The organism is Pseudomonas sp. MYb60 (assembly GCF_002979555.1).
GTDB lineage: Bacteria > Pseudomonadota > Gammaproteobacteria > Pseudomonadales > Pseudomonadaceae > Aquipseudomonas.
Genome location: NZ_PCOZ01000001.1, coordinates 519,045 through 575,321, shown reverse-complemented (window position 1 = coordinate 575,321; position 56,277 = coordinate 519,045). Strand labels below are relative to the sequence as shown.

Genomic DNA, 56,277 nt, shown 5'->3' with positions numbered 1-56,277 from the left:
CGGGATTTCTCAACCGTTACCCGACTATTCAGGTGGAGTTGGTGCCGGCGATACAGCTGGCAAACGTTGCCGGTGCCGAGGTTGATCTGGCGATTCGCTACGGCAAGGGTGACTGGCCTGATGTGCAAGCCACACGCCTGATGGCAGAAGTGATTTCCCCGGTGTGCAGCCCGGCGCTCAAGGCCCGCCCTGACAGCCCGTTGCTGATGGCCACGTCACACCGTCCGTTCGAATGGACCGATTGGTCCGAACACTATCGCGTTGACCTCACCCCTCATCCCCGCGTGATGCTGCACGACTACAACATCGTGGTCGAAGCCGCCGTGGCCGGTCAGGGCATCGCCATGGGGCGCCACCGCCTGATCGAGCGTCGGCTGCAAGACGGCAGCCTGGTGGAAGCGTTTGACTGGCCGCCCTACCACAGTGACATCGGCTACTGGCTGATCGCGCCGAATGGCGCCATGAGCGAAGCCGCCCAGTGTTTCAGCCAATGGTTGCAGGCAGCGTGCAGCGACGCGTGAGATATTTCGATACGTCCCGTGAGATCTATCCGTTTGTCGCCCGTCGACGCGGCTAACATGCTCAAACCTCCCAACCGGAGGTTCCACCATGAGCGACTCATTGCACCCGCGCGTCCAGGCCCTCGGCCTCACACTGCCCACCCCCAGCCAACCGGCGGCCAACTACATCAACCATGTCATCAGCCAGAACCAGCTGTTCATTTCCGGGCAGATTCCCGTGGAGGACGGCAGGCCGGCCTTTCTGGGCCGGGTAGGCGAAACCCTCAGCATTGAAGAAGGTGCCCAGGCCGCGCAATTGGCAGCGCTGGGCCTGCTGGGACAATTGAATGCTGCACTCGGGGGCGACCTGACCCGTTTGGTGCGCACGCTGCGCCTGGGTGTGTTTATCGCCAGCAGCGGCGATTTCAAACAGCAGAGCCTGGTCGCCAACGGCGCGTCGAACCTGTTGGTGAACGCGCTCGGCGAAAGGGGCCGGCATGTGCGCACCGCGGTGGGCGTGTCCAGCCTGCCCGCTGGCGTGGCTGTCGAAGTTGACGCCATTTTCGAGCTGCGGCCATGAGCCCGCTCACCGTCCAGCGATTGCGCGACGTCACCCCTGGCTGCCAATCCGGCGTCGTGCACTTCAACCACGCCGGTGCGTCCCTGCCCAGCCAGGCCACCCTTGACGCCATCATCGACCACCTGCAGCGCGAAGCCCGCGACGGCCCGATGGAGGCCGGCGAGCATGGCGCCGTTCTGGCCGAGAACGCCCGTCGCGCCGCCGGGCAATTGCTCAACGCACCCGCCTCGTCGATTGCCTTCGCCAGCAGCGGCTCGGCGGCCTGGAACATGGCGTTCCAGGCACTCGCGCCCTGGCAGCCCGGTGACCGGATCCTGGTGGGACGCCACGAATGGGGCGGCAACCTGGCGAGCATGCAGGTCGCCGTGCGCGCCGGCGCTCGTGTGGAAGTGATCCCGTGCGATGAAACCGGCGCCGTGTGCCCTGTGGCGCTGGAGTCCATGATCGATGCCAGCGTGAAGTTGATCGACCTCACCTGGCTGCCGGCCAACGGCGGTTTGATCAACCCCGCCCAAGCCATCGGCGACGTTGCCAAGCGCCATGGCGTCCCCTACTTCATCGATGCAGGCCAGGCCGTGGGCCAACTGCCGGTGGATGTGCAGGCGTTGCAATGCGACGTGCTCAAGTCGGCTGGCCGCAAGCACCTGCGCGGGCCACGGGGAACAGCGCTGCTGTACGTGCGCGAAGATTTCCTCGAACACCTGAACCCGGCCCAGCGTGATGTGTTTTCGGCGCCCTGGACCGCCGAGGGCTATGACCTGCGCAACGACGCCCGACGCTTCGAAACCAGCGAAACGTCCTACGCCTTACTGGCGGGATTGGGCAATGCCTTGCAGGAGATGAACCGGCTCGGCATCGAACAGGTGTGGGAACGCATCGTGCAGACCAGAAGGAAAATGCGTGAAGCGCTGCGTCATATCCCGGGCATTTCACTGCATGACCTGGGTGCTGAACATTCAGGCCTGATCGCTTTCAACCTCGACGGCTGGGACGCCTTCGAGCTCAAGCGACACCTGGCGGCGCAGCGCATCAACATCGGCGCCAATGGCGTGGCCTACACCCCGCTGGATATGCAGGCCCGAGGCCTGGCGAGTGTTGCGCGGATTTCCGTCAGCCCGTTGAACAATGATCAGGATATCGAGCGATTGCTCGCGGCCCTGCGCGAACTGCGGGGCTGAACCTGCAAGGGGCTAGACCTCGATGTCCACCCACTGGCCCTGGCGCGGGGCATCCTCGATCAGCGGGATCACCGGGACAGTGTTGTCGGCGTTGAGCACGTCACCAGGAATGGCCAGGTGTTGCTCCGGGTCATCGTCGGCTTCGCGCCGGCGTTTCTGCTGTTCCTGCTGGCGGCGCTGTTCTTCGCGCAAAAGGAAGGTCGACTGCTCCGCGTCGCCTTTTTTCAGGTCGATGGTGCTTTCGTTGGAACCCGGCTGCACTGGCACCACGGGCGGAATATCCGGCTTCTGGCGCACCGGATCAAGTTGTGACGTCACCGGCACAACGCTGACGGGCAGCATGGGTGGCAGCATGGGGTTTCCTCTCCTGATCATCAGGCTGTCGGCGCGCCGCAGGGTGACTTGAGCGCGCACTCGCCAAGCTGTGACCCAGTCGACACTCCCAAGTGCCCGCCACCCGTCGATTCGCCCTGCGCGCGCCCACGCAAACGGAGTAGTTTTTCTCAGAGTCCTTGGGCGGGGGGCCTTGTTCCGTTAAGATAGTCGGCTTTTTCACGGCGGGAGTCAGGCAGCATGGCGCAGCAGTATCAACCGGGGCAACGCTGGATTAGTGACAGCGAAGCAGAGCTGGGGTTAGGCACCGTTCTGGCACAGGACGGCCGCTTGTTGACCGTGCTCTATCCGGCCACTGGCGACACCCGCCAGTATGCGCTACGGAATGCGCCCCTCACTCGCGTGAGGTTCTCGCCGGGTGACACCATCACCCATTTCGAAGGCTGGAAAATGACCGTACAGGAAGTCGATGACGTCGACGGCCTGCTGGTGTATCACGGCCTCAATGGGCAGAACGAGCAGGTCACCCTGCCGGAAACCCAACTGTCCAACTTCATCCAGTTCCGCCTGGCCAGCGACCGTTTGTTCGCCGGCCAGATCGACCCGCTGGCCTGGTTCTCGCTGCGCTACCACACCCTGGAACACACCAGCCGCCAGTTGCAGTCCTCCCTGTGGGGCCTGGGTGGCGTGCGTGCGCAACCCATTGCCCACCAACTGCACATTGCCCGTGAAGTCGCCGACCGTATCGCGCCACGCGTTCTGCTCGCAGACGAAGTAGGCCTGGGCAAGACCATCGAAGCCGGCCTGGTGATCCACCGCCAGTTGCTGTCGGGGCGCGCCAACCGCGTGCTGATCCTGGTGCCGGAGAACCTGCAGCACCAGTGGCTGGTGGAAATGCGCCGCCGCTTCAACCTGCAAGTCGCCCTGTTCGACGAAGAGCGCTTCATCGAAAGCGATGCCGCCAACCCGTTCGAAGACACCCAGCTGGCGCTGGTGGCACTGGAATGGCTGGTGGACGACGAAAAGGCCCAGGACGCGCTGTTCGCTGCCGGTTGGGACCTGTTGGTGGTCGACGAAGCGCACCACTTGGTGTGGCACGAAGAAAAGGCCAGCCCGGAATACGCACTGGTCGAACAACTGGCCGAAGTGATTCCTGGCGTACTGCTGCTCACCGCCACCCCGGAACAACTGGGCCAGGACAGCCACTTCGCGCGCCTGCGCCTGCTCGATCCGAACCGCTTCCACGACGTAAAAGCCTTCCGCGCCGAGAGCGAGAACTATCGCCCGGTGGCCGAGGCCGTGCAGGAGTTGCTGGACAAAGGTCGGCTGTCGCCCAAGGCCCACGCCACCATCCAGGGTTTCCTCGGCAACGAAGGCGAAGCGCTGCTCACCGCCGTCAACGATGGCGACACCGAAGCCAGCGCACGCCTGGTGCGCGAGCTGCTTGACCGTCACGGCACCGGCCGCGTGCTGTTCCGCAACACCCGTGCTGCGGTGCAAGGTTTCCCGGAGCGCAAGCTGCACGCCTACCCGCTGCCGAACCCGGACGAATACCTGGAGTTGCCGCTGGGCGAACACGCCGAGCTGTACCCGGAAGTCAGCTTCCAGTCGCAACCGGACATCGAAGAAGAGAACCGCTGGTGGCGCTTTGACCCGCGCGTCGAGTGGCTGATTGACCAACTGAAGATGCTCAAGCGCACCAAAGTCCTGGTGATCTGCGCCCACGCCGAAACCGCCATGGACCTGGAAGACGCCCTGCGCGTGCGCTCCGGTATTCCGGCCACGGTGTTCCACGAGGGCATGAACATCCTCGAGCGTGACCGCGCTGCGGCCTACTTCGCCGATGAAGAGTTCGGCGCCCAGGTGCTGATCTGCTCCGAGATCGGCAGCGAAGGCCGCAACTTCCAGTTCTCTCACCACTTAGTGCTGTTCGACCTGCCGTCCCACCCGGACCTGCTGGAACAACGTATCGGCCGTCTGGACCGGATCGGTCAGAAACACGTGATCGAATTGCACGTGCCGTACCTGGAAACCAGCCCGCAAGAGCGTCTGTTCCAGTGGTACAACGAAGCGCTCAACGCCTTCCTCAATACCTGCCCGACCGGCAACGCCCTGCAGCATCAGTTTGGCCCGCGCCTGCTGCCGCTGCTGGAAGAGGCCGACGATGGCGAGTGGCAAGCCCTGATCGACGAGGCCCGCGCCGAGCGCGAGCGCCTCGAAGAAGAGCTGCACACCGGTCGTGACCGCCTGCTGGAGCTCAACTCCGGCGGTGCCGGCGAAGGCGATGCGCTGGTAGAAGACATTTTCGAGCAAGACGACCAGTTCGCGCTGCCGATCTACATGGAAACCCTGTTCGACGCGTTTGGCATCGACAGCGAAGACCATTCGGAAAACGCACTGATCCTCAAGCCGAGCGAAAAAATGCTCGACGCCAGCTTCCCCCTGGGCGACGACGAAGGGGTGACCATCACCTACGACCGCAACCAGGCGCTGTCGCGCGAAGACATGCAGTTCATCACCTGGGAACACCCGATGGTGCAGGGCGGCATGGATCTGGTGCTGTCCGGTTCGATGGGCAACACCGCCGTGGCGTTGATCAAGAACAAGGCGCTCAAGCCGGGTACCGTGTTGCTTGAACTGCTGTATGTGAGCGAAGTGGTTGCACCGCGCGCCCTGCAACTGGGCCGCTACCTGCCGCCGGCCGCCCTGCGCTGCCTGCTCGACACCAATGGCAATGACCTGTCGAGCCGCGTGTCGTTCGTGACCCTCAACGACCAGTTGGAAAGCGTGCCACGGGCCAGCGCCAACAAGTTCATCCAGGCCCAGCGCGACCAGCTGACGCCACGGATCAACGCCGGTGAAGAGAAGATCGCCCCGCAGCACGCCGAACGTGTGGCCGAGGCCAAGCGTCGTCTGGCGGCGGACACCGATGAAGAACTGGCGCGCCTGACCGCGTTGCAAGCCGTCAACCCGACCGTGCGTGACAGCGAGTTGGTGGCGCTGCGCAACCAGCGCGAGCAAGGCCTGGCCATGCTGGATAAAGCGGCGCTGCGCCTGGAAGCGATTCGAGTGCTGGTCGCCGGTTAGTAAAAAGAAGGCCCGCGCAATGCGGGCCTTCTTTTAGCTGTCTTGAGGGCTCCATCGGGGGCAAGCCCCCTCCCACCTTTGAATGTGTTCACAGGTCCGATGTGGGAGGGGCTTGCCCCCGATGGTGTCACCTCGGTCTCAAGCTGCCACCGCCGAACCCGGCACCTCTACCCTACTCAACCCCTCTTTCATCTTCTTGGCATCGCGCACAAAACACCGCGACGCCTGGAACAGAAACAGCATGGTCAGGAACAGGGCGACCGGAATCAGGTACATGGCGTCGTGCAAGCCCACCGCTTTATACGCTTCGGTCATCTGCGTGGCCCCGGCGGCATACATCGCCGAATGGGCGAAGTGATCAGACAAGCCCCCTACCACCACCGGCCCCATGCCACCGCCCAGCAAGTACAGGCCGGCAAAAAACAGCGCCATCGCCGTGGCCCGCAGGCGCGGCTCGACCACGTCCTGAATAGCCGTGTACACGCAGGTGTAGAAGTTGTAGGCAAACAACCAGCCCACACTGAACACCGCAACAAACACACCGATCTCGATGCGCCCGGCATGCAGGGCCCAGGCGGTGCAGACCGTCGACACAATCAGGCTGAACGCGGCGAACAGCAGCCGACCATTGGCCACGCGCTGGTGGATCTTGTCGGCCACCCAACCGCCCAAGGTCAGGCCGACCAAACCGGTCAAGCCAACGATCACGCCGGTGGCCACGGCCGCTTCCTGCAATGGCATCAGGAAGTAGCGCTGCAGCATGGGCACCAGGAAGGAGTTGCACGCGTACGTGGCGAAGTTGAAACAGAGCCCGGCCAGCACCAGCCAGAGGAAGGTCGGAACTGCCAGCACGCGACGAATCGGGCGGTCGACGCGCTCCTGGGAGACTTGCACGGTTTCCGCCGCGCCGCGCTTGGGTTCCTTGATATAGAACATGAACACCGCCAGCACCAGGCCCGGCACAGCGGCGATGAAGAACGGCGCGCGCCAGCTGTCGAACGCCTTGACCATCCAGCCGATGGTAAAGAACGCCAACAACAGCCCCAGAGGCAGGCCAAGCATGAAGATGCCCATGGCACGTGCACGCCGGTGAGCCGGGAACAGGTCGCCGATCAGCGAATTGGCCGCCGGCGCGTAGCTGGCTTCGCCGATGCCGACGCCCATGCGCACCAGCAAGAAGGTCCAGAAACTGCCGACCATGCCGTTGACCGCCGTGAGACCGCTCCAGGCGAACAGCCCCCAGCCCATCAGCTTGCTGCGCGAACCGGTATCGGCCATGCGCCCCAGCGGCAGGCCGGCGATCGCATAGACGATGGTGAACGCGGTGCCGATGATGCCGAGCTGGAAGTCGCTCAGGTGCCATTCCATGCGAATGGGTTCGATGATGATCGCCGGTATGGTGCGGTCGAAGAAGTTGAACAGGTTGGCGAGGAACAGCAGGAACAGAATGCGCCAGGCATTCGCCGCTTGGGTCGAGTTCTGCATGGGTCCGTCTCTTTTATTGTTATGAGAGCTGCGATGCCCGATGCATCCTGCCCGGTACCTGCAACATAGTCAGGCGCGGCACGGTTGTCTGTAATGATTCGTAAAGCTGATAGGGCATGATTTCCCCCCGGATCACGGGACTTTCCCTACAAAAATATAGTTGTGCCCCCCTCTTCCCAACGGCCACGGTGCGGATAGAATGGCGAGCCTTCCCGTAGTCTCCCCTTTACCTTTTCTTATCGATGACGCCCATGTCCGAAGCCAGTCCGTGTCTGAGTTGCGGTGCCTGCTGTTCATACTTTCGTGTGTCTTTCTTCTGGGGAGAGTGCAGCTCATCCGGCGGCACGGTGCCCGATGATCTGGTGGTACAGATCAACCCGACCCGCGTGGCGATGATCGGCACCGACCAGAAACCGGCACGCTGCTGCAGCCTGGAAGGTGAGGTGGGCAAAGCCACCAGTTGCTCGATCTACGAGCAGCGCTCCAGTCCTTGCCGCGAGTTCGAATCGTCCTGGCACGATGGCGTGCACAACGCCGATTGTGATGCCGCGCGCGCTTCGTTTGGCTTGCCGCCCCTGGAAGAACCTTTTGGGCTGGAGCTGCCCATCAGCGCTTAGCAGCAAACGCTATGAGCGACATGTCGAAATAATTGAGAGCAAAGTGCCATTATCGGTGGCAGATCCCGCAGGGCTTCTATACTCGTGGTCATAGGTCATTGCCGTAGGCCGTGACGTCATGACGCAATCACGGGACATGCTATGGAATGGCTGGGTTTGCATTTTTTTACCGAGCTTCCGGAAACCGGGCACTTATTACTCAATTGCAGTCATAACCCCTTCCTGGTGTTGCTGGCCTACCTGGTCGCCTGCGCCGCCGGCTTCGGCACACTGGACATGGCCGAACGCGTCGGCCACGTCGAAGACCCTACGGCCCAACGCCACTGGCGCTGGCTCGGTGCGGGCTGCCTGGCGGGCGGCATCTGGTCCACCCACTTCATCAGCATGCTGGCCTTCCAGGCGCCCGTGACCATTCATTACGAACTGGTCACCACGTTCGTCTCGCTGATGATCGCCCTGATCGCCTCACTGTTCGCCATGCAGACCCTCAGCCATCCCAAGCTGCGGTTCCACCAGTACCTGTTGGCCTCGGTGTGGATGGGCATCGGTATTGCGTTGATGCACTACGTCGGCATGTCGGCGATGGAATCCCAGGCCAGGATGTACTTTCAAACCGACCTGTTCCTGGCGTCGGTGGCTATTGCCATGGGCGCCAGCCTGGCGGCGCTGCTGCTGTCGAACTACCTGCGCAACGGCACCGGGGTGTTCCACCAGTTGCTCAAATACACCGCCAGCCTGGTGCTGGGTGCCGGGATCCTGAGCATGCACTTCACCGGCATGGCCGCCATGCGCATGATGGTGCCGACCGGCGCCGACCTGTCGCTGCCGATGGACAACAATCCCATCCAGTTGGGCCTGTCGGTGGCGGTGATCACCTTGCTGGTGATCGGCAGCAGCATCAGTGCCGCGCTGGCGGACAAGAAGCTGCAGCACAAGGAACGCGACCTGCGCCGGGTCAACGCCCTGCTCAGCGAGCTGGACCAGGCGCGCGCGTCGCTTCAGCAAGTGGCCCACTACGACGCGCTGACCAACCTGCTCAATCGTCGCGGCTTCAACCAGATCTTTGCGGAAAAACTCGCCGAAAAGACGAATGCCCACGGCATGTTGGCGGTGATCTTCCTCGATATCGACCACTTCAAGCGTATCAACGACAGCCTCGGGCACGACGCCGGCGACCAACTGCTGACCGCCTTGGCCGGGCACATCAAGGGGTCGGTGCGCAGCCATGAAGACGTGGTGGCGCGGTTCGGCGGCGATGAATTCTGCCTGCTCATCAGCATTCACCACCGCGACGAAGCCCGGCACCTTGCCCAGCGCATCATGCAGCGAATGAAAGAGCCTATCGAATTGGCCGGCCGGCGCATGGTGATGACCACCAGCATCGGCATCAGCCTGTTTCCCGATGACGGCCTGACCTGCGAAGAACTGCTGAAAACCGCGGACCTGGCGCTGTACCAGTCCAAGGACACCGGCCGCAACAGCCTCAATTTTTTCAGCTCCAACCTCAAGACCCGGGCCTTCCTCGAACTGCAACTGGAGGAAGAACTGCGCGGCGCCCTGCGCGGACGCCACCAATTGGTGCTGTTCTACCAACCCATTTTCGACATGAAGCTGGGCAAGGTCACGCGCCTCGAAGCGTTGGTGCGCTGGCAACACCCACAACATGGCTTGCTGACCCCGGATCGATTTATCGGCATTGCCGAAAACAACGGGCTGATTGCCGAGCTGGACCACTGGGTATTGCGCCAGGCCTGTCATGACTTGAGCGTGTTGTCCGACCGCGGCTACACCGAGCTGACCATGGCGGTGAACTGCTCGGCCCTCAACCTGGCCCGCGACGAATTGGCGGATGAAATCGAAGATGCCCTGCGCTTCAGCGGTATCGCGCCCGGCCGCCTGGAATTGGAAGTCACCGAGAACGCGCTGATGGGCAACATCAGCAGCACCCTGGCACTGCTGCGCCAGATTCGCGCGCTGGGTGTGTCACTGGCCATCGACGACTTCGGCACCGGTTACTCATCCCTCGCCTACCTCAAGCGCCTGCCGCTCAACACCTTGAAGATCGACCGCTCGTTCATCCAGGACATCCCCAAGTCCACAGCAGATATCGAGATCGTCCAGGCGATTGTCGGCATGGCCCACACCCTGCATTTGCAGGTGGTAACCGAGGGCGTGGAAACCCAGGAGCAATTCGAATTGCTGCTCAAGAATGGCTGCGATTTCGTGCAAGGCTATCTGCTGAGCCCGGCGGTGCCCGCCGAAGCTATCATCGGGGTGATCCAGGGCATCGAGATGCGTAACCCACTCTACCCGTTCAGCGTGGCAGGCACCCCGGAAGGTGCACCGTCCAAGGAGCCTGCACCGAAGCGTCCGGGGCCCTCCTCCGTGGTCAGGCCAATTCGCTGACGCCCGTTTTTTGGCATTTTGCCACCATTTACCTAAAGAACCCCGACGAACGGCCGATTCATCAGAGTCTGGCCAGGTTTTGCCTGGAAACAGCGGGGATTGCCCCCGATTGTCCCGGACAAGGACGCACTGCAAAGTCGCGAATTCCCACTCCGTGATGGCCCCTTATTACTCTCAGCCATCCGCCCAGGCACATGGCGCACATGACTTCCAAAAATAACTCTGCCACCGTGGTATCCGACGTGTTGCTCCCGGCTCCTGCGGACAAGCCCTCAGGTCCAAAGTCATTGAGCAGCGCCCGTCCATTGGCCACCCAGCAATACCTGTACTTCACCGAAACCAATACCGACCGCATCCTGGACAACCTCGACGGTCTGCGCGACACGGTGTTCCCGCGCCCGCCCCATCAGGAAGGCGACGGCGATCTGCGCAACGAGCAGGAATTTCCCTCGGTGTGCCTGATCGGCCTGGGCCGCTGTGGTTCGAACATCGCGCTGGACGTGGCAGAGCTGGTGTACAACGCGCGCAAGTTCTACCTCAACGAATTCAGCACTGAAGACAAGTCGCTGGACAAGAGCTACAGCCCCACCCAATGGATTCGCAACAACCTGCGCCTGGGCGGCGGCAAGGCCAGCAAACCCGTGTTCCTCGTCGAGCCACTGGTGATGCTGGGCGACCTGGACAAGGACATCGCCGGGCGCATCCGCTTCTCGCGCAAGGGCGAAAAAAGCGGGTTCTTGCGCGACTACAGCAAGATGAAAATCATGGACCTCTCCGAGGTGCATGCCGGTGGCGCCGGTAACGCGCCGATCCTCGGCCAATACCTGGCCAAGATCATCCTCAACAAAGACACCCAGCGTTTTTCCAGCCCGGACTGGAAAATGATCCACTCGTACCTGATCGACTCCTGCGGCATCAAGGCCAACCAGTCGCGCCTGTACTTCTCGATCTTCAGCGCCGGCGGCGGTACCGGTTCGGGCATGGCCTCGGAGTTCGGCCTGGCCCAGCAACACTCGTACATGAACAAGACGTTCGACACCAAACCCGCCGACGAGCACGACAGCAAGAGCGGCCACGCATTCGTGTTCGAACCAATCTTCACCAGCGGCATTTGCGTGCTGCCGAATATCTCCGACCACCGCAGCGAAATGTCCGAGGCTTTGCACATCAATGCCGGGCGCCTGCTGTGCAAGTACCTGTCGGAAGAATGGGATTTCTCGTACAACTTCGACAATGAAGACAGCAGCGAAGCCAGCGTAAAAGGCCGCATCCGGCCGTGGAACGCGATGATGCTGATCTCCAACGACATCATGCGTTATGCCGAAGAAAGCGATGACGGCAATATCCAGAACATTGACGTCAATGCCATGGAAAAACACGCCAACCAATACATTTCCCAGCAGATCTTCAACATCCTCACCGCTCAGGCGGTCACCACCGACTACGACCAGAACTATTTCCGCCGCGCCGGTATCGACATCGGCGAGACCATCCGCCTGGACGCCAACGACCTGTTCATGAGCCTGGCCGGCCCGGTGGCGATTGCCTACGCCGAATCCGTGGTACCTGAAACACCGGTGCCGTCGAGTGACAAGTTCAAGGTGTTCGACAAAGAGCCCCAGCGCCTGAACATCGACGACCTGTTTTTCCGCTCCATCGACCTGCCGCACTTCAACAAGGTCACCCAGGCCATCGAGGGCATCAGCCTGCTGCCCATCGAGTCCAAGCGCTACAAGGCCTCCCTGGAGCAATACAAGAACTCCGGCTACGACGCGGCCGCGCTGCATGACCTGCATTTCTTCAAGAACTGCTCGAGCGTGGTGTCCATCGTCTCGCTGCCCAAGGACTACAAGTTGTCCTACATGGACCTGAACCGGCTCAAGACCCACCTCAACAGCCTGTTCCCCAACACCACCCTCAAGCGATACGCCTTGGTGATCGGTGCGTCGGCAAACCTGTCGCTGACCACGCTGATCGCAAAAAGCCCGTGCCTGTCGGATGACTTCCTGACGTTGATCGTCGCGTTCATCAAACGCTGCTTCGCGCGTAACCCGTACCGCTTTGACGACACGCTGGACAACTCGATCCTGGACTTCATCATCCACGAGGACTTCGACGAAGACCGGATCGACGAGTTGCTCAACGAGTTTGAAAACCCGGCCAAGATCCTCGATACCAACTGGTACGCGATCAAGCCGATGTACGAGAAGAAGTACCGCGAGCTGATCAACGACAAAGACAAATTCGTGTCGATCAATGACATCCGCCTGTCGCGGGAATGCGTGAAGAAGTCGATCAAGTACTTGCGCGAGATCTACCGTCACCGCATTGGCAAGACCAAGGTCATTTCCTTGAACAACCATACCGGGAAAACCGCTTAGCCCACGTTGTTCCCTTGGCGAGCAAGCCCGCACTCACTCGACCGCGTTCCTGCAGGATGCACGCTGTCATTGTGGAAGCGCGCTTGCTCGCGAAGGCGGCGGTCCAGGCGACCGCTATCTAGAACTCGGGAACACCTGGAAACAATTCTCCGACGATTTCAGCACCGTCCCAACTGTTCCCGTGACGCGCACGTCACCCTCGGCTGTGACCTTTCTCTACGGCAAGATGCCATCATGGCGCCAGCGGTTACTCCGCTACACACTTGCAGGGGTGAAAAACGCGCACCAAATACGTGCAGGCCTTTATTGCGCCGCCCTTTCCTGGATCAGAATCCACGGCGAAACCACCACCGCCCACAGGCTCGGGTCACGCTCCACCAAGTCCAATGCCCGCGTCGCAGACACTTCGCCGAGGCTCCCCGCAGCCAGCCATGCGGCGACTTTGTCACGGTTATCCTCAGCCATGCCCTCGGCTGCCGCGATCAAATCCAGGCTGGCATCGACCCACAATAGGGCACCCTTGGCAAAGAACGGCTCAAGCTCCTTCCAGGAAATTTCGGCGGTTTCACCGAGCAGCTTGGCATAGAGGGTGCTAGGTTCTTGCGTCATGGGTCTTCACCTGAATAAAAAATCGGCGCAATCATAACGTCGAGCGTCAGGTAGAAAAACCCGGTTGCAAATGAGTCATCGACGGAAAGTGTCGGAAAAGCCCGGGATTTACTGAAAACACAGAAAATACCCGCCGCAAATCTGTCTTTTTCTGTCATTTAAGCGACACACTCGGGTTTTGCCCCTCGCAGCCAGCTTTCCAAGCGATCAACCGGCGCTCTACACTGTACCGGTACAGTTGCCAGGCGGCGGCCGGGGGGGTATTCGAGATATCCGATCCGGTTCTGCAGCTCACAAGGCCGCTAGAACTATAAAAAATACAACAGTAAGAGTGGAGCACTATGAATAAGGCTACTAAGCAGATTTCCAAACTGTTTGCCGCTATGGTCCTGGCTGGGGTTGCCGGCCATTCGTTCGCAGCCGACACCATCAAGATCGGCATCGCAGGTCCCAAGACCGGCCCTGTGACCCAGTACGGCGACATGCAGTTCGTAGGCGCAAAACAGGCGATCAAAGACATCAACGCCAAGGGCGGCGTCGACGGCAAGATGCTCGAAGCCAAGGAATACGATGACGCGTGCGATCCGAAACAAGCCGTTGCCGTAGCCAACAAAGTGGTCAACGATGGCGTCAAGTACGTGATCGGCCACCTCTGCTCCAGCTCCACTCAGCCTGCGTCCGACATTTATGAAGACGAAGGCGTGATCATGATCACCCCAGCGGCCACCAGCCCGGACATCACTGCCCGTGGCTACAAGTTGATCTTCCGCACCATCGGCCTGGACAGCGCGCAAGGCCCTGCGGCCGGCAACTACATCGCCGACCACGTGAAGCCGAAAGTCGTCGCAGTCCTGCACGACAAGCAGCAGTACGGTGAAGGCATCGCCACTGCCGTTAAACAGACCCTCGAGAAGAAAGGCACCAAGGTTGCCGTCTTCGAAGGCCTGAACGCCGGTGACAAGGACTTCTCCTCGATCATCCAGAAACTCAAGCAAGCGAATGTCGACTTCGTCTACTACGGCGGCTACCACCCGGAGCTGGGCCTGATCCTGCGCCAATCCCAGGAAAAAGGCCTGAAGGCCAAGTTCATGGGTCCGGAAGGCGTCGGCAACGATTCCATCTCGCAAATCGCCCAGAACGCTTCCGAAGGCCTGCTGGTGACCCTGCCCAAGTCGTTCGACGCCGAGCCTGCGAACAAGGCCATCGTTGACGCCATCAAGGCTGACGGCAAGGACCCAAGCGGCCCGTTCGTATTCCCGGCCTACTCCGCCGTTGAACTGATCGCCGAAGGCATCAAGGCAGCGAAGAGCGAAGACACCGCCAAAGTGGCCGAAGCCATCCACGCGGGCACCTTCAAGACCCCTACCGGCGACCTGAGCTTCGACGCCAAGGGCGACCTGAAGGACTTCAAGTTCGTGGTCTACGAATGGCACTTCGGTAAACCAAAAACCGAAGTTTCCCCTCAGTAAGCCAGGCGTTATCTGGACAACAAGCCCACTGTGAGAGCAGTGGGCTTTGTTTTACGAGGTTTATGGGCCTGTCACCCGCGATCCGGGCGCTGGCTCACCTGAAAATCTTAAAACCGTCACCAGCGGTTCGCTGGCAAACGCTTTGTGCAAATGTGCTCACAGAACACAGTGCAAGGCCGGAACATGACTCCACCAGTGAAATGCGTATCGGGTTTTTAGGAGCGCTGTAATGCCTGAGATCTATCATTTTTTCCAACAGCTGGTTAATGGCCTGACCATTGGCAGCACCTATGCCTTGATAGCCATTGGCTACACAATGGTTTACGGCATCATTGGAATGATCAACTTCGCCCATGGCGAGGTGTACATGATTGGTTCCTACGTGGCCTTTATCGCCCTTGCCGGCTTGGCCATGATGGGTATCCACTCCCTGCCGCTGTTGATGACCGCCGCGTTTATCGCGTCGATCGTTGTAACCAGTGCCTACGGCTACAGTATCGAACGGGTTGCCTACCGCCCTTTGCGTGGCAGCAACCGTCTGATCCCACTGATTTCCGCCATCGGCATGTCGATTTTCCTGCAGAACACCGTATTGCTGTCCCAGGACTCCAAGGATAAATCCATCCCCAACCTGATCCCGGGGAGCTTCTCCTTTGGCCCGGGTGGCGCGGAGGAAGTGCTGATTTCCTACATGCAGATCCTGGTCTTCGTCGTCACCCTGGTGGCCATGCTGGGCCTGACCCTGTTCATTTCCCGCTCCCGTCTGGGGCGCGCCTGCCGGGCCTGCGCCGAAGACATCAAGATGGCCAACCTGCTGGGCATCAACACCAACAACATCATCGCCCTGACCTTCGTGATCGGTGCCGCACTGGCCGCCGTTGCGGCGGTGCTGCTGAGCATGCAGTACGGCGTGATCAACCCCAACGCCGGCTTCCTGGTAGGGCTCAAAGCCTTTACCGCAGCGGTCTTGGGCGGCATCGGCAGTATCCCGGGCGCGATGCTCGGCGGGCTGGTGCTGGGTGTGGCTGAAGCCTTTGGCGCCGATATCTTCGGCGACCAATACAAGGACGTCGTGGCGTTCGGCCTCTTGGTTCTGGTGCTGTTGTTCCGTCCGACCGGCATCCTGGGCCGTCCGGAGGTTGAGAAAGTATGAGCAGATATCTTAAATCGGCGTTTTTCAGCGCCTTGCTGGTATGGGCCGTGGCCTTTCCGGTACTCGGCCTCAAGCTGAGCATTGTCGGCATCAACCTGGAAGTGCATGGCACCGGTCCCGTGACCCTGACCATCATCGCCCTGTGCTCGGTGCTGATGTTCCTGCGTGTGTTGTTCAGCGATCAGTTCAGCGCCCTGTTCAAGGGCAACCGTGCGCCGCTGGTGTCGCCCAAGGTCAGCCAATTCCTGACCCTGCCGCGCACCCAGCGCTACATCATCATCGGCCTGATCGTGGCCGCGCTGATCTGGCCATTCTTCGGCTCGCGCGGCGCCGTCGACATCGCCACCCTGATCCTGATCTACGTGTTGCTGGGCCTGGGCCTGAACATCGTGGTGGGCCTGGCCGGCCTGCTCGACCTGGGTTACGTGGGCTTCTATGCCGTGGGTGCCTACACCTACGCGCTGCTCTCGCACTACCTGGGCTGGAGCTTCTGGATCTGCCTGCCTCTGGCGGGCATGGCGGCGGCAACGTTTGGCTTCCTGCTGGGTTTCCCGGTGTTGCGTTTGCGCGGTGACTACCTGGCGATCGTGACCCTGGGTTTCGGGGAAATCATCCGCCTGTTCCTGCGTAACCTCACCGATATCACCGGCGGCCCCAACGGCATCAGCAGCATTCCCAAGCCGACCTTCTTCGGCCTGTCGTTCGACCGCACGGCTGCAGAAGGCATGCAGACCTTCCACGAGTACTTCGGGATTGCCTACAACCCGGTGAGCAAAGTGGTGTTCCTGTACCTGGTGGCGTTGTTGCTGGCACTGGCAGCATTGTTCGTGATCAACCGCCTGCTGCGTATGCCTATCGGCCGTGCATGGGAAGCGCTGCGCGAAGATGAGATCGCCTGCCGGGCCCTGGGCCTGAACCCGACCATCATCAAGCTCTCCGCCTTCACCCTGGGCGCCGCGTTCGCCGGTTTCGCCGGCAGCTTCTTCGCCGCGCGCCAAGGCCTGGTGACCCCGGAATCGTTCACCTTTATCGAGTCGGCGATCATTCTCGCCATCGTGGTACTGGGTGGCATGGGCTCGCAGCTGGGCGTGATCCTCGCCGCGATCGTGATGATCCTGCTGCCGGAAATGATGCGTGAGTTCAGTGAGTACCGCATGCTGATGTTCGGCGCCATGATGGTGCTGATGATGATCTGGCGTCCTCAAGGCCTGCTCCCGATGCAACGTCCACACATGGAGCTGCGCAAATGAGCCGCGAGATCCTGAAAGTCGAAAACTTGAGCATGCGCTTCGGCGGCCTGCTCGCGGTCAACGGCGTGGCCCTGACCGTGAAAGAGAAACAGGTGGTTGCACTGATCGGTCCGAACGGCGCCGGCAAGACCACGGTGTTCAACTGCCTCACCGGTTTCTACAAGCCGAGCGGCGGCAGCATCCTGCTGGATGGCCAGCCGATCCAGGGCCTGGCCGGTCACGACATCGCCCGCAAGGGCGTGGTGCGGACCTTCCAGAACGTGCGCCTGTTCAAGGACATGACGGCGGTCGAGAACCTGCTGATTGCCCAGCACCGCCACCTGAACACCAACTTCTTCGCAGGCCTGTTCAAGACCCCGGCGTTCCGCAAGAGCGAGCGCGAGGCCATGGAATACGCGGCGTACTGGCTGGACAAGGTCAACCTCACCGAGTTCGCCAACCGCCCGGCCGGCACCCTGGCCTATGGTCAGCAACGCCGCCTGGAAATCGCCCGCTGCATGATGACCCGCCCGCGGATCCTGATGCTCGACGAACCCGCCGCCGGCCTGAACCCCAGGGAAACCGAAGACCTCAAGGCGCTGATCGGCGTGCTGCGTGAGGAACACAACGTCACCGTGCTGCTGATCGAACACGACATGAAACTGGTCATGAGCATTTCCGACCACATCGTGGTGATCAACCAGGGCACGCCGCTGGCCGACGGGACGCCGGAGCAGATCCGCGACAATCCTGAAGTGATCAAAGCCTATCTGGGGGAAGCGTAAAATGCTGCAATTCGAAAACGTTTCCACTTTCTACGGCAAGATCCAGGCCCTGCACAGCGTCAACGTGGAAGTGCGCCAGGGTGAGATCGTCACCCTGATCGGAGCCAACGGCGCCGGCAAATCCACCTTGCTGATGACCCTGTGCGGTTCGCCGCAAGCCCACAGCGGCAGCATCCGCTACATGGGTGAGGAACTGGTGGGCCAGCCGTCGTCGCAGATCATGCGCAAAAGCATCGCGGTGGTGCCGGAAGGCCGTCGCGTGTTCTCGCGGCTGACCGTGGAAGAGAACCTCGCCATGGGTGGATTCTTCACCGACAAGGGCGACTTCCAGGAGCAGATGGACAAGGTGCTGCACCTGTTCCCTCGGCTCAAGGAACGCTTCAGCCAGCGCGGCGGCACCATGTCCGGCGGCGAACAGCAGATGCTCGCCATCGGCCGTGCGCTGATGAGCAAGCCCAAGCTGCTGTTGCTGGACGAACCCTCCCTGGGCCTGGCGCCGATCATCATCCAGCAGATCTTCGACATCATCGAACAGCTGCGCAAGGACGGTGTGACGGTGTTCCTGGTGGAGCAGAACGCCAACCAGGCACTCAAGATCGCCGACCGTGCCTACGTACTCGAAAACGGCCGGGTGGTGATGCAGGGCAGTGGCGAGCAGTTGCTCACCGATCCAAAAGTCCGTGAGGCGTACCTGGGCGGCTGACCCCTCTCCCGTCCAGGTGCGGCTTGCTGGCACCTGGACGGGTGTAGTGACTTTCGAGTTTTTACGACAGACGTGTAACAAACCTCCTCCTACCGTCTCTAGTGGTGCAAGCGGGCAATCAGGCCCGCTCCCCGTCACCCTGGAGATACACCATGACCAACAAACTGTCCGCCGCCTCCCTCGTCCTGGCCTTGGGCTCCGCCCTGAGCCTGTCCGCCCTGACCACCACCGCTCACGCTGCCGACGACATGCAGAAATGCTTTGGCGTTGCCGAGGCCGGTAAAAACGACTGTGCCGCGGGCGCTGGCACCACCTGCGCCGGCTCTTCGAAAACCAAGGACCAGGCCAATGCCTGGAAACTGGTCCCGGCCGGTACCTGCACCGACACCCCGAGCACGACCTCACCGACCGGTTTCGGCCAGTTGCAAGCCTACACAGCCAAATCCTGATCCCTCGTTGACCTGAGTACTGACGATGAACACAGCCACCTCCCAGGCTCAGGTACCCGGCCTGCCGTGTCGCGCCGGGCTGGGGCTCAAGCACGGGCACTTCAACGAAGTGCTCGCGACCGCCCCCGATATCGGTTTTTTTGAAGTGCACGCCGAAAACTACATGGTGGCCGGCGGCCCGTTTCATCACTACCTGGGGTTGATCCGCGAGCAATACGCGCTGTCACTGCACGGCGTCGGCCTGTCCATTGGCGGCGAAGGCCCGCTGGACCGGGCGCACCTGGCACGCCTGGCCAGGCTGATCGAGCGCTACCAACCCCACTCCTTTTCCGAACACCTGGCCTGGTCGAGCCACGGCCCGGTGTTCCTGAATGACCTGCTGCCCCTGGCCTACGACAGCGCCACCCTGCAACGGGTGTGCGAACATGTTGATCAGGTGCAGAGCACCCTCAAGCGGCCGATGCTGCTGGAGAACCCATCGACCTACCTGCAGTTCCAACGCTCGACCCTCGACGAAACGGACTTCATCAGTGAAGTGATTCGCCGCACCGGCTGTGGCTTGCTGCTGGATGTGAACAACGTCTACGTGTCGTGCATCAACCATCAGCGTGACCCGCTGGCCTATATCGATGCGCTGCCATTGCACGCGGTGGGTGAGATTCATCTGGCAGGATTTGCCGAAGACGCCGACAGCCTGGGTGATCGACTGCTCATCGATGACCATGGGGCGCCCATAGACCACGCCGTGTGGACGCTGTACGAACAACTCCTGGCCCGCACCGGCCCGGCGCCGACGCTGATCGAGCGGGACAACCAGGTGCCAGCCTTCGGCGAGTTGCTGGCCGAAGCCCAGCGGGCTGAAGGATTGCTGCGCGAGGTGCAGCCATGAGCCTTCAAGACGACTTTTGCAGGGCCTTGCTGACCACCGACCTGCCCTGCCCCGACGGGCTGTTCAGCAGCAACGGTGCCGACCCGGCCAGCCGTTTTGCGGTGTATCGCAACAATGTACACAGCTCACTGATCCAGGCATTGGCAGCGGCTTATCCCGTCACCCTGCGACTGGTAGGCGATGAATTCTTCCGTGCGATGGCCGGCCGCTACGTACAGGCCTGCCCGCCCGACAGCCCGCTGATGAGCGAGTACGGCGACACCCTCGCCGAGTTTATCCAGGGCTTCGAACCCGCCAACAGTGTGCCCTACCTCGCAGATATCGCCCGGCTGGAACGTCTGCGGGTGCGCGCCTATCACGCGCCGGATTGCTTGCCACTGGATCAACAGGCCGTGCTCCAGACCCTGCAGGGTCAAACCGACCCGGGTGCCCTGCGCCTGCAACTGCACCCCTCGCTGGCGACGCTGGACTCCGCCTACGCCGTTGTTGCGGTGTGGGCCGCGCACCAGACCGAGGGCGCCATCGCCACGTTGAACCCCTGGCATGCCCAGCACGCGCTGGTAGTGCGCCACGGCCTGGAGGTGAAGGTGTTTGCCATCGATCGCGGTTGCGTGACGTTTATCAACAGCCTCGCCGACGGCGCGTCATTGGAAGAATCGGTGGAACAGGCTCTCGATGCATCAGCCGAGTTCGATTTGCACCAATGCCTGGCGCTGTTGATCAGCCATCACGCCATCACTCATGTACATCAAGAACAAAAGGTAGCGCCATGAACACATCACCACCCTGCCTGATCAAACGGGCCGTCCAGCGCTTCGAGCAAATCCCCTACAGCCTGATCGCCTTTGTCGCACGGTTCTCCATTGCTGCGGTGTTCTGGAAATCCGGGCAAACCAAGGTCGAAGGCTTTGCCCTGGACCTGGTCGGTGGCACGTTCGAATGGGGCATACCACGCCTCGCCCCTTCGACACTGCCGCTGTTTCGCAGCGAATACCCGGTGCCGTTGCTGTCGCCGGAAGTGGCCGCGCACTTGGCCGCGTTTGCCGAGCATGCCTTCCCGGCGCTGATCCTGTTGGGCCTGGCGACGCGCTTTTCGGCGCTGGCGCTGATCGGCATGACCCTGGTGATTCAGTTGTTCGTCTACCCGGACGCCTGGCCAACCCACGGCACCTGGCTGGCGTTGTTGTTGCTGCTGCTGGCCAAGGGGCCGGGACGACTGTCGATCGACCACCTGATCGCCCGTCGCTACCGTTAAAGGCGGTCGAGCGCCTCGCCGCTGCGCTTGAACCAGTCCACCAGATAATCGGCCAGCACCTGGGTACGCCGTGGCAGGCCACCTTGGTAGGGGTGAACCAGGTACATCGGCTGGCTGCGGGTCTGATAATCGCGCAACAGCCAGCGTAATCGGCCTTCAGCCAATTCTGTGTGCAGTACGTAGGACGGCAAGCGGGCGATGCCCGCACCGACCAGCGCAGCTTTCTTCAGCAGGTTGTAGTGGTTGGAGGCAAACGTACCGCTGACCCGTACCCGCAACAGTTCGTGTTGCTGGTGGTATAGCCATTCCTCGCGACCGCTGTAATGGCTGTTGAGCAGGCAACTATGCGTGGCCAGATCGGCGGGCGTTTGCGGCTCGCCATGCTGTTCAAGGTAGGCCGGGCTGGCACAGGTCATTTCGTGCCAGGCCAGCAAGGGCCTGGCCACCAGCCGCTCGCTTTCAAGCGTCCCGGAACGTACTCCCAGGTCAAAGCCATCCCGCGCCAGGTCACGATAGCTGTTGTTCAGTTCCAGCTCGATCTGCACCTGCGGGTATTGCCTGGAGAACTCCAGCAACAAGCCGTCGAAGAAGGTTTCGCCCAGCGACACCGGAACCGTCATACGCACCGGCCCGGCCAGATCGTCCTTGAGCCGGGCCAACGCCTGACGCGCACGCTCGACCTGGACCACCAGGGCCTGAGCCTGGGGCAGCAGCGCCGCACCCGCCGCGGTCAGGCTGAGCCTGCGGGTGGTGCGATGCAGCAGCACCACGGAAAACGTCGCCTCCAACTGGCTGATGCGCTTGGACAACTGGCCCTTGCTACACCCCAGTTGCTCGGCCGCCAGGGTGAAACTGCCGGCTTCGATCAGCACGGCGAACGCCGCGAGATCATCCATCTCACTCATGGATTGTTTCCATTTGAAAACCAAAGGTTGCCTATTAGCGCGTTTATCCGCTGAAAACGCCAGTCTAGACTGAGCGTTCACTTACCCCCGTGGAGGAACTGTCCCATGAAAATCCTGTTGATTGGCGCCAACGGTACCGTCGGATCCAAGGTCAAGGCCGAACTGGCTCAACGTCACGAAGTGATCAGCATCGGCCGCAGCAGCGGCGACTTCCACGTGGATATCAGCGACAGCGCCTCGATCCGCAAGCTGTTCGAACAGACCGGACGGTTTGACGCCCTGGTCTGCGCCGCAGGCAGTGTGAATTTCGTTGCACTCGGCGAGATGAGCGACAGTGACTTCGAGCTGGGCCTGCGGGACAAGCTGATGGGCCAGGTCAACCTGCTGCTGATCGGCCAGCAGTACGCCAACGATGGCGCCTCATTCACCTTCACCAGCGGCATTCTCAACCGCGACCCGATTCGCACTGGCGCTTCGGCTGCGCTGGTCAACGGCGCGATCGACGCATTCGTCAAGGCGGCGGCCATCGAGTTGCCACGCGGGCTGCGCGTCAACTCGGTGAGCGCCACGGTGCTGGAGGAAGCCATGGGCAGCTACGCGCCGTACTTCCGTGGCTATAAACCGGTGCCCGGCGCCGAGGTGGCCCTGGCCTATGCCAAGAGTGTTGAAGGGTTGCAGACCGGTCAGACCTTTACCGTCGGCTGAATCCGGCGTCTGTCGGAAACGCCTGAAACTGGCGAGCGGGCTTGTGATGCTTCGCCAGCCTGCGTAACGTGGCGGCACTTGTCTGGAGACCCTCTATGCGTGCCGCTCGTACCCTTGCCCTGTTTGCCCTGCTCCCTCTGTTCGCCGCCTGCCAGATGTTTGAAAGCGAGCCGGCCAAGCCGTCCGTCGCCGGGCTGACCCGCATGCAGGGCGAACTCACGGCGGTCAATGGCAAGCTGTTGTTCCAGCCGTGCAATGACCAGCGCAACTACGTGGTCAATGACACTGGCGGCACCAGCATCCTGCAGGAAGCCGCCTCCCTCGCTGGCCAGCAAGGCGCCTTGTTTGCCGACCTGCGGGGCAAGTTCTCCGGGGTTGCCAGCGGTACCCAGGGCAGCGTCGACCTGCAACAGCTCTACCGCGTCGAGCGCTCGACCTCGGCCTGCGACGACCCGGATTTCAAACGCATGATCCTGCGCGCCAACGGCCACAAGCCAGCCTGGGCGATGAACGTCACCGCCAAGGGCATGGTGCTGGAGCGTGAGGGCCAGCCGCCGCTGGCCGTGCCGTATGTGGAGGAGCAGATCGGCGACGGCCGCTTCAACCTGATGACCGAAGCCAACAACCAGCACGTCGAACTGTGGGTGGCCCCGCAGCGTTGCGTCGACAGTGTCAGCGGCAGCCTGCAACACATGACCGCCGAACTGCGCGTCAACGGCCAGGTACAACGTGGATGCGCGGCGTTTGGCGGCTCGCGCGACGACTGACGCGCCCGCGGGCTTTTTAACATGACGGGAAAGGGCCATTGGGGCTTATAATCGCCGGTTTGCAAAACAGCCGGCATCGAAGCCCGCCGCCCACCGGATCCCGTCATGTTACGAATCACCGAACTCAAGCTGCCCATCGACCATCCCGAAGAAGACCTGCGTCCTGCCATCGTGCAGCGCCTGGGCATCGCCAGCGATGACCTGCTCGATTTCACCCTGTTCAAACGCAGCTACGATGCGCGCAAGAAATCGTCGGAGCTGTGCTTCATCTACACCATCGACTTGAACGTAAAGGGTGAAGCCGCCCTGCTGCTCAAGTTCGCCGATGACCGCAACGTCAACCCGGCGCCGGATGTGAGCTACAAGGTCGTGGGCCAAGCGCCGGAAGGCCTGGCTGAACGCCCGATCGTGGTGGGCTTCGGGCCGTGCGGGATCTTCGCCGGGCTGTTGCTGGCGCAGATGGGCTTCAAGCCGATCATCCTCGAACGCGGCAAGGAAGTGCGCCAGCGCACCAAGGATACCTGGGGCCTGTGGCGTAAAAGCGTGCTCAACCCCGAGTCCAACGTACAGTTTGGCGAAGGCGGTGCGGGGACCTTCTCCGACGGCAAGCTGTACAGCCAGATCAAGGACCCGAAATTCCACGGTCGCAAAGTGCTGCATGAGTTCGTGAAGGCCGGCGCGCCGGAAGAAATCCTCTACGTCAGCAAGCCGCACATCGGTACTTTCCGCCTGACCGGTGTAGTGGAAAACATGCGCGAGCAGATCATCGCCCTCGGCGGTGAAGTGCGCTTCGAACAACGCGTCACCGACGTGCTGATCGAAGACGGCCAACTGAACGGCGTGGTGGTCGATGGCGGCGAGCAGATCCTCTCCCGTCACGTGATCCTGGCGCTGGGCCACAGCGCCCGCGATACCTTCCGCATGCTCCACGGCCGCGGCGTGTACATGGAGGCCAAGCCGTTCTCGGTGGGTTTCCGCATTGAGCACCCGCAATCGCTGATCGACGCGGCGCGCCTGGGCAAATATGCCGGGCACCCGAAGCTCGGCGCCGCCGACTACAAACTGGTGCACCACGCCAAGAACGGCCGCTCGGTCTATAGCTTCTGCATGTGCCCTGGGGGCACGGTGGTGGCCGCAACGTCCGAGCCACATCGCGTCGTGACCAACGGCATGAGCCAGTACTCGCGTAACGAGCGCAATGCCAACTCCGGCATCGTGGTCGGCATCACCCCTGAGGTGGATTACCCGGGCGGTCCGCTGGCGGGTATCGAGTTGCAGGAGCGCCTGGAATCCCACGCCTATGTGCTCGGCGGCAGCAACTACGAGGCGCCGGCGCAGTTGGTCGGCGACTTCATCGCCGGCAAACCGTCCACGGCCATCGGCAGCGTGGAGCCGTCCTACAAGCCCGGCGTCGCCTTGGGTGACTTGGCGCTGGCCTTGCCGGACTTCGCCATTGAAGCGATCCGCGAAGCCTTGCCGGCGTTCGAGAAGCAGATCAAGGGCTACTCGCTGCACGATGCGGTGTTGACCGGTATCGAAACGCGCACCTCGTCGCCGCTGCGGATTACCCGCGACGACTCGATGCAGAGCCTGAACGTGAAAGGTCTGTTCCCGGCCGGGGAAGGCGCCGGGTATGCCGGTGGGATTCTGTCGGCGGGTGTGGACGGTATTCGCATCGCCGAAGCGTTGGCGCGGGATATGCTGGGCCTGGAGGCCTGACACACAACCTGAAAACTGCGCGGTTCAAATGTGTGCGGGCAAGCCAGCCCCCCACATTTGGCTGTGCGTTGTATCAGATATTGGCGCGCAGGATGCTTTCCGGCAGCGGCTGGCCTTGTTCGACACAGGCCGCAACCATCGCAATCAACCCTTCCAATTCATACCCCTGCCCCTCCAGCCAAACCTGATCGTAATAAGTAGTCGCATACCGGTCCCCCCCATCACACAAAATCGCCACGATCGAGCCCGACTCACCCGCCGCCTTCATCTGTCGAGCCGCCACCAAGGCGCCAATCAGGTTGGTCCCGCTGGAGCCCCCGACCCGTCGTCCAAGGCGCTCGGCCAGGTAATGCATGGCCGCCAGCGAGAGTGCGTCCGGCACCTTGACCATCGCGTCAATGACCTTGGGCAGGAAAGACGCCTCCACCCGCGGCCGGCCAATGCCCTCGATGCGTGAACCGCAGTCCAGGCGCAAACTCGCGTCGCCATTCAGGTAATAGTCAAAGAACACTGACCGTTCGGCATCGGCACACAACACGCGGGTGCAATGCTGGCGATAGCGCACATACCGGCCCAGGGTCGCAGTGGTCCCGCCCGTGCCGGGGCTGGAAATCAACCAACTCGGCTCCGGGTGCTGTTCATAGCGCATTTGCTGGAAGATCGATTCGGCGATGTTGTTGTTCGCGCGCCAGTCGGTCGCACGTTCGGCGTAGGTGAACTGGTCCATGAAATGGCCACCGCTTTCCTGCGCCAGGCGCTCGGATTCGGCGTAGATCTGCGTGGGATCCTGTACCAGATGGCTGTTGCCGCCGTAGAAGGCTATTTGCGCGATCTTCTCCTGGGAGGTACTGGCCGGCATCACCGCAATAAACGGCAGCCCCAACAGCCTGGCAAAGTAAGCCTCGGAAATCGCCGTGGAACCGCTGGACGCTTCGATCACCGGTGCTCCTGGCTTGAGCCAGCCATTACACAGCGCGTACAGAAACAGCGAACGGGCCAAGCGGTGCTTGAGGCTGCCGGTGGGGTGACTGGACTCGTCCTTGAAGTACAGTTCGATTCCCGCAAAGCCCGACAGCGGCAACGGGATCAGGTGGGTGTCGGCACTGCGCTGGAAGTCTGCCTCGATAATGCGAATGGCTTCGCGAGCCCAAGGACGGTGATCGCTCATGACGGGATTCTCTAGGAGTTTTCCGCATTAATCTTAAGACCTTTCCTACACTCCACACAGATACAGTAACGACTCAATTAGACACACAATTGCAGGTCGGCGTACGGACGTCGACAACGCACCTCCCTTATAACAAATAAGAATATAACTTTTGTTTTAACAACTAACGGTACGAGTTAGGGTACCCGCCTATTGAATCCGGATTGGAGAGCATCCCTTGGCTCTGCGTAGCACGTTCACCCGTTTCTTCCAGCTGGAAGCCGCCAGCGGTCTGTTGTTGATCGCGGCGGCTGCGTTGGCGCTGATCATCAATAATTCCCCCCTGTCACACCTGTACGGCGCCTTTCTGGACGTACCGGTGGTGGCACAGATTGGCGCGCTGAAAATCGACAAGCCGGCCCTGCTGTGGATCAACGATGGCCTGATGGCGTTGTTTTTCCTGCTGATCGGCCTGGAGGTCAAGCGCGAGTTGCTCGACGGCCACCTGTCCAAGCCTTCGCAAGTGGTGCTGCCAGGAGCTGCTGCTATTGGCGGCATGGTGGTGCCAGCGTTGATCTATTGGGCAATCAACAAGGACTACCCGGCCGCGCTGTCCGGCTGGGCAATCCCGATGGCCACCGACATCGCCTTCGCCCTCGGCGTCCTGGCCCTGCTGGGCAAGCGCGTGCCGGTGTCGCTGAAGCTGTTTCTGATGACCCTGGCGATCATTGACGACCTCGGCGCGATCATTGTGATTGCAGTGTTTTATTCTGCCGATCTCTCCGGCGCCGCACTGGCCGGTGCCGGTGCCTGCCTGGTGGCCTTGATCGCGATGAACCGCCTGGGCGTGATCAAGCTGGCGCCTTACCTGATTGTCGGTTTGATCCTGTGGGTGTGCGTACTCAAGAGCGGCGTGCATGCCACCCTTGCCGGCGTGACACTGGCATTCTGCATCCCGATGCGCACCAAGAATGCCGAGCCGTCGCCACTGCTCACGCTGGAGCACGCCCTGCACCCCTGGGTGGCGTACGCCATCCTGCCACTGTTCGCCTTCGCCAATGCTGGCGTGTCCCTGACCGGCGTCAGCCTGGAAAGCTTCACCCACCACGTGCCACTGGGCATCGCTGCGGGCCTGTTGATCGGTAAGACTATCGGCGTGTTCGGCCTAACCTGGCTCGCCATCAAGACTGGCCTCGCCGCCCTGCCCTCAGGCGCCAACTGGGGCCAGGTATTTGGCGTGGCGATCCTGTGCGGCATCGGCTTCACCATGAGCCTGTTTGTCGGCTCACTCGCGTTTGTGCCGGGCGCCAGTGAGTTCGCCGGAGAGGACCGCATGGGCATCCTGACCGGCTCGATTCTGGCGGCGTTTATCGGCTATGCGGTGACGGCAATGGCGAGTCGTAAAAAAGCCTGATCTGCACAACGCAAAAACCCCAACCGGTCACCCGGTTGGGGTTTTTTCGTTTCTACGACTGACGCTTAGCGAGTCACGCGGCTCGTACCATCAACCGTCATGATGCGCACACGGTCACCGATGCGGAAGATTTCATTCTCCTGCACGGCCTGCACATAGGCACGGGTGCTGCCATCGTCTTCACGCACGGTGATTTCCACACCCTGGGTGCGGGTCAGGCCTTCTTCGGTGGCCGAACCCAACAGGCCGCCAGCGACGGCACCGATCACGGCAGTGACAATACTGCCACGGCCACCGCCGATGGCGCTGCCACCCACGCCACCAATGACAGCACCGGCAGCGCCGCCGATTGGGGTCTTGGTGCCTTCGATTTTCACTGGACGCAGGGATTCGATGGTACCCATGCGGACGGTTTGTACACGACGCGCTTCGTCACGGGAGTACGAGTCGCCGGTCAGACTCGAAGCGCAGCCACCCAGCAGCAGTGACAGGGTGGTAAAGCAGGCAACCAGTAAAACGGACTTACGCATAGCATCAACTCCAAAGGACAGGTGGTCATTAAACGCTGCAGCGTGGCGCCTGTCACGGCACGCACTGCAGAAAATTGTTTTCATTCAGCCCAAGTACAGGCTGCCAGCAGCCGAAAGGTCGGCGGGCAGTGCCTCGATGCAGGGGACGACTGTCTCATCATTGTAGCTGCCCAGCCGCACGCAACCGCCGTCTCTGCACTATAGAGACGTCGGCACGCGGGACAACATTCAGGTGAGCTGACGAAAGGTGACGCTCAGGGAGCCAGACGCTCACGCGTCCATTCGCCGCCTTGCAGGCGATAGTTCAAGCGATCGTGCAAGCGGCTGGTGCGGCCCTGCCAGAATTCCATGCGCTCGGGCAGCAGGCGATATCCACCCCAATGCTCGGGGCAGTCGGGCTGGGTATCGCTGAAACGCTGCTCGGTGGCTTTGAGCAAATCTTGCAGCTCCTCGCGGTCACGGATGACCTTGCTCTGCGGCGACGCCCAAGCGCCCAGGCGACTGCCCAGCGGGCGAACCTGGTAATAAGCGTCCGACTCTTCAGGCGTGACCTTGACCACCCGACCTTCGATGCGCACCTGGCGCTCCAGGGTCGGCCAGAAGAAAGTCATGGCCGCAAACGGCCGCGCCGCGAGCTGCTCGCCCTTGGCACTCTGATAGTTGGTGAAGAAGGTAAAGCCCTGTGCATCCAGGCCTTTGAGCAGCAGGATGCGGCAGTGCGGGCGACCGTCTGCGTCGACCGTCGCCAAGGTCATGGCATTGGCCTCCACCGGTGGCTGCTCGGTCTTCACCGCGTCAGCGAACCACTGGTGAAACAACGTGAACGGCTCAGCCGGAGCCTGGGCTTCGGTCAAACCATCCCGTGTGTAGTCACGGCGCATATCGGCCAGTGCCTGGGTCATGCGGCTTTATCCTTCTGGTTCAGCAGATCAGTTTTTCGCCTGCTCGCTGGTCACTGCCTTGGCCTTGGTGGCCGCTGGCTTTTTGGCAGCTGGCTTGGCCGGGGCTTTCTTGGCAGCTGGCTTGGCGGCGGCTTTCTTCGCGGCAGGCGCCTTTTTCGCCGGGGCTTTGGCGGCCGGCGCCGGGGCAGGTGCAGCTTGCACCGCGACCATTTCCACCGGCGGCACCTTGCCCGAATTGTACTTGCTCAGCAGCGCCAACATCGTTGTACGCTGAGTGAACATAATTTCCATGCGACGGTTCAGCGCACGGCCCTGGGTGCTGTCGTTGGCGGCACGTGGCATCAGGTCGCCCATGCCGCGCAGCATCAGGCGGTCCTGCTTCAGGCCGCTGAGGCTGAAAATGGAGGCGATGGATTGCGCGCGCTCACGGCTCAGGGCCTGGCTTGCCGGCGCAGTGCCAGTGGCGTCAACGTGGCCGAGCACCAGGACGGCGGTTTTCGGGTCGGCTTCGACAGCCTTGGCCACGCGCGTGAACGGACCCAGGGTTACCGGCAGCAGCATCGATGGACGCTTGGGGTTGTAGGAACCGTCTACCGGCGCAATCACCACCAGGACGTTATCGCGACGTTCCAGCTGCAGGTTGCTGTCCTTGATTGCAGAGCGCAGGCGCGGCTCATAGTCGTCCAGCCAGGCCTGAGTGATCTTCGGATCAGGCATTGGCACGTTGCTCACATCGACCTTGGCCAACGGTTTTGGCTTGCTTTCGAATGGCCACCACCAGTGGCTTTCAGTATCAGACTTGGCGACCGCCGGGGCCGGTTCGGCCGCTTTGAGATCGGCTTTCAGGTCAGCCTTGGCGTCGGCAGTTTTTTCGTCGCTGCTCTTGGAGGAAAACGGCCACCAGCTGGAACCGGAATCCGCCTTGGCGGCTGGCGCGGCAGCAGCAGTGACAGGTGCAGCGGGCTTGGCGCCGGCGGCAGGTTTGGCATCCGGCTTGGCGTCAGTCTTGGTCACCGTGTCCTGGGTCGCGGTCTTGTCCGACCCGAAGGACCACCAATGCCCGCCTTCGGCATCATTTTGTGGAGTTTGTGCGCAGCCAGTAATGGTGAGGCAAAGTGCCAGTGCCAAGGACTTGTTCGATAACATGATATATCCACAAAATGAGAAAAACCGGAGGATCTGGATGACCCGTTACACAGACGCTTGGAGAAGAATAAAGTTACAAACTTTCCCGCAGCACCTTCTTATAGTTGCCTTTGTAACAAAAAAACGTGAAACAGCAAGGGGTTTACAGACAACCGGCCAATATTCCGACCAACTTCTGCGCACGGGGGTCCATAAGTACATAAGGCCCCAATGTATTAGTCACGAAACCAAACGCTACATCATGTTCCGGATCTGCAAACCCCACCGAACCGCCTGCGCCGGGATGCCCAAACGCACGTGGGCCAAGGCCGAACGTGGCATTGGGCAATTGTGGTTGGTCCAACATGCAGCCCAGGCCGAAGCGGGTTTGCGTCAATAAGGTTTTATCCTGGCCAATACTGTGTTCGCGGGTGAGTTCTTCGAGCATGTCGCTTTCCAGCAAACTACCGTCCAACAAACCGCTGTAAAAACCAGCCAGGCTGCGTGCATTACCGTGACCATTTGCCGCCGGCTGCTGCATGCGTCGCCATTCAGGCTTATTAGTGCTGGTCAGAATAGACGGCGGGTTGGCAAATGCCCGGGTCGTCATGGCCGTGGGTTCACGCATCATGACTTGCAATAAACGTTGTGCCGCTTCGTCGCCCATGTTGCCTTTACTGCGCGCTATATGGGCAACGCGATAAAACTCTTCGTCTGCAAGTCCCACGTGGAAATCCAGCCCAAGCGGCTTCGCCACCCGCGCCACGATGGACTCCCCCGGTCCGCGCCCGTCGGCACGACGCAGCAGTTCGCCTACCAACCAGCCGTAAGTGATCGCCTCATAGCCGTGGCCTTGACCGGGTGTCCACCAAGGCGCTTCTGCGGCCAGGGTGTCGACCATCCGTTGCCAGTCGTAAAGCGCTTCGATGGGCAGCATCTCGCGGATTGCCGGCAACCCGGCCTGGTGGCACAGCAACTGGCGCAGGGTGACGGCCTCTTTGCCGGCCGCTGCGAATTCCGGCCAGTAATTGGCCAACGGCGCATCCAGTTGCAGTTTGCCCTCCGCCACCAGTTGCAAGGCCGTGACGGCGGTGAAGGTCTTGGTGCAGGAGAACAGGTTGACGATGGTGTCGCTGTGCCAGGCCTCGGCCCCGTCCTTGTCGGCAGTGCCGGCCCAGAGGTCGACGACCGTTTGCCCGCCAACCTGGATGCACAGCCCGGCGCCACGCTCTTGCGGGTCATCGAACAACGCGGCAAAGGCTTCGCGTACCGCTTCGAACTGGAGCTCGTAATGACCCTGAATCTGCACCGGAGCGCCCTCGAAAAACATCGAAAAAGTGGCCGACATTGTTCCAGCCCTTGTAGCTTTTGTGAACCCGTCAGCCCTTAATCAATGCCCATTTCCAGCGTGCCCGCCGGCATGTCCAGCGCCTTTGCCGTCATGCCCGCTGCCGCCATGGGTGTTTTCACGCACGGCGCCGGGCGTCGTGGCCTTTTGTGCCTCCTTGCCCAATTGATCGACGGCCGCCAGGTTGCTTTTACGCACGCTGTCGACAAATCCCTGGTACGGCACATCAGTGATGCCGACCAAGCCGAAATGGCCGTTTTCACCGTCCAGCAATCGACCGGTCACCGGTTGATCCAGGTACTGGAACCAGTGCACGCCGACAATCGACGGCTCGGCCATGGCCTGCTTGAGGAAGTTGCCGTAGGCAGCACCGCGATCCTCTTCCCGCGCCAGTTGCGTCACACCGCCCCAGAACGGGCCACGGTCGGCGGAGCCGAAGTTGAACTCGGTGATCAATACCGGCTTGTCCAGCGCGCGCAGGGCAGCGAAGTCATAACCGTCCTGAGGCTTGAGGGTGTACATGTTGAAGCTCAGCACGTCGCAGTATTGCGCGCAGGATGCCACGGCTTCCGGCGTGCTCACTGCATAGCGGCCACCCAGTAGCATCTGGTTGGGCGCATGCCACTTGAGCGAGTCGGAGATGGTCTTGAAGTAGGCATCGGCGAAGGTCTTCTGGAAATACTTGAAGTCCGCTTCGATTTCCGGGTGCTCGGCATTCGGCATGGGCGGTTCGAAGCCTGGGTCTTCCATCAACTCCCAGCCTGCCAGCTCGATACCCCAGGCTTTAGACAGCCCCTGTTCATTACGGTATTTGTCGCGCAATTGCTTGAGGAACGCGCGCTTGGCCGGCACGTCGGTGGTCATGCGCAAGGTGCCGTAGGCCAGTGCATAGCGGGATTTTGGATCATCGCCGGGGCCGGCCCAGGCCAGTTCATTGTCGGCAAAGAAACCGACCAGCCACGGATCATCACGGTGATCGCGGGCGGCAATGGCCACTGCGCGTTCGGTCGCCATGGCAAAGCGCGGGTCGAACGGGTCGGGCATGCCGCCCCACCAATCGGTGCCGGTGCTGATGCTGGCGTAGTCGCCGACGATCGACAGCGGCAAGGTGTAGGGCACGCGGTCAGCGGTGGCCAGGTCTTCGTCACTCCAGTTGCCCACGGTGTTGAAGCCCCAGGCCTGCAGGCGGTCGAGGGTGTGGGTGACCCAGCGTTTATGGTCAAAACCTTCGCCTGCGTAGGTGCGCTGCAGGTTGGCACCGTAGAAATCGTACCAGCGCCCCGCCCCGAAGCTGCGGCCCTCGCCCGCACCGTTGCCCGTGCGGTTGTCGCCGCTGCCGTAGTACTTGTCGAACGGCTCGCCGGTCTTCGGCAGCGCGCCGAACATCCATTCGCGGTGGGCCACGTAGGTCTGGCTGTTATCCGCAGCCACGGTATTGACCCCCAGCGAATAGAACGGGTGGCCTTCCGGCGTCACCAGGTACCAACGTCCGTCACGCTTTTCGGTGCGGAAGAAACCGCTGGCGTCGAACGCGGGGCCTTTGTTCCAGCCGCCGTATTGGTCCAGCGCGGATTTATCCCGCGTCGCCAACCAGCCCTGCAATTGTTGCTGCTCGCGGGCAGCGGCGGCCTTGAGCTGTTCGTCGTTGCTGACTTTTTCCGGCCAGCGCGCGCGGGTGGATTGGCCGTAGGCGTCGACCAGTTCGCTGTAGGCGGCCTTCAACACCGGCTCACTGTCCTGCACGCCAAAGCGCTCCAGCAGGATACTTTGGGCGGCAGCGGGCTTGATCATCGATACGGTGACCGAAGCTACCTGGCTGCGGTCGATCTCGCCGAAACTGCCGGCCAACAGGACGCGCTGGCCGTCGACGGTGATCGGCATCGGCGGGCCGGCCTTCATGCCCTGGCTCAACGGCGAGTTGGCTTGCAGCGGAACGAGCAGGGTCTGGGCCGGGCCGGCCGGCAGGTCGATGCGGCTGACCAGGGTCTTGCCATCTGTACTCTGCACCTTGACGTAGAGGGTCAACGCCCAATCCATCGCGCTCTGGATGCGCAAGCTCATGGCACTGGATTGGGACCAGTCCCATACGCCACTTTGCGGGCTGAGCACCAGGCTTGGCTCGGCGGCCGGGTTGAACGTGATGCGACGCAGCACTTCGCCTTCGGCGGTTTGTTCGGCGTTGTATTGGGGCAGGCTGGCGTCCTGAGTCGCCACCTTGACCACATCGGCAGGCCGGACGAAGTTGAACAGGGTCTGTTGCCCGGCAGGCGCGGCCATCAGAGGCGCGGCAAACAGCAGGGCAAATAGAGCAGGCAGCGTGGGAATCATACGAACAAGGTTCTCCCGGACGGCCGATGAAAGGCCTGGTGAAATACAGTGAGATAGACCACGAAGTGGGCGAATTCGCCCACGGTGGCTCAAGAAATTTCGCGCCTGAACGGCGGCAGCGCATTAAGGATAGCCTTGCCATAGCGCTGGGTGACCAGGCGGCGGTCGAGCAACGTGATGGTGCCCCGGTCCTGTTCGGTACGCAGCAAGCGTCCGCAGGCCTGCACCAGCTTCAGGGAGGCGTCGGGCACGGAGATTTCCATGAACGGATTGCCGCCCCGCGCCTCGATCCATTCGGCCAGTGCTGCTTCCACCGGATCATCCGGCACCGAGAACGGGATCTTGGCAATCACCACGTGTTCGCAGTAGGCGCCAGGCAAGTCCACACCTTCGGCGAAACTGGCAAGCCCGAACAACACGCTGGAATCACCGCCGTCCACCCGCGCCTTGTGCTTGTTGAGGGTTTCCTGCTTGGACAGGTTGCCCTGGATGAACACCTGTTTGCGCCAGTCGCGGTCCAGGCCGTCGAACACGTCCTGCATCTGCTTGCGTGACGAGAACAGCACCAGGGTGCCTTTCGAGCCTTCGACCAGGTCCGGCAGGTCGCGGATGATTGCCGCAGTGTGCGCCGCCGCGTCCCGCGGATCGGCCTTGAGGTCCGGCACCCGCAGCACGCCCGCATCGGCATGGTGGAACGGGCTCGGTACGACCGCCGTGACCGCCTTTTTTGGCAGGCCGGCGCGCATGCGGAAGCGGTCGAAGGTGCCCAGGGCAGTCAGCGTCGCCGACGTCACCAGGCAGCCATAGGCGACGTTCCACAAGTTGCGGCGCAGCATTTCGGCCGCGAGGATCGGGCTGGCGTTAACTTCGATATCAAACAGCGCGCCGCTTTCAGCCAGGGTCAGCCAACGGGCCATGGGCGGGTTGTCTTCCGGGTCTTCGACAGTGAAGGCGGTCCACAACTCCCAGTTACCCTGGGCACGGGAGAGCAGGCTGCCGAACAGTGGGTACCATTCCTCGGCCTGGTTGCTGGCGATGCCGATGTTGACCTCGCCGTCCATGCCTTCCTTGAGCAGGTCGGTGAGGCGTGTAAACACGTCGGTCAGGCGTGAAAAACCCTTCTTCAACTCGATGCCCATTTCGCGCATGTGCTCGGGAATCAGGCCACCGACGAAGCGGTGACGCGGCCGCTCACGGCCTTCCACGTCTTCACCGGGCTTGAAGTCGGCGACCTGCTCGCAGGCGCTGAACATGAATTGCTGCTGGGTCTTGATCTCCCGCGCCAGCTCCGGCACCTGCTCGATCAACTTGCCCAAGTCGCCGGGCAGCGGGTGCTGGGCCAGCAACTTGGTGAGGTTCTTGGCGGTGGACTCCAGCCAGTCGGCGGTCGAGCGCAGGCGCGTGTAATGGGCAAAGTGGCCGATGGCCTTGTCCGGCAGGTGGTGGCCTTCGTCGAACACGTAGAGGGTGTCACGCGGGTCTGGCAGCACCGCGCCGCCGCCCAGGGCCAGGTCGGCCAGCACCATGTCGTGGTTGGTGACGATCACGTCGACCTTGCCCATGCCTTCGCGAGCCTTGTAGAAGGCGCACTGGCCGAAGTTGGGGCAATGGCGATTGGTGCACTGGCTGTGGTCGGTGGTCAGGCGGGCCCAGTCGGAATCTTCCAGGGCAGTGGGCCAGCTATCGCGGTCACCGTCCCATTTATTGCCGGCCAGCTTCTCGATCATGCTGGTAAACAGCTTCTGGCTGGCCTCATCGACTTCGATCTTGAAGCCTTCTTCTTCGAACAGCTGGGCGGTGGCAGTTTGCGCGTGGCCTTCCTGCAGCAGCACGTCGAGCTTGGACAGGCACATGTAGCGGCCACGGCCCTTGGCCAGGGCAAAGGTGAAATTCAGACCGCTGTTGCGCATCAGGTCGGGCAGGTCTTTGTAGACGATCTGCTCTTGCAGGGCGACGGTGGCGGTGGCGATCACCAGGCGCTTGCCGGCGGCCTTGGCGGTGGGGATCGCGGCCAGGCTGTAGGCCACGGTCTTGCCCGTACCGGTGCCGGCCTCGACGGCAACGACCGCAGGCTCACCTTCGCGGCGGCCTTCGTCGTCGGTGTCGATATCCCCGAGGACCTTGGCCACTTCGGCGATCATCAGGCGTTGGCCGTAGCGCGGTTTCAAGCTCTTGGCTTCGAGAAAACGCGAATAGGCGCCCTGGATCGTGGTTTTGAGTTCAGTGCTGATCATGGATAGTCGGGCGCAAAAAACGCTGGATAAATTTTCAGTGGTTCGGATCGGCCGCTATCATACCCCGCTAATTAATCCCGCGCAGAACGGAGTACCACAATGACCGCGTTTAGCCTCGCCTACACCCTGCATGTATTGGCCGCCCTGATCTGGGTCGGCGGTATGTTTTTCGCCTGGATGATCCTGCGCCCCGCCGCTGGGGCGGCACTTGAGGGGCCTGCCCGGCTCACTTTGTGGACGAATGTGTTTCAACGTTTTTTTGTGTGGGTGTGGGTCGCGGTGGCGATTTTGCCGATCAGCGGCGTAGGCCTGCTGCAGCTGCGCTTCAACGGGTTTGAGACCGCGCCACGTTATGTGCAGGTGATGATGGCTTGTATGTGGTGATGACCGCGCTGTTTATCCGCGTCCAGGCGTTGAAACTGCCGGAATTGCGCGCAGCGGTCGCGGCGTCGGATTGGCCGGCGGGGGTGGCGGTGCTGGGGCAGATTCGCCGACTGGTGGGCATTAACCTGATTGTGGGGTTGGTGGTGGTGGCGATTGCTTCGGCTCGGCCGATGTTCTGAGGCGGGCTTTAGTCCGCTATCGGGGGCAAGCCCCCTCCCACAGTTGGAATGCAGTCCAATTGTGGAAGGGGGCTTGCCCCGATGGCGTCAGACCAGGCAATTCAAAGCCGCTGGATGGTCACAGTCCCCGCAGGCCCAGCCGGCCCCGGCTGCCCTTCCAAGCCTGGACGGCCTTTCTCGCCGCCATCGGCCCGGTACACCAGGCAGCCCTTGGACTGACCACCACGCCCAGGCTTGCCCGCTGTGCCGGCCAAGCCACCGGCACCGCCATCGACCCAGACCTTGATCTGCTCCGCCGGGAAGTCTTGCGGCAACTCGACCCGCACTTGCGCTCCCGCCGCACCGGGCAAGCCGTCGCCGCCGTTATCGCCGTTGGCACCCCGGCCGGCCGAGCCCCAGGTGCAACCCGGGTCTTCGCCATTCGCACCATCTAGCCCGGCATAGCCCTGGGCACCGGCGCCGCCACGGGCATCCACCGACAACTCTTCCGCTACCAGCGAATGGATACGCAAGGTCAGGTCACGCCCGGCCTTGGCCGGTTTTTCGTGGGTGCCCGGCGCACCGCGCGAGGTGATCTGACTGCCGTGGTCCAACTGCGCATGCCGTACCTGCAATTGCAAACCCGTACTGCCGGGAACGATGGCGATACGCGCATCGCGGCCCAGGTGCAGTTCATCTACCGTCACTTGGCTGATGGTGGAAGGAATCAGCAAGGTGCCGTAATCCGCCACGTCCAGGCGCTCCAGTTGCAACACGCTGGTGCTGCTGGGCAAGCGCATCAACGAATTGGTTTCAACACTGACGGTCTGGGCCAGGGCAATCGGGCTGACCAGCAGGGCCAACAGTAAAACCTTACGCATCATGGGGCTCCTGAACACATTCAAATTTTTCTTTGGACGCACAGTAACGACTTCCACAGGCGATTTGCCAGTGAAGGTTCAAAAAACTTGAGCCAGGAGGGTTGCCGGCAATGCCCCTGTGGAGCCCACAGGGGCAAGGGCTGTCAGCGGTTGATCTGGATTTCCGTGCGACGGTTGAGGGCGCGGCCATCAGCAGTCTTGTTGTCGGCGACCGGCTGGCTTTCGCCCGCGCCCGTGACCGATACAAAGTTGCTGCGTGGCACACCGGATTGGATCAGGTACTCCGTCACCGAATGGGCACGCTTGTCTGAAAGCCGCTGGTTGTAGGCATCTTTGCCGACACTGTCGGTATGCCCGGTCACACGCAACTGGGCACTCGGTGCTTCCTGTTTCAGGCGCGTGGCAATGGTGTTGAGGCTGGTCTTGTCGGCAGGCGTCAATCTGGCCGAGTCGAACTCGAAGTGAACGTCACGAATCACGATGGTTTCTTCCTTCACCACAATGACTTCCTCGACCACTGCAGCCACGACTGGCGGGCAACCGTCAGCATCCACCTGCACACCTTTTGGCGTGCCCGGGCACTTGTCGCGGCTGTCCGGCACGCCATCGCCATCCTCATCGCCATCGCCATGCACCCAGCAATAGGCGCCGGCCAGGCCGCCCACCAGCAAGGCACCGCCACCCGCCCATGATGAGCTTTCGGTGGCACCCAATGCCGCGCCCGTCACACCGCCCAGGGCGGCGCAGGTGGGCCAATCGGTTTTTTGCAAACCTGCGCAACCTGTCAATACTCCGGTTAGCAGAACCAAGGGTAGAGCTGTCCGCATGATGCTCATCTGATTTCTCCTGAGGGGATCGGCGAGGGGCCGATGGGTGGAGTAAAGACGGCTCTTTTCATCTACGCCACTGCGCCGATCCCCCGTATTCATTGGGGATGATCAAAGAACGCTGGCTTTTCGCAATTGTGCGCTCTAGGCCCGCAGGCTCAGCCGCGCTAGTCTCTACGGTCCTGATGTGAGGATCTCCGATGACCGCTGGTATTTCCGACCGTACCCCCCAGCAAGCCCTGGCCGCCCTGCTCGACCTGCACCGGCCCAAGCGCCTGCTGTTGCTGGGCGCCAGCCAGTTCCCGGCGCTGGACGCTTTCCAGGCGGCGCACCCCGACACCCAGGTATGCGCTGCGCCTCCCGGGCCGCTGCCGGCAGAACTGGCGGCGCAGCGTTTCGACCTGGCGCTGGTGGTCGATTGCCTGGAGCACCTGTCAAAACCCCAAGGCCTGACCCTGCTCGGCGGCATCCGCAACCTCAACGCCAGCCGCATTGCCGTCTGCGTGGACCTGGGCGCCTGCGACTGGAAAGACACCGACTTCTTTTCCCTGGCCCTGCAGGCCGGCGAGCGTTTCCAGCGCGATGGACAGGTGCTGACGCTGTTTACCTACGATCTGCTTGACTATAAACAGGTACCGGACTGGCTCAACGCCCGGTTCTGGGCCAACCCGGAAAATTTTGGCAAGTATTGGTGGTAACCCAATGAGTACATCCATTTGCCCCTGCGGCAGTGGCAACCTGCTGGATGCCTGCTGCGGCCCTTATCACGCAGGCCACCCGGCACCCTGCGCCACCGCGCTGATGCGCTCGCGCTACAGCGCCTATGTGCTGGGCCTGGTCGACTACCTGGTGACGACCACCCTGCCCGCGCAACAGGCTGGCCTGGACCGTGATGCCATCGGCGCCTGGAGCGCCCAGAGCACCTGGCTGGGGCTGGAAGTGGAAAGCTCCGAAGTGTTCGGCGGCCAGCCGGAGCACGCGTTCGTGACGTTTACCGCCCGCTGGCATGACAGCACCGGCGAACATAGCCACCGCGAACAGTCTTCTTTCGTACAGAATGACGGGCGCTGGTACTTCATCGATCCGACCGTGGAGGTGAAGGCTGGACGCAACGATGCGTGCCTGTGCGGCAGCGGGCAGAAATTCAAGAAGTGTTGTTCCAGCTACCTATAACCCCCACCCCACAGGACAGACGCCATGCTCCGGATGTACAGCTTGATGCTGGCGTTAACCTTCGGCCTGACCGGTTGCGCGTCGTGGTTCGAGGACGATTCGCCGCCGCCCCACGTCTCTCTGGTCAAGGTCGAAGTGGTACGGGCCAAGATGCTCGAGCAGAAATTCAAGCTGTTCTTTCGCGTCGACAACCGCGACGATTCGGACCTGACGGTGCGTGGCCTGATCTACAAGATCACCCTCGACAGGCTGGTGCTCACCGAGGGCGAGTCCAACGAATGGCTGACCGTGCCGCCACACGGGCATGCGTTTTTCCGGATTTCGGTACGTACCAACCTCTGGCCGCAGATACGCGATGTGGTGCGCCTGCTGAAAAATCCCGACCGGCCTGTGCCGTATCGCCTCGAAGGTGAGCTCAAAACCGGATTATTCATCGGTTATGACGTGCAGGTCGCCCACAATGGCGAGATAATCCCCGGCGATTTTATTCCGGAGCAACATCGATGACTCAGCAACCCCATGTCCATGGTCCTGACTGCAACCACGATCACGATCACCATGATCACGACCACGGCCATGTCCACGGCCCGAACTGCGGCCACGCTCATCAGGAGCCGGTGCGCAATGCGTTGAAGGACGTAGGCCGCAACGACCCATGCCCATGCGGCAGCGCAAAGAAATTCAAGAAGTGCCACGGGGCCTGATGCCACGCTGAAGATCCAGTTGTGAGCAGGCTGGTGTAGGAGCGAGCTTGCTCGCGAAGGCGGTGTATCAGCCACTTATCCAGTGGCTGACACTCAGTATTCGCGGGCAAGCACACTCCCACATTCAAAGTGCACCTCACATTCAGGATTTGCGTTGAAATCGCAGCTCCACTTCAAGCCCCCCGCCTTCCCGATTACGCACACTCAACTGCCCGTCATGCGCCCTGGCAATGGTGTGAGCGATGCTCAAACCCAAGCCATACCCGCCGGTCTCGGCATTGCGTGAACCTTCCACCCGATAAAACGGTTCCAGCACCTGCTCTAGGTGTTCCTGGGGAATCCCTGGCCCACGGTCGCTGATGACGATTCTCAGGCAATCGACATGATCCTCCACCTGCATCACCACCTCACGGCCATAACGCACCGCGTTTTCCAGCAGGTTCTGCACGCAGCGTTTAAGACTGCGGGCATACCCCGGCAAGGGCTGCGTTGCCCGCCCCTCAATCATCACCGTTTCCCCTACGTCCTGCAGGTCTGCCTGCAAGCTCTGGAGCAACGCGTTGATGTCGATATTCTGCCGGGCCTCGTTGATCTCGCCACTGCTGACAAAATCCAGGGTGCTGGACACCATGTGTTCCATCTCTTCCAGATCGCTGCGAAAACGCTCACGTGTACGCGTGTCATCGAGCATCTCGGTGCGCAGGCGCAAGCGTGTGATGGGTGAGCGCAAGTCGTGGGAAATTGCCGCGAGAAAACGCGTGCGTTCGGCGATATTGGCGATCAACCGCTGTTGCATGGCGTTGAATGCCTGGGCGGCGCGACGGACCTCGGTAGGACCGTCCTCCGACAGCGGTGGGCGCTGGATATTCCGGCCCAGCGCTTCGGCCGCTTCAGCCAAGGCCTTGAGCGGACGAATCGCCAAGCGCACCGCCACCAGCGCGATCACCACGAGCACCAGCACCCTGAGCAGATAAATACGCATGACATAGTCAAACAGCACATCCAGCGGCGACGTGCTGGTCCAGCCCTGTGCTTCGCTGGCATTCACCTGCAACCAGCGCCCGTCCGGCAGGCGCAGATCAATGAGGAATTGTCCGACCACCGGCTTGGAGCCCAGCAAGGTCGAAAGCCCGGCAGCCTGCCCTTCGCCATCCACCACGGCCAGGCGCAACAGCTGCAGGGTCTGGGAGTAACCGGTTTTCTCCGACAGCACCTGGTTGATCAATCGCTCGGTAGGCCGGTCACTGTCGCGCAGGCTGCTGGGCACGCTGCTGGCCTGGTCGCTCAGGGTCAGGCGAAAGTCCGGCGCGTCGAGCATCGTGATCAGCAACTCGGCCCGGGCCGGGTCGCTGTGTACCAGGCGTACCACGTCCGCCAGGCGCGTGGCGATCAGCCGCGCGGGGATCTCCAGCACCTGGCCGTGGCGCCGGTCGTACCACACGCTGCTGGTCAGGGCCTGCGCGGCGAGCATGCCGCTGACCAGGATCAACACCAGCCGCCCGAACAGCGAACGCGGCAGTATTCTCACGAGTGCAGCACCACGTCATCGGCAGTGAGCATGTAACCCTCGTTACGCACGGTCTTGATCAGCCCCGCCGGCAATTGCGAGCGCAAGCGGCTGACGCAGACGTCGATGGAGCGGTCGAACGGCGTGCTGTCCTTGTCGAATACGTGGTTGAGCAGAAAGTCGCGGCTCAGCGGTCGGTTGGGGTGCTGCAACAGCAGGCGCAGCACGCGGTAATCCGAGTTGCCCAGGCTCACCACCACGCCCTGGGGCGAAAGCAATTGCCGCGCGCGGGTGTCGAGTTGCCAGCCGGCAAACCCAATGCTCGGTGCCTCGTCCAAACGTGCCCGGTCGGGAAAACTCTGCACCCGGCGCAGCACCGCCTTGATCCGTACCAGCAATTCACGGGGGTCGAACGGTTTGGGCAGGTAATCGTCGGCGCCCATCTCCAGGCCGACGATACGGTCGATCAGCGAGCCCTTTGCGGTCAGCATCACCACCGGGGTCGTGGCGTTCACCCGTAACTCGCGACACAGGCTCAGGCCATCCTCGCCGGGCAGCATCACGTCCAGCACGATCAGGTCGATGACATTCATTTCCAGGCGCCGGCGCATCTCCTTGCCATCCGCGGCGGTGGACACCTGGAAACCGGCGTCGCTCAAGTACTCGCCGAGCAATTGGCGGATTTGCGGGTCGTCATCAACGATCAGCAGGTGGTCTTGCGTGGCCATGGGCAGTCAATCCAAAAACGGTAGAACGCAGGAAATAGCCGAAAAATCAGCCGGCGCTGCACGCAAATGTAATGGAATGTTGTGGGAAACCATAATCACGCAGCGGCGATACAAAACCAGGGCATTGCCGGCGATGTCGCTCTTTAGACTAGCCCGTCCAAATGAGAGTCATGATCAACTGGAGTGCCTGCCATGTTCAAACCCCGTCACCTGCTCAAGCTCGGCGTGCTGTTCGGCGCATTGGCGCTGGGCCACGTGGACACTGCTGCGGCCCAGCAGGTCACCGATGTCCTGGGCCGCACCGTCGAAGTGCCCGACAACGTGCAGCGCGTGGTGCTTGGCGAAGGCCGGCTGGTCTCGGCATTTGCCTTGCTGGACAAGGACGCGCCGTTCAAGCGCATCGTCGGCTGGCAGAACGATTTGCGCCTGCTGGACCAGCACACCTACAACGCCTACGTGGCGAAATTTCCCACGGTGAAAGACATCCCGTTGATCGGGCAGGCGTCGGAACAAAGCGTCAGCGCCGAGGAAATCCTCTCGCTCAAACCAGACCTAGCGGTGTTCAGCATCTCCGGGCACGGCCCCACCGAACACAGCCCGGTGGCCGATGTACTGGCCAAGGCGGGCATCCCGGTGGTGTTTGTCGATTTTCGCATCAACCCCCTTGAAGGTACCCACACCAGCCTGACCGCGCTGGGCAAGGCCCTCGGCCGGGAATCCCAGGCCAAGGCGTTCCTGGACTTTTATGACCAACACATCAACGTCATCACCGACGCGGTCGCCCGCCTGCCCGCTGGCGAACGCCCGAGCGTGTTTCTCGAACTGTTGGCCGGCGTTTGGCAGGCCCCAGGCCATACCACCGGCAAAAGCGGCATGGGCGAGCTGATTGCACTGGTGGGCGGGCGCAATATTGCGGCCGGCGTGGTCCCGGGCGCGCTGGGGGATATCAGCGTGGAGTTTGCCCTCAAGGCCGACCCGGATGTGTACGTCGCCACCGGCAACCGCCAACCAGGGCTGATCCTGGGCGCCGGCGTTGGCAACGACGAAGCCCACGCGGCACTGGAACGCGTGCTGGCGCGGCCGGAATTCGCCAACCTTCGTGCAATCCGTGAGGGCAATGCCCACGGTCTCTGGCACGATTTCTACAACTCGCCCTACAACCTGCTGGCGATTGAAGCACTGGCCAAATGGGTGCACCCGCAGCTGTTCGCCAACGTGGACCCGCAGGCCACCGTGGAGCAAATCAACGCGCAATTCCTGGGGATGCCATTGCAGGGCGCCTATTGGGTCGACAGCACGCCCAAGTAAGGTTTATCGCCCTGTAGGAAATCCAGCCAGCTTTTACCTTTGGATCCTCTTCGCCTTCAAGATTGTGGGAAACACATGACCACTCAAACCCTCGACCTCGCCAGCGCGACCCATGGCTATCGCCGACTGCTGGCAAGGCGTGCCTGGCTGCTGGGGCTGCTCGGCAGCGCACTGGTCTGCGCAATCCTCGTCGACCTGGCCAGCGGCCCGTCGGGCATGGGCCTGCTGGCCTTGCTCGATGGCATCCTGCACCCGTCCCATTTGAGCGCCACCGACCAGGTGATCGTCTGGAACGTGCGCCTGCCCTACGCGCTGATGGCCGTGCTGGTGGGCTGTGCGCTGTCACTGGCCGGCGCAGAGATGCAGGCGATCCTGAACAACCCGCTGGCCAGCCCATTTACGCTCGGGGTGTCGTCGGCGGCGGCATTGGGCGCGTCCCTGGTGATTGTGTTTCCGGTGACCACGACGTGGCTGTCGGCCAATACGGCGATCTCCCTGTCAGCCTTTATCTTCGCGGCGGCCTCGGTATTTTTGCTGCAAGCCATGTCACGCCTGCGCGGCGCCGGCGTCGAAAGCCTGGTGCTGTTCGGCATCGCCCTGGTATTCAGCTGCAACGCCGTGGTGGCGCTCCTGCAACTGGTCGCCACCGAAGACGTGTTGCAACAACTGGTGTTCTGGACCCTGGGCAGTGTGACCCGGGCCAACTGGGACAAGCTCGGTATCCTGGCTCTGGTGGTCGCAACAGTGCTGCCGTTTTCCTTCACCGCCGCCCCGCGCCTGACGTTGCTGCGCATGGGTGAAGACCGCGCGCAAAGCTTTGGCGTGGACGTGAAGCGCCTGCGGTTTTTCTCGCTGCTGCGCATCAGCTTGCTGTCCGCCACCGCCGTGGCCTTTGTCGGCACGATCGGTTTCATCGGCCTGGTGGGTCCGCATATCGCGCGGATTCTGGTCGGCGAAGACCAGCGCTTCCTGCTGCCGGCCAGCGCCTTGACCGGCGCCTTGCTGCTGTCGCTGTCGTCGATTGCCAGCAAGCTGATCATGCCCGGCGTGATCGTGCCGGTGGGCATCGTCACCGCGCTGGTGGGCGTGCCGATCTTTGTCGTGCTGGTGTTCAAACGTGGGAGGCAGTCATGAGTGAAGGGTTGAGCATCCTCAACGCCCATGTGAGTTATGGGCGTCGCCAGATTGTGCATGACCTGAGCCTGCCCACCCTGCCCCACGGCAGCCTCACCGCGCTGATCGGCCCGAACGGCGCCGGCAAGTCCACCTTGCTGCGCGCCGTGGCCGGGTTGGAAAAGATGCACGGCGTAGTAAGACTTGGCGACCTTGAGCTGTCAGCCATGTCCGTGCCCGACCGCGCGCGGCGCGTCACCTACATGCCGCAAAACCTGCCACCGGGCCTGAGCCTGAGCGTGATGGAAAGCGTGATCGCCGCCTTGCGCGTGGCCAATGTGGACGGCATTCCAATGTCCAGCGATGCGTGCCTGCGTGAAGCCTTTGGCGCGTTGCAACGCATCGGCATTGCCCACCTCGCCGACCAGCTGTTGAGCACCTTGTCGGGCGGCCAGCGCCAACTGGTCAGCCTGGCCCAACTCATCGCCCGTCGTCCGCAAGTGATGCTGCTGGATGAGCCCACCAGTGCCCTCGACCTCAACTACCAGCTCAAGGTCATGGACTGCGTCCGCAGCCTGGTGCGCGAACACCAATTGATCGCCGTGGTGGTCCTGCACGACATCAACCTGGCCGCGCGCTTCGCTGACCATATTGCAGTGCTGCGCCAGGGACGCCTGTACGCCAGCGGCGCAGCAGATGAGGTGCTCGACCCGACGCTGTTCGCCGAGGTCTATGGGGTGCAGGTGCGCATCGAGCGCTGTTCGCAGCAGTCGTTGCAGGTGCTGGTGGATGGCGCCGTGTAGTTCGCTGCTAAGGCTATGCCTAAATAGTTGATTGAATTTTCGCGCCCCGAACGTCACCTATACCTATGGGCGGTTTAGGCCCAATGGCCGGGCAGAATCATCACTTCAGCCAGTTCGCACCGGAGAAAATCCCGTATGCGATCAAGCGTTATGTGGAGGAGACCGCGCGGCTTTACGGCGTGCTGGACCGACGCCTGGCGGACCGACCGTTCGTTGCCGGTGAGGCCTTCAGCATTGCCGACATGGCGATCTACCCATGGATCGTTTCCCACAAGTGGCAGAGCCAGCGCCTGGAAGATTTCCCACACGTGCATCGCTGGTTCAACAGCATCAAGGAACGTCCAGCGACCGTGCGGGCGTATGAGCTGGTGCAGAAAGTGAACCCGCCAACATCCTGAACCTAGACCCTTTGGGGTCTAAAGGTGGGAGCGGGCTAGCGGTGGTTCAGAACCCCATGCGTTGACTGACACGCCGCTATCGCGGGCCAGCCCGCTCCTACATTTATCTGCGCAAGTCTCAAGTTCTCATGCTTATCCAAAAACTCCCGCTTGCGTCGTTTCGCCGCGCTCACTAACGTAGCGCCTTTACTGACGCTACCCCCCGCAGGAGCTTTGCCATGGCCTCGCCAGCCCTTTCACATTTTCTTCCCCGGTTCGGCGTTGCCGCGGCAGTGGCCAGTGCGTTGAGCCTGGCCGGTTGCCAGCTCCAGAGCACCCAGGACACCCTGCCTCCCGTTGCCGGCGTGCAGCCGCTCAAGGGCCTGGCGCAGAATGTTTCCGTGCGCCGCAATGCCCAGGGCATGCCGCTGATCGAAAGCAACACGTTCCACGACGCCCTGTTCAGCCTCGGTTATGTGCACGCCAGTGACCGCATCACCCAAATGGTCACCCTGCGTCTGCTGGCCCAGGGCCGGCTGGCGGAAATGTCGGGCGCCGACGTGCTCGATGTCGACCGTTTCATGCGCGCGGTCAACCTGAAAAAAAGCGCCGCCGAGCTGTACAACGCGTCAAGCCCGCGCCTCAAGCGCTTCTTTGAAGTGTATGCGCGCGGCGTCAACGCCTACCTGTTCCGCTACCACGACAAACTGCCGGCAGACCTGGCCCAGACCGGCTACAAGCCCGAGTACTGGAAGCCGGAGGACTCGGCGCTGCTGTTCTGCCTGCTGAATTTCAGCGAATCGGCCAACCTGCAGGAAGAAATCGCCTCCCTGGTGCTGGCGCAGAAAGTCGGCGTCGACAAACTGGCCTGGCTCACCCCGAGCGCGCCGGATGAAGCGATCCCGCTGGGTGAAGCCGACAAGCTCAAGGGTGTGAACCTGAGCCAGATCACCGGCCTCGCCGGGCTGGACGCGGTGAGCCAGCAGTTGAGCAGCCTCAACGCGCTGGCAGTGACCACCTCCAGCAACTGGGCGATCGGCCCGCAACGCAGCCGCAGTGGCAAAAGCCTGTTGGCCAACGACCTCGCCGCCCAGCCACACGCTCCATCGCCGTGGAACTACGTGCAGATCCGCGCGCCGAAATACCAGGCCGTGGGTGCCTCGATTGCCGGCCTGCCGACGTTGCTGTCCGGCTTCAACGGCAACGTTGCGTGGAGCGTGAGCACGGTCAAGGGCGACACCCAGGACCTGTTCCTGGAAAAAGTCCGACGCCAAGGCAGCGCGCTGTACTACGAGAGCAACGGCAAATGGCTCCCCGCCACTGTGCGTAACGAAACCTTCTTCGTCAAAGGCCAACGCTCGATACGCGAAGTGGTCTACGAAACCCGCCACGGCGCCCTGCTCAACAGCAGCCAGGCACTGACCAGCGGCCTTGGCCTGGCGCTGCAAACCGCCGACTTCAAGGACGACAAGAGCCTTGATGCGTTCTTCGACCTGTCCCGTGCGCAAAACGCCGGCAAGGCCTCGGACGCAACCCGGGAAATCCGCGCCATCGCGTTGAACCTGGTGTTTGCCGACGCCACCAACATCGGCTGGCAAGTCACCGGCCGCTTCCCCAACCGCCGCGAAGGCGAAGGCCTGCTGCCGTCGCCGGGCTGGGACACGCGTTTCGACTGGGATGGCTATGCCGACGCGATGCTGCACCCCTACGACCAGGATCCGGTCCAGGGCTGGGTCGGCACCGCCAACCAACGCACCGCACCGCGCGGTTATGGCATGCAACTGTCCAACTCCTGGGACGCGCCGGAGCGCAGCGAGCGCCTGGCTCAACTGGCCAATGCAGGCAAACATGACACCCGCAGCATCATCGCGATGCAGTACGACCAGACCACTCCATTTGCGGCCAAGCTCAAGACCATGTTCCAGGCGCCGGGCATGGCCCAGCCGCTGAAACAGGCGATCGATGCGCTGCCGGCCGCTGAACAGGCCAAGGCTCGGGAGGCGTTCAATCGCCTGATGGCTTTCGACGGCCGCCTGGCAGCAACATCCGCTGACGCGGCGATCTATGAGCTGTTCCTGCAGGAAAGCACCAAGCAGATCTTCCTCGACGAATTGGGCCCGGAAAACAGTGCAAGCTGGAAGGCGTTCGTCAGCAACGCCAGCCTCTCCTACGCCGCCCAGGCCGACCACTTGCTGGGGCGTGAAGACAGCCCGTTCTGGGATGACGTGCGTACAGCGCAGAAAGAAGACAAACCGGCGATCCTGGCCCGGAGCCTGGCCGCCGCCATCACCGCCGGCGACAGCCAGTTGGGTGCGGACCACAAGGCCTGGCAATGGGGCAAGTTGCACACCACCACCTGGAAGAACAGCAACGGCCAAGTCATCCGTGGCCCGCTGGCCTCCGGGGGTGACCACAACACCCTCAACCCATCGCCTTACCACTGGGGCCAGGATTTCAACACGACGCAGACGTCGGCGCTGCGCATGATCGTCGACTTCGGCCAAGTCGAACCCATGACCGGCCAGGGTGGCATCGGCCAGTCCGGCAACCCGGCCAGCCCGAACTATGCCAATGGCATCGACCCGTCGCTCAAGGCGCAATACCTGAGCTTCCCGATGCAGCCGCAGAACTTCGAGAAGGTGTATGGGAAAGCCAGGTTGACCCTTACACCCGGCAAGTAGCTGAAGAAACCGGCACCAACTGTGGGAGGGGGGCCCTTCCACAGTTGGCCCTCATGCAATCAGATAGAACTTCTCAAGTCCTACTTCCCTCCTACCTGATAAGCCCATTGCCCCCGGCACGCCCATGGACCTTGTCATCGCCCGCCCCGAAGGCCTCTACTGCCCCGCCGGAGACTTCTACATCGACCCCTGGCGCCCGGTGGAACGTGCGGTGATCACCCATGCCCACGGCGACCACGCCCGCACCGGCAACACTCATTATTTAGCGGCGGCCCCCGGCGAAGGCATCCTGCGCTCACGCCTCGGCCAGGACATCAACCTGCAAACCCTGGCCTACGGCGAACGCGTGAATCATCACGGCGTGACCTTGAGTTTCCACCCGGCCGGGCATGTGCTCGGCTCGGCCCAGGTGCGCCTTGAATACCAGGGCGAAGTCTGGGTGGCGTCCGGCGACTACAAGATTGAACCTGACGGCACCTGTGCGCCCTTCGAGCCGGTGCGTTGCCACACGTTTATCACCGAATCCACGTTCGGCCTGCCGATCTACCGCTGGCAACCCCAGGCGCAGATCTTCGCCGGGATCAATGACTGGTGGCAGACCAACATCGCCGCCGGCAAGGCCAGCGTGTTGTTCTGTTACTCCTTCGGCAAGGCCCAGCGGATCCTGCATGGCATCGACGCCAGCATCGGCCCGATCCTCAGCCATGGCGCGGTCGAACCCTTGAACCGGGTGTACCGCGAAGCCGGCGTCTACATTCCTGAAACCCTCTACGCCGGTGATATCCAGAAAAACGATCCCCTGCTGCGCCAGGCGCTGATCATCGCCCCACCCTCCGCCGGCGGCAGTAGTTGGATCAAGCGCTTCGGCGATTACAGCGATGCGTTCGCCAGCGGCTGGATGCGCCTGCGCGGCACCCGTCGGCGGCGCGGCGTGGACCGGGGCTTCGTGCTGTCGGACCACGCAGACTGGCCTGGCCTGTTATGGGCCATCGAGCAAACCGGCGCCGAGCGGGTGATGGTCACCCATGGGTCGGTCGGCGTGTTGGTGCGTCACCTGCGGGAAAAAGGCCTGGATGCCCAAGGCTTCACCACCGAATACGGTGACGACGAAGAGGAGGCCGGCACATGAAAGCGTTTGCCGAACTGTACGCCAACCTCGACGCCACCACCTCCAGCAACGCCAAGCTTGCCGCGCTGCAAGCCTATTTCCGCGAGGCCCCCCCGGCCGATGCGGCATGGGCGGTGTATTTCCTCTCCGGCGGGCGCCCTCGCCAACTGGTGCCGACGCGGTTGCTGCGGGACATGGCCACCGAGGCCTCGGGCATCGAAGCGTGGTTGTTTGAAGAAAGCTACCAATCAGTGGGCGACCTGGCCGAGACCATTTCCCTACTATTACCCGAATCGCCCTACACCTCGGAAGACGGCCTGGCCGTGTGGCTGGAAGAAAAACTCCTGCCCCTGCGCGGCCTGCCGCCCCTGGAATTGGCCGAGCGCCTGCCGGCGCTGTGGGCGCAACTGGATCAACCGAGCCTGATGGTGTGCATCAAGCTGATCACCGGCAGTTTTCGCGTGGGGGTTTCCAAGTTGCTGGTCACTCGCGCCCTCGCCGCGATGGCGGGCTTGGACAGCAAACGCGTGGCCCAGCGACTGGTGGGCTACACCGATCTGTCCAATCGTCCTACGGCGGAACGCTACCTCAAACTGATCGCCGCGGAATCGGCTGACGAACATGCGCAACGAGGCGGACAACCCTATCCGTTCTTTCTGGCGCACGGGTTGTCGCAACCTGTGGAGCAATTCGAGGCCATGCTCGGAGCCCCCGCGGACTGGCAGGTGGAATGGAAATGGGACGGTATTCGCGCACAACTGGTCAAGCGAGAGGGCCGGCTGTGGGTCTGGTCCCGGGGTGAAGAATTGGTCACCGAACGTTTCCCCGAGCTCCACAGCCTGGTCAGCGGCTTGCCCGACGGCACGGTGATCGACGGGGAAATCGTGGTGTGGAAAGACGCGGTGCAACCCTTCGCGTTGCTGCAACAGCGAATCGGGCGCAAGACCCTCGGCAAGAAAGTGCTCGAGGATGCGCCAGTTGCCGTGCTCGCCTACGACCTGCTGGAACATCAGGGCGACGACTGGCGCAACCGCCCCCAGGCCGAGCGTAGGACTCAGCTTGAACAGGTCATCGAACAGTGCGACCAGCCCGTGCTCCGGGCCTCACCGCTGCTGACCGGCATCAGTTGGCAGGACCTCGCCGAGCAACGCGAAGCGTCCCGCAGCCTGGGCGTGGAAGGCATGATGCTCAAGGACCGCAAGGGCCTCTACGGTGTGGGCCGCACCAAGGACATGGGCCTGTGGTGGAAATGGAAAGTCGACCCGTTCAGCGTCGATGCCGTACTGATCTACGCCCAGCGCGGCCACGGCCGGCGCGCCAGCCTCTATAGCGATTACACCTTCGCCGTGTGGGACGGCCCACCTGGCAGCGAGCGCACCCTGGTGCCATTCGCCAAGGCCTATTCAGGCCTGACCGACGAGGAAATGCGCAAGGTCGACGCCATTGTGCGCAAGACCACAGTGGAAAAATTCGGTCCGGTCAGCAGCGTCACGCCGAGCATGGTGTTTGAGTTGGGCTTCGAAGGGATTGCCCTCTCCAAGCGGCACAAGAGTGGGATTGCGGTGCGGTTTCCACGGATGTTGCGCTGGCGGCAGGATAAGGCGGTGGAGGAAGCCGACAGCTTGGCCACACTGCAAGACCTGCTGACCTGAACACACACCCGCTCCCGCATTTTGCTCATCGCCAGATCCAAAATGGTGCACTGGATTTTCAGTGCCCGCTTCCGGTCACCTCCTACAGTCATATCTCTAGATTCCTACCTGTTAAAACGAACTTTCGGAACTATGGTGCAGAAATTGCTACCAGTGATGCGTCTGACACCGTTCAGTAACAGTCCTAAATGCGCCACAAGCGCTTATCTTGGTTTCCAGGGATTACCTAATGAAAAAAGCATTGCTGACCCTTTCTGCACTGGCTCTGTGCATGGCCGCCGGTTCCGCGCTGGCCAAGGAATACAAGGAATTGCGTTTTGGTGTCGATCCGTCCTACGCGCCGTTCGAATCCAAAGCGGCCGATGGCAGCCTGGTAGGCTTCGATATCGACCTGGGCAATGCCATCTGTACCGAGCTGAAGGTGAAGTGCAAGTGGGTCGAAAGTGACTTCGACGGCATGATTCCAGGCCTCAAGGCCAACAAGTTCGACGGCGTGATTTCGTCCATGACCGTGACCCCGGTGCGTGAAAAAGCCATCGACTTCTCCAACGAGCTGTTCTCCGGCCCGACCTCGCTGGTGTTCAAGAAAGGTGCGGGCTTCTCCACCCCGGAATCCCTCAAGGGCAAGTCCGTGGGCTACGAGCAAGGCACCATCCAGGAAGCCTACGCCAAGGCTGTGCTGGATAAAGCCGGGGTGACCACCAAGGCCTACGCCAACCAGGACCAGGTCTACGCCGACCTGACCTCCGGCCGCCTCGACGCCTCCGTGCAAGACATGCTGCAAGCCGAGCTGGGCTTTTTGAAGTCGCCTGCCGGTGCCGGGTATGAAGTGGGCGCCGCTATCGACGACCCCTTGCTGCCGTCGAAAACCGCGATCGGTATCAAACAAGGTAACACTGAGCTGAAGGCCCTCCTGGATAAAGGTATCAAAGCGTTACACGATGATGGCACCTACGCCACCATCCAGAAGAAACACTTTGGCGATCTGAACCTGTACAGCGGCAAGTAATGCCCGGAGCGCCCCTGCCGGCAGGGGCGCTGTTTTATCGCCATAGGTCCTGATTTATGTTCGAAGAACTCTTGCAAACCCTCGGGCTGGGCGCGTTCAGCTTGAAGGGTTTCGGCCCGCTGTTGCTGCAAGGCACCTGGATGACCATCAAGTTGTCGGTGCTGTCCCTGGCGGTCAGCGTGTTGTTGGGCCTGCTCGGCGCCAGCGCCAAATTGTCCAGCCTGCCATTCCTGCGGATTCCGGCCCAGCTCTACACCACGCTGATTCGCGGCGTGCCCGACCTGGTGCTGATGCTGCTGATTTTCTACAGCCTGCAAACCTGGCTCACCGGCCTTACTGACTTCATGGAATGGGAATACATCGAGATCGACCCATTCAGCGCCGGGGTGATTACCCTGGGCTTTATCTACGGTGCGTATTTCACCGAGACGTTTCGCGGCGCGATCCTCGCCGTGCCCCGCGGCCAACTCGAAGCCGCCACGGCCTATGGCCTCAAGCGCGGCCAGCGGTTTCGCTACGTGACTTTCCCGCAGATGATGCGCTTTGCCCTGCCGGGCATCGGCAATAACTGGATGGTGATGCTCAAGGCCACGGCGCTGGTCTCGATCATTGGCCTGGCGGATTTGGTAAAGGCCGCCCAGGATGCCGGCAAAAGCACTTATCAACTGTTCTATTTCCTGGTGCTCGCCGCGCTGATCTACCTGATGATCACCAGCGCTTCCAACTTCGTCCTGCGCCGTCTGGAACGTCGCTACTCCGCAGGTTCCCGGGAGGCCGTGCGATGATCGAACTTTTGCAGGAATACTGGCGCCCGTTCCTTTACAGCGACGGTCAGCACATCACCGGCCTGGCCATGACGATGTGGCTGCTCACGGCCGCCCTGGTCATCGGCTTTGTGCTGTCGATTCCGTTGTCCATCGCCCGCGTATCACGCAAGCGCCTGGTGCGCTGGCCCGTGCAGTTCTACACCTACCTGTTCCGGGGCACGCCGCTCTATATCCAACTGCTGATCTGCTACACCGGCATCTACAGCATCGCCGCCGTGCGTGAACAACCGCTGCTGGACGCGTTCTTCCGTGATGCGATGAACTGCACCGTCCTGGCCTTTGCCCTCAACACCTGCGCCTACACCACGGAGATTTTCGCCGGGGCGATCCGCAGCATGGCCCACGGCGAAGTCGAAGCGGCCAAGGCTTATGGACTCAGCGGCTGGAAGCTGTACGCTTACGTGATCATGCCCTCGGCGTTGCGTCGCTCGCTGCCCTATTACAGCAATGAAGTGATCCTGATGCTGCACTCGACGACGGTGGCCTTCACCGCGACGATCCCCGATATCCTCAAAGTCGCGCGTGACGCCAACTCCGCGACGTTCATGACCTTTCAATCATTCGGCATCGCTGCGCTGATCTACCTGACCGTGACCTTTGCACTGGTGGGGCTGTTTCGCCTGGCGGAGCGCCGCTGGCTGGCCTTCCTCGGGCCGAGCCATTAAGGAGCCTTCATGCGTCATCAGGTTCATGAGCTGATCGCGCCGGTACCCGGCACCGCGCGGCAGATCCACAGCTTTCACTTCGGCCCGGAACACGCCGGGGGCAAGGTCTACATTCAATCATCACTGCACGCCGATGAGTTGCCGGGCATGCTGGTGGCCTGGCATTTGAAGCAGCGCCTGGCGCAGCTGGCGGCTGCCGGACGCTTGCGCAGCGAAATCGTGCTGGTGCCGGTGGCCAATCCGGTGGGCCTGGAACAGGTGCTGATGGACGTGCCGCTGGGCCGCTACGAGCTGGAAAGCGGGCAGAACTTCAATCGTCTGTTTGTCGACCTCAGCGCAACCGTGGGTGACCTGGTCGAGGATGCGCTCAACGAAGATGCGCAGCACAACGTCGAACTGATCCGCGCCGCCCTCTACACCGCCCTTGCCGCCCAGACCGCCGCCACCCAGCTGCAATCCCAGCGCCTGGTGCTGCAGCGGCTGGCCTGCGATGCCGACATGGTGCTGGACCTGCACTGCGACTTCGAAGCCGTGGCGCATCTGTACACCACTCCCGAGGCGTGGCCACAGGTGGAGCCGCTGGCGCGCTATATCGGTTCGGAGGCGAATCTGCTCGCAACCGATTCCGGCGGGCAGTCTTTCGATGAATGTTTCACCCTGGTGTGGTGGCAGTTGCAACAGCGTTTCGGCGAGCTTTTTCCGATCCCCCTGGGCAGCTTTTCGGTGACCGTCGAACTGCGTGGCCAGGGCGATGTGAACCACGGCCTGGCCGCTCTGGATTGCCAGGCGATCATCGACTACCTGATTCACTTCGGCGCGATTGCCGGCGACGTTGCACCACTGCCTGACCTGGCCTACCCGGCCACGCCCCTGGCCGGTGTCGAACCCGTGGTCACACCGGTCGGCGGCTTGCTGGTGTTCAGCGCCCTGCCCGGCGAATACCTGGAGGCCGGGCAACTGCTCGCTGAAATCATCGACCCCATTACCGACCGCGTCACGCCCGTGCATTGTCGCAATGCCGGCCTGCTGTACGCCCGTTCGCTGCGCCGCATGGCCACTGCCGGGATGGTCATCGGCCATGTCGCAGGCCTGGAGGCCTACCGCAGCGGCTACCTACTTTCGCCTTGAGGATGCACGCCCCATGTACAAATTGACCGTTGAAGGCCTGCATAAACGTTATGGCGACAATGAGGTGCTCAAGGGTGTCTCGCTCAAGGCCAAGACTGGCGACGTGATCAGCCTGATCGGCGCCAGCGGCTCCGGCAAGAGCACCTTCCTGCGCTGCATCAATTTTCTGGAAACCCCGAACGACGGCGCCATGACCCTCGACGGCCAGCCGATCCGCATGGTCAGCGACCGCGACGGCATGCGGGTGGCCGACGAAGCCGAATTGCAGCGCCTGCGCACGCGGCTGGCCATGGTGTTCCAGCACTTCAACCTGTGGAGCCACATGAGCGTGCTGGAAAACATCACCATGGCCCCGCGCCGGGTGCTGGGGTGCAGCAAGAAGGACGCCGAAGACCGCGCCCGTCGCTATCTGGACAAGGTAGGCCTGCCAGCGCGCGTGGCCGATCAATACCCGGCCTTTCTCTCCGGCGGCCAGCAGCAACGGGTGGCGATCGCCCGCGCGCTGGCGATGGAGCCGGAAGTGATGCTGTTCGACGAACCCACCTCAGCCCTCGACCCGGAGTTGGTGGGCGAAGTGTTGAAGGTGATCCAGGGCCTGGCTGAAGAAGGTCGCACCATGATCATGGTGACCCATGAGATGAGCTTTGCGCGCAAGGTCTCGAGCCAGGTGCTGTTCCTGCACCAGGGCTTGGTGGAGGAGCACGGCACACCTGAGGATGTGTTGGGCAATCCGAAGAGCGAGCGTTTGCAGCAGTTCTTGCGCGGCAACTTGAAGTAAACCTTTGCCCGCTCTGGAAGGTCTGTGGAATAGGCCTTTCAGAGTGTCAGCCACCCAATGGCAAAACCCATCGACTTCGCCAAGCAATGGTTCGCCTCCAAGGGCTGGAAACCGTTCACGTTTCAGAAAGGTGTGTGGTCGGCCGTCAAGGACGGCCAGTCGGGGTTGCTGCATGCCAGTACCGGCGCGGGTAAAACCTATGCCCTGTGGTTCGCCGCGCTCAATCGCTTCGCC

General features: G+C 61.9%; 52 protein-coding genes and 2 pseudogenes (2 of these 54 running past the window's edge). 38 read left to right on the top strand and 16 right to left on the bottom strand.

Annotation, left to right across the window (positions count from 1 at the left end; translation table 11 throughout):
* From CQ041_RS02625 to CQ041_RS02615, 3 genes are all read left to right on the top strand, one after another.
* A protein-coding gene (locus CQ041_RS02625; protein WP_105520517.1) for a LysR substrate-binding domain-containing protein crosses the window boundary here: on the top strand, positions 1-521 show its 3' portion. It extends 346 nt beyond the left edge of the window; the window shows 521 of its 867 coding nt (coding positions 347-867); the start codon falls outside the window, past its left edge; it ends in the stop codon at positions 519-521.
* 88 nt (positions 522-609) lie between these two features.
* Complete coding sequence (locus CQ041_RS02620; protein ID WP_105520518.1) at positions 610-1,080, top strand: RidA family protein; 471 nt, start codon at positions 610-612, stop codon at positions 1,078-1,080.
* A complete protein-coding gene (locus CQ041_RS02615) occupies positions 1,077-2,258 on the top strand; it encodes an aminotransferase class V-fold PLP-dependent enzyme (protein WP_105520519.1) in 1,182 nt (393 codons plus the stop codon). Before CQ041_RS02620 ends, CQ041_RS02615 begins: the two co-directional genes overlap by 4 nt.
* Positions 2,259-2,270: 12 nt before the next feature.
* Here the strand turns inward: CQ041_RS02615 and CQ041_RS02610 are convergent, their stop codons facing one another.
* Positions 2,271-2,612, bottom strand: coding sequence for an aspartate-semialdehyde dehydrogenase (locus CQ041_RS02610; RefSeq protein WP_105520520.1), 342 nt, complete (start codon positions 2,610-2,612; stop codon positions 2,271-2,273).
* A gap of 219 nt (positions 2,613-2,831) precedes the next feature.
* On the opposite strand from CQ041_RS02610, the gene rapA reads away from it, so the two are divergent.
* The gene (gene rapA, locus CQ041_RS02605) at positions 2,832-5,678 is read left to right on the top strand and encodes an RNA polymerase-associated protein RapA (protein ID WP_105520521.1); all 2,847 of its coding nucleotides are present in this window, start codon (positions 2,832-2,834) and stop codon (positions 5,676-5,678) included.
* 138 nt (positions 5,679-5,816) lie between these two features.
* Here the strand turns inward: rapA and CQ041_RS02600 are convergent, their stop codons facing one another.
* Positions 5,817-7,163, bottom strand: coding sequence for an MFS transporter (locus CQ041_RS02600; RefSeq protein WP_105520522.1), 1,347 nt, complete (start codon positions 7,161-7,163; stop codon positions 5,817-5,819).
* 251 nt (positions 7,164-7,414) lie between these two features.
* Between CQ041_RS02600 and CQ041_RS02590 the strand changes: the two genes are divergently transcribed.
* From CQ041_RS02590 to CQ041_RS02580, 3 genes are all read left to right on the top strand, one after another.
* Entirely contained in the window at positions 7,415-7,780 is a 366-nt protein-coding gene (locus CQ041_RS02590) for a YkgJ family cysteine cluster protein (RefSeq protein ID WP_105520523.1), read from the top strand.
* Positions 7,781-7,921: 141 nt separating this feature from the next.
* Positions 7,922-10,186 (top strand): bifunctional diguanylate cyclase/phosphodiesterase, encoded by a 2,265-nt coding sequence (locus CQ041_RS02585; RefSeq protein ID WP_105520524.1) that lies wholly within the window; start codon positions 7,922-7,924, stop codon positions 10,184-10,186.
* Positions 10,187-10,389: 203 nt separating this feature from the next.
* A complete protein-coding gene (locus CQ041_RS02580) occupies positions 10,390-12,567 on the top strand; it encodes a hypothetical protein (RefSeq protein WP_105520525.1) in 2,178 nt (725 codons plus the stop codon).
* 303 nt (positions 12,568-12,870) lie between these two features.
* On the opposite strand, the gene CQ041_RS02575 is transcribed toward CQ041_RS02580, so the two are convergent.
* Both CQ041_RS02575 and CQ041_RS26345 read right to left on the bottom strand, forming a co-directional pair.
* Positions 12,871-13,176: a DUF2288 domain-containing protein gene (locus tag CQ041_RS02575; protein WP_105520526.1), complete on the bottom strand. Its 306-nt coding sequence runs from the start codon at positions 13,174-13,176 to the stop codon at positions 12,871-12,873.
* Entirely contained in the window at positions 13,173-13,334 is a 162-nt protein-coding gene (locus CQ041_RS26345) for a hypothetical protein (protein WP_156088881.1), read from the bottom strand. The genes CQ041_RS02575 and CQ041_RS26345 overlap by 4 nt, the downstream gene beginning before the upstream one ends.
* A gap of 183 nt (positions 13,335-13,517) precedes the next feature.
* Between CQ041_RS26345 and CQ041_RS02570 the strand changes: the two genes are divergently transcribed.
* From CQ041_RS02570 to CQ041_RS02530, 9 genes are all read left to right on the top strand, one after another.
* The gene (locus CQ041_RS02570) at positions 13,518-14,645 is read left to right on the top strand and encodes a branched-chain amino acid ABC transporter substrate-binding protein (protein ID WP_105520527.1); all 1,128 of its coding nucleotides are present in this window, start codon (positions 13,518-13,520) and stop codon (positions 14,643-14,645) included.
* A gap of 229 nt (positions 14,646-14,874) precedes the next feature.
* Entirely contained in the window at positions 14,875-15,798 is a 924-nt protein-coding gene (gene livH / locus CQ041_RS02565; RefSeq protein ID WP_060753800.1) for a high-affinity branched-chain amino acid ABC transporter permease LivH, read from the top strand.
* Positions 15,795-17,048 carry a high-affinity branched-chain amino acid ABC transporter permease LivM gene (locus tag CQ041_RS02560; RefSeq protein WP_105520528.1) on the top strand — a complete coding sequence of 418 codons (1,254 nt, stop codon included), beginning with the start codon at positions 15,795-15,797 and terminating at the stop codon, positions 17,046-17,048. Before livH ends, CQ041_RS02560 begins: the two co-directional genes overlap by 4 nt.
* Complete coding sequence (gene livG / locus CQ041_RS02555) at positions 17,045-17,812, top strand: high-affinity branched-chain amino acid ABC transporter ATP-binding protein LivG (protein ID WP_105520529.1); 768 nt, start codon at positions 17,045-17,047, stop codon at positions 17,810-17,812. Before CQ041_RS02560 ends, livG begins: the two co-directional genes overlap by 4 nt.
* A 1-nt stretch (position 17,813) precedes the next feature.
* Positions 17,814-18,515 carry an ABC transporter ATP-binding protein gene (locus tag CQ041_RS02550; RefSeq protein ID WP_105520530.1) on the top strand — a complete coding sequence of 234 codons (702 nt, stop codon included), beginning with the start codon at positions 17,814-17,816 and terminating at the stop codon, positions 18,513-18,515.
* A gap of 152 nt (positions 18,516-18,667) precedes the next feature.
* Entirely contained in the window at positions 18,668-18,964 is a 297-nt protein-coding gene (locus CQ041_RS02545) for a DUF2282 domain-containing protein (protein ID WP_105520531.1), read from the top strand.
* Positions 18,965-18,989: 25 nt separating this feature from the next.
* On the top strand, positions 18,990-19,853 hold the full coding sequence (locus CQ041_RS02540; RefSeq protein ID WP_105520532.1) for a DUF692 domain-containing protein: 864 nt from the start codon (positions 18,990-18,992) through the stop codon (positions 19,851-19,853).
* Positions 19,850-20,626: a DNA-binding domain-containing protein gene (locus tag CQ041_RS02535; RefSeq protein WP_105520533.1), complete on the top strand. Its 777-nt coding sequence runs from the start codon at positions 19,850-19,852 to the stop codon at positions 20,624-20,626. Before CQ041_RS02540 ends, CQ041_RS02535 begins: the two co-directional genes overlap by 4 nt.
* The gene (locus tag CQ041_RS02530; RefSeq protein WP_105520534.1) at positions 20,623-21,108 is read left to right on the top strand and encodes a DoxX family protein; all 486 of its coding nucleotides are present in this window, start codon (positions 20,623-20,625) and stop codon (positions 21,106-21,108) included. The genes CQ041_RS02535 and CQ041_RS02530 overlap by 4 nt, the downstream gene beginning before the upstream one ends.
* Here the strand turns inward: CQ041_RS02530 and CQ041_RS02525 are convergent.
* Positions 21,105-22,013: a LysR family transcriptional regulator gene (locus CQ041_RS02525; protein ID WP_105520535.1), complete on the bottom strand. Its 909-nt coding sequence runs from the start codon at positions 22,011-22,013 to the stop codon at positions 21,105-21,107. The two genes, CQ041_RS02530 and CQ041_RS02525, sit on opposite strands and share 4 nt — an antisense overlap.
* Positions 22,014-22,118: 105 nt before the next feature.
* On the opposite strand from CQ041_RS02525, the gene CQ041_RS02520 reads away from it, so the two are divergent.
* From CQ041_RS02520 to CQ041_RS02510, 3 genes are all read left to right on the top strand, one after another.
* Entirely contained in the window at positions 22,119-22,718 is a 600-nt protein-coding gene (locus CQ041_RS02520) for a short chain dehydrogenase (protein WP_105520536.1), read from the top strand.
* A 95-nt stretch (positions 22,719-22,813) separates the two neighbouring features.
* Positions 22,814-23,485, top strand: a complete 672-nt coding sequence (locus CQ041_RS02515; protein ID WP_105520537.1) for a COG3650 family protein — start codon at positions 22,814-22,816, stop codon at positions 23,483-23,485.
* A gap of 105 nt (positions 23,486-23,590) precedes the next feature.
* Positions 23,591-25,204, top strand: coding sequence for an NAD(P)/FAD-dependent oxidoreductase (locus CQ041_RS02510; RefSeq protein WP_105520538.1), 1,614 nt, complete (start codon positions 23,591-23,593; stop codon positions 25,202-25,204).
* Between the two features lie 73 nt (positions 25,205-25,277).
* On the opposite strand, the gene CQ041_RS02505 is transcribed toward CQ041_RS02510, so the two are convergent.
* Positions 25,278-26,372, bottom strand: a complete 1,095-nt coding sequence (locus CQ041_RS02505) for a PLP-dependent cysteine synthase family protein (protein WP_105520539.1) — start codon at positions 26,370-26,372, stop codon at positions 25,278-25,280.
* A 217-nt stretch (positions 26,373-26,589) separates the two neighbouring features.
* Between CQ041_RS02505 and nhaA the strand changes: the two genes are divergently transcribed.
* The gene (gene nhaA, locus CQ041_RS02500) at positions 26,590-27,765 is read left to right on the top strand and encodes a Na+/H+ antiporter NhaA (protein ID WP_105520540.1); all 1,176 of its coding nucleotides are present in this window, start codon (positions 26,590-26,592) and stop codon (positions 27,763-27,765) included.
* 65 nt (positions 27,766-27,830) lie between these two features.
* Here the strand turns inward: nhaA and CQ041_RS02495 are convergent, their stop codons facing one another.
* From CQ041_RS02495 to dinG, 6 genes are all read right to left on the bottom strand, one after another.
* A complete protein-coding gene (locus CQ041_RS02495) occupies positions 27,831-28,295 on the bottom strand; it encodes a glycine zipper 2TM domain-containing protein (protein ID WP_003231137.1) in 465 nt (154 codons plus the stop codon).
* Positions 28,296-28,549: 254 nt separating this feature from the next.
* Complete coding sequence (gene pdxH / locus CQ041_RS02490; RefSeq protein ID WP_105520541.1) at positions 28,550-29,197, bottom strand: pyridoxamine 5'-phosphate oxidase; 648 nt, start codon at positions 29,195-29,197, stop codon at positions 28,550-28,552.
* Between the two features lie 27 nt (positions 29,198-29,224).
* Positions 29,225-30,343: an OmpA family protein gene (locus CQ041_RS02485; RefSeq protein WP_105520542.1), complete on the bottom strand. Its 1,119-nt coding sequence runs from the start codon at positions 30,341-30,343 to the stop codon at positions 29,225-29,227.
* Between the two features lie 142 nt (positions 30,344-30,485).
* Complete coding sequence (locus CQ041_RS02480) at positions 30,486-31,631, bottom strand: serine hydrolase domain-containing protein (protein ID WP_105520963.1); 1,146 nt, start codon at positions 31,629-31,631, stop codon at positions 30,486-30,488.
* Between the two features lie 81 nt (positions 31,632-31,712).
* A complete protein-coding gene (locus CQ041_RS02475) occupies positions 31,713-33,998 on the bottom strand; it encodes a beta-galactosidase (RefSeq protein WP_105520543.1) in 2,286 nt (761 codons plus the stop codon).
* Positions 33,999-34,087: 89 nt separating this feature from the next.
* Complete coding sequence (gene dinG / locus CQ041_RS02470; protein ID WP_105520544.1) at positions 34,088-36,232, bottom strand: ATP-dependent DNA helicase DinG; 2,145 nt, start codon at positions 36,230-36,232, stop codon at positions 34,088-34,090.
* A gap of 99 nt (positions 36,233-36,331) precedes the next feature.
* On the opposite strand from dinG, the pseudogene CQ041_RS02465 reads away from it, so the two are divergent.
* Positions 36,332-36,795: pseudogene (locus CQ041_RS02465) on the top strand (CopD family protein).
* Between the two features lie 101 nt (positions 36,796-36,896).
* Here CQ041_RS02465 and CQ041_RS02460 read toward each other — a convergent pair.
* Both CQ041_RS02460 and CQ041_RS02455 read right to left on the bottom strand, forming a co-directional pair.
* Positions 36,897-37,655, bottom strand: a complete 759-nt coding sequence (locus CQ041_RS02460) for a hypothetical protein (RefSeq protein WP_105520545.1) — start codon at positions 37,653-37,655, stop codon at positions 36,897-36,899.
* A gap of 143 nt (positions 37,656-37,798) precedes the next feature.
* Entirely contained in the window at positions 37,799-38,491 is a 693-nt protein-coding gene (locus CQ041_RS02455) for an OmpA family protein (protein ID WP_105520546.1), read from the bottom strand.
* 191 nt (positions 38,492-38,682) lie between these two features.
* Here CQ041_RS02455 and CQ041_RS02450 point away from each other — a divergent pair, with 191 nt between their 5' ends.
* The 4 genes from CQ041_RS02450 to CQ041_RS02435 are packed head-to-tail and all read left to right on the top strand — an operon-like array spanning position 38,683 to position 40,359.
* Positions 38,683-39,180: a DUF6231 family protein gene (locus tag CQ041_RS02450; protein ID WP_105520547.1), complete on the top strand. Its 498-nt coding sequence runs from the start codon at positions 38,683-38,685 to the stop codon at positions 39,178-39,180.
* A 4-nt stretch (positions 39,181-39,184) separates the two neighbouring features.
* The gene (locus tag CQ041_RS02445; protein WP_105520548.1) at positions 39,185-39,655 is read left to right on the top strand and encodes a YchJ family protein; all 471 of its coding nucleotides are present in this window, start codon (positions 39,185-39,187) and stop codon (positions 39,653-39,655) included.
* A 24-nt stretch (positions 39,656-39,679) separates the two neighbouring features.
* Positions 39,680-40,162 (top strand): LEA type 2 family protein, encoded by a 483-nt coding sequence (locus CQ041_RS02440; protein WP_105520549.1) that lies wholly within the window; start codon positions 39,680-39,682, stop codon positions 40,160-40,162.
* Complete coding sequence (locus CQ041_RS02435; protein ID WP_026136698.1) at positions 40,159-40,359, top strand: SEC-C metal-binding domain-containing protein; 201 nt, start codon at positions 40,159-40,161, stop codon at positions 40,357-40,359. The genes CQ041_RS02440 and CQ041_RS02435 overlap by 4 nt, the downstream gene beginning before the upstream one ends.
* Before the next feature lie 142 nt (positions 40,360-40,501).
* On the opposite strand, the gene CQ041_RS02430 is transcribed toward CQ041_RS02435, so the two are convergent.
* Positions 40,502-41,887: an ATP-binding protein gene (locus CQ041_RS02430; protein ID WP_105520550.1), complete on the bottom strand. Its 1,386-nt coding sequence runs from the start codon at positions 41,885-41,887 to the stop codon at positions 40,502-40,504.
* Positions 41,884-42,594, bottom strand: a complete 711-nt coding sequence (locus tag CQ041_RS02425) for a response regulator (protein WP_105520551.1) — start codon at positions 42,592-42,594, stop codon at positions 41,884-41,886. Before CQ041_RS02425 ends, CQ041_RS02430 begins: the two co-directional genes overlap by 4 nt.
* A gap of 192 nt (positions 42,595-42,786) precedes the next feature.
* On the opposite strand from CQ041_RS02425, the gene CQ041_RS02420 reads away from it, so the two are divergent.
* The 13 genes and pseudogenes from CQ041_RS02420 to CQ041_RS02360 all read left to right on the top strand — a co-directional run.
* Positions 42,787-43,902, top strand: a complete 1,116-nt coding sequence (locus CQ041_RS02420; RefSeq protein ID WP_105520552.1) for an ABC transporter substrate-binding protein — start codon at positions 42,787-42,789, stop codon at positions 43,900-43,902.
* Positions 43,903-43,977: 75 nt separating this feature from the next.
* Positions 43,978-45,036: an iron ABC transporter permease gene (locus CQ041_RS02415; protein WP_105520553.1), complete on the top strand. Its 1,059-nt coding sequence runs from the start codon at positions 43,978-43,980 to the stop codon at positions 45,034-45,036.
* Complete coding sequence (locus CQ041_RS02410; RefSeq protein WP_105520554.1) at positions 45,033-45,818, top strand: ABC transporter ATP-binding protein; 786 nt, start codon at positions 45,033-45,035, stop codon at positions 45,816-45,818. The genes CQ041_RS02415 and CQ041_RS02410 overlap by 4 nt, the downstream gene beginning before the upstream one ends.
* Before the next feature lie 65 nt (positions 45,819-45,883).
* Positions 45,884-46,216 (top strand): annotated as a pseudogene (locus CQ041_RS02405) (glutathione binding-like protein); the annotation flags it as partial.
* 218 nt (positions 46,217-46,434) lie between these two features.
* A complete protein-coding gene (locus CQ041_RS02400) occupies positions 46,435-48,876 on the top strand; it encodes a penicillin acylase family protein (protein WP_105520555.1) in 2,442 nt (813 codons plus the stop codon).
* Positions 48,877-49,000: 124 nt separating this feature from the next.
* Positions 49,001-50,005 carry a ligase-associated DNA damage response exonuclease gene (locus CQ041_RS02395; RefSeq protein ID WP_105520556.1) on the top strand — a complete coding sequence of 335 codons (1,005 nt, stop codon included), beginning with the start codon at positions 49,001-49,003 and terminating at the stop codon, positions 50,003-50,005.
* Entirely contained in the window at positions 50,002-51,636 is a 1,635-nt protein-coding gene (locus CQ041_RS02390; RefSeq protein ID WP_105520557.1) for an ATP-dependent DNA ligase, read from the top strand. Before CQ041_RS02395 ends, CQ041_RS02390 begins: the two co-directional genes overlap by 4 nt.
* Positions 51,637-51,865: 229 nt before the next feature.
* Positions 51,866-52,645: a transporter substrate-binding domain-containing protein gene (locus CQ041_RS02385; protein ID WP_105520558.1), complete on the top strand. Its 780-nt coding sequence runs from the start codon at positions 51,866-51,868 to the stop codon at positions 52,643-52,645.
* A gap of 56 nt (positions 52,646-52,701) precedes the next feature.
* Complete coding sequence (locus CQ041_RS02380; RefSeq protein ID WP_105520559.1) at positions 52,702-53,430, top strand: ABC transporter permease; 729 nt, start codon at positions 52,702-52,704, stop codon at positions 53,428-53,430.
* Entirely contained in the window at positions 53,427-54,137 is a 711-nt protein-coding gene (locus CQ041_RS02375; RefSeq protein ID WP_105520560.1) for an ABC transporter permease, read from the top strand. Before CQ041_RS02380 ends, CQ041_RS02375 begins: the two co-directional genes overlap by 4 nt.
* A 9-nt stretch (positions 54,138-54,146) precedes the next feature.
* On the top strand, positions 54,147-55,265 hold the full coding sequence (locus CQ041_RS02370) for a succinylglutamate desuccinylase/aspartoacylase family protein (RefSeq protein ID WP_105520561.1): 1,119 nt from the start codon (positions 54,147-54,149) through the stop codon (positions 55,263-55,265).
* Between the two features lie 13 nt (positions 55,266-55,278).
* The gene (locus CQ041_RS02365) at positions 55,279-56,043 is read left to right on the top strand and encodes an ABC transporter ATP-binding protein (protein WP_105520562.1); all 765 of its coding nucleotides are present in this window, start codon (positions 55,279-55,281) and stop codon (positions 56,041-56,043) included.
* Positions 56,044-56,100: 57 nt separating this feature from the next.
* On the top strand, positions 56,101-56,277 hold the 5' end (the start) of the coding sequence (locus tag CQ041_RS02360) for a ligase-associated DNA damage response DEXH box helicase (protein ID WP_105520563.1). The gene runs 2,304 nt beyond the window's last position; only the first 177 of its 2,481 coding nucleotides appear in the window; its start codon is at positions 56,101-56,103; its stop codon lies beyond the right edge, outside the window.

What these genes read in the sequence shown, in the direction of transcription:
- CQ041_RS02415 (WP_105520553.1), top strand. Translation starts at nt 43,978, where the DNA reads ATGACCACTCAAACCCTCGACCTCGCCAGCGCGACCCATGGCTATCGC.
- CQ041_RS02410 (WP_105520554.1), top strand. Translation starts at nt 45,033, where the DNA reads ATGAGTGAAGGGTTGAGCATCCTCAACGCCCATGTGAGTTATGGGCGT.
- CQ041_RS02390 (WP_105520557.1), top strand. Translation starts at nt 50,002, where the DNA reads ATGAAAGCGTTTGCCGAACTGTACGCCAACCTCGACGCCACCACCTCC.
- CQ041_RS02370 (WP_105520561.1), top strand. Translation starts at nt 54,147, where the DNA reads ATGCGTCATCAGGTTCATGAGCTGATCGCGCCGGTACCCGGCACCGCG.
- pdxH (WP_105520541.1), bottom strand. Translation starts at nt 29,197, where the DNA reads ATGACCCAGGCACTGGCCGATATGCGCCGTGACTACACACGGGATGGT.
- CQ041_RS02530 (WP_105520534.1), top strand. Translation starts at nt 20,623, where the DNA reads ATGAACACATCACCACCCTGCCTGATCAAACGGGCCGTCCAGCGCTTC.
- CQ041_RS02585 (WP_105520524.1), top strand. Translation starts at nt 7,922, where the DNA reads ATGGAATGGCTGGGTTTGCATTTTTTTACCGAGCTTCCGGAAACCGGG.
- CQ041_RS02400 (WP_105520555.1), top strand. Translation starts at nt 46,435, where the DNA reads ATGGCCTCGCCAGCCCTTTCACATTTTCTTCCCCGGTTCGGCGTTGCC.
- CQ041_RS02590 (WP_105520523.1), top strand. Translation starts at nt 7,415, where the DNA reads ATGTCCGAAGCCAGTCCGTGTCTGAGTTGCGGTGCCTGCTGTTCATAC.
- CQ041_RS02510 (WP_105520538.1), top strand. Translation starts at nt 23,591, where the DNA reads ATGTTACGAATCACCGAACTCAAGCTGCCCATCGACCATCCCGAAGAA.
- CQ041_RS02560 (WP_105520528.1), top strand. Translation starts at nt 15,795, where the DNA reads ATGAGCAGATATCTTAAATCGGCGTTTTTCAGCGCCTTGCTGGTATGG.
- CQ041_RS02395 (WP_105520556.1), top strand. Translation starts at nt 49,001, where the DNA reads ATGGACCTTGTCATCGCCCGCCCCGAAGGCCTCTACTGCCCCGCCGGA.
- CQ041_RS02615 (WP_105520519.1), top strand. Translation starts at nt 1,077, where the DNA reads ATGAGCCCGCTCACCGTCCAGCGATTGCGCGACGTCACCCCTGGCTGC.
- CQ041_RS02505 (WP_105520539.1), bottom strand. Translation starts at nt 26,372, where the DNA reads ATGAGCGATCACCGTCCTTGGGCTCGCGAAGCCATTCGCATTATCGAG.
- CQ041_RS26345 (WP_156088881.1), bottom strand. Translation starts at nt 13,334, where the DNA reads ATGACAGAAAAAGACAGATTTGCGGCGGGTATTTTCTGTGTTTTCAGT.
- CQ041_RS02580 (WP_105520525.1), top strand. Translation starts at nt 10,390, where the DNA reads ATGACTTCCAAAAATAACTCTGCCACCGTGGTATCCGACGTGTTGCTC.
- CQ041_RS02435 (WP_026136698.1), top strand. Translation starts at nt 40,159, where the DNA reads ATGACTCAGCAACCCCATGTCCATGGTCCTGACTGCAACCACGATCAC.
- CQ041_RS02535 (WP_105520533.1), top strand. Translation starts at nt 19,850, where the DNA reads ATGAGCCTTCAAGACGACTTTTGCAGGGCCTTGCTGACCACCGACCTG.
- CQ041_RS02445 (WP_105520548.1), top strand. Translation starts at nt 39,185, where the DNA reads ATGAGTACATCCATTTGCCCCTGCGGCAGTGGCAACCTGCTGGATGCC.
- CQ041_RS02610 (WP_105520520.1), bottom strand. Translation starts at nt 2,612, where the DNA reads ATGCTGCCACCCATGCTGCCCGTCAGCGTTGTGCCGGTGACGTCACAA.
- CQ041_RS02575 (WP_105520526.1), bottom strand. Translation starts at nt 13,176, where the DNA reads ATGACGCAAGAACCTAGCACCCTCTATGCCAAGCTGCTCGGTGAAACC.
- CQ041_RS02385 (WP_105520558.1), top strand. Translation starts at nt 51,866, where the DNA reads ATGAAAAAAGCATTGCTGACCCTTTCTGCACTGGCTCTGTGCATGGCC.
- CQ041_RS02420 (WP_105520552.1), top strand. Translation starts at nt 42,787, where the DNA reads ATGTTCAAACCCCGTCACCTGCTCAAGCTCGGCGTGCTGTTCGGCGCA.
- CQ041_RS02365 (WP_105520562.1), top strand. Translation starts at nt 55,279, where the DNA reads ATGTACAAATTGACCGTTGAAGGCCTGCATAAACGTTATGGCGACAAT.
- CQ041_RS02545 (WP_105520531.1), top strand. Translation starts at nt 18,668, where the DNA reads ATGACCAACAAACTGTCCGCCGCCTCCCTCGTCCTGGCCTTGGGCTCC.
- livG (WP_105520529.1), top strand. Translation starts at nt 17,045, where the DNA reads ATGAGCCGCGAGATCCTGAAAGTCGAAAACTTGAGCATGCGCTTCGGC.
- CQ041_RS02460 (WP_105520545.1), bottom strand. Translation starts at nt 37,655, where the DNA reads ATGCGTAAGGTTTTACTGTTGGCCCTGCTGGTCAGCCCGATTGCCCTG.
- CQ041_RS02380 (WP_105520559.1), top strand. Translation starts at nt 52,702, where the DNA reads ATGTTCGAAGAACTCTTGCAAACCCTCGGGCTGGGCGCGTTCAGCTTG.
- CQ041_RS02455 (WP_105520546.1), bottom strand. Translation starts at nt 38,491, where the DNA reads ATGAGCATCATGCGGACAGCTCTACCCTTGGTTCTGCTAACCGGAGTA.
- CQ041_RS02440 (WP_105520549.1), top strand. Translation starts at nt 39,680, where the DNA reads ATGCTCCGGATGTACAGCTTGATGCTGGCGTTAACCTTCGGCCTGACC.
- CQ041_RS02540 (WP_105520532.1), top strand. Translation starts at nt 18,990, where the DNA reads ATGAACACAGCCACCTCCCAGGCTCAGGTACCCGGCCTGCCGTGTCGC.
- dinG (WP_105520544.1), bottom strand. Translation starts at nt 36,232, where the DNA reads ATGATCAGCACTGAACTCAAAACCACGATCCAGGGCGCCTATTCGCGT.
- CQ041_RS02375 (WP_105520560.1), top strand. Translation starts at nt 53,427, where the DNA reads ATGATCGAACTTTTGCAGGAATACTGGCGCCCGTTCCTTTACAGCGAC.
- CQ041_RS02620 (WP_105520518.1), top strand. Translation starts at nt 610, where the DNA reads ATGAGCGACTCATTGCACCCGCGCGTCCAGGCCCTCGGCCTCACACTG.
- CQ041_RS02515 (WP_105520537.1), top strand. Translation starts at nt 22,814, where the DNA reads ATGCGTGCCGCTCGTACCCTTGCCCTGTTTGCCCTGCTCCCTCTGTTC.
- livH (WP_060753800.1), top strand. Translation starts at nt 14,875, where the DNA reads ATGCCTGAGATCTATCATTTTTTCCAACAGCTGGTTAATGGCCTGACC.
- CQ041_RS02550 (WP_105520530.1), top strand. Translation starts at nt 17,814, where the DNA reads ATGCTGCAATTCGAAAACGTTTCCACTTTCTACGGCAAGATCCAGGCC.
- CQ041_RS02485 (WP_105520542.1), bottom strand. Translation starts at nt 30,343, where the DNA reads ATGTTATCGAACAAGTCCTTGGCACTGGCACTTTGCCTCACCATTACT.
- CQ041_RS02425 (WP_105520551.1), bottom strand. Translation starts at nt 42,594, where the DNA reads ATGGCCACGCAAGACCACCTGCTGATCGTTGATGACGACCCGCAAATC.
- CQ041_RS02570 (WP_105520527.1), top strand. Translation starts at nt 13,518, where the DNA reads ATGAATAAGGCTACTAAGCAGATTTCCAAACTGTTTGCCGCTATGGTC.
- rapA (WP_105520521.1), top strand. Translation starts at nt 2,832, where the DNA reads ATGGCGCAGCAGTATCAACCGGGGCAACGCTGGATTAGTGACAGCGAA.
- CQ041_RS02475 (WP_105520543.1), bottom strand. Translation starts at nt 33,998, where the DNA reads ATGATTCCCACGCTGCCTGCTCTATTTGCCCTGCTGTTTGCCGCGCCT.
- CQ041_RS02525 (WP_105520535.1), bottom strand. Translation starts at nt 22,013, where the DNA reads ATGAGTGAGATGGATGATCTCGCGGCGTTCGCCGTGCTGATCGAAGCC.
- CQ041_RS02495 (WP_003231137.1), bottom strand. Translation starts at nt 28,295, where the DNA reads ATGCGTAAGTCCGTTTTACTGGTTGCCTGCTTTACCACCCTGTCACTG.
- CQ041_RS02520 (WP_105520536.1), top strand. Translation starts at nt 22,119, where the DNA reads ATGAAAATCCTGTTGATTGGCGCCAACGGTACCGTCGGATCCAAGGTC.
- CQ041_RS02450 (WP_105520547.1), top strand. Translation starts at nt 38,683, where the DNA reads ATGACCGCTGGTATTTCCGACCGTACCCCCCAGCAAGCCCTGGCCGCC.
- CQ041_RS02600 (WP_105520522.1), bottom strand. Translation starts at nt 7,163, where the DNA reads ATGCAGAACTCGACCCAAGCGGCGAATGCCTGGCGCATTCTGTTCCTG.